The sequence below is a fragment of the Mesorhizobium temperatum genome (genome assembly GCF_002284575.1).
Lineage (GTDB): Bacteria > Pseudomonadota > Alphaproteobacteria > Rhizobiales > Rhizobiaceae > Mesorhizobium > Mesorhizobium temperatum.
In genome coordinates, this window is record NZ_NPKJ01000064.1 from 1 (window position 1) to 56,456 (window position 56,456).

A 56,456-nucleotide genomic window follows, 5' to 3' on the forward strand; every position below is an offset into this window, starting at 1 on the left:
TCCCAAGAATCCACAACCCGGCAATTGGCAAGCCATTTTCCAACTACTCAAATGCGATTCCCCTGCCCTTGTGGGGAGGGTCGGCGAGCAAGCTGAGCGAAGCGAAGTTTGCGAAACGGGGTGGGGGTGCTCATAAAGCGCGTCCCTCTCGCCGACCCCCACCCGCTCACTTCGTTCGCGACCCTCCCCACAAGGGGGTGTTTGGGGACATCGCGCTCGTGTCCTCGAATGGCATCTCGAACCTCCCGGCGCAAAGCGCGCCAAACTGTTCGCGATGTCCTCGCACACCTGTTCGCGATGTCCCGGTCCAAACAAGGGAGAGGGTAAAACTGCAGCGGCAGATTGCCGCCGCGGAAGGCGGTGCAGGTGTCGGCGCTCGATTTCGGCCAAAGCAGGATTTGCAACAGATGCGAGTCACTGGTAAAAGATTTTTACCAGTCGATCGAAGGAGACTGTTGATGTCCGGCCTGCTGATGCCGAAGCCAGACGACGCCACGATGCGCCGGCGCGACGAGATCGTCGCCGATATGCGCATCATCGTGCCGGGCGAGGGCGTCGTCGACGCTGCCAACTCAATGCGCGCCTTCGAGAGCGACGGCCTCACCGCCTATCGGCAATTGCCGCTGGTCGTGGTGTTGCCCGAAACGGTGGCGCAGGTCTCGCGCGTGCTGAAATATTGCAACGACCGCAACATCCGCGTTGTGCCGCGCGGTTCCGGCACCTCGCTGTCCGGCGGCGCGCTGCCGCTGGAAGACGCCGTGCTGCTGGTGATGAGCAGGTTCAACCGCATTCTCGAGATCGATTTTACCAACCGCATCGTCGTCGCCCAGCCGGGCGTCACCAATCTCGGCATCACCACCGCCGTCGAGCAGGAGGGCTTTTATTACGCCCCCGATCCATCCTCCCAGATCGCCTGCTCGATCGGCGGCAATGTCGCGGAGAATTCCGGCGGCGTGCATTGCCTGAAATACGGCCTCACCGCCAATAATGTGCTCGGCATCGAGATGGTGCTGATGAATGGCGAGGTGGTGCGGCTCGGCGGCAAGCATCTCGACGCGGAAGGCTACGACCTGCTCGGGGTGATGACCGGTTCCGAAGGGCTTCTCGGCGTCGTCACCGAGGTCACCGTGCGCATACTGAAGAAGCCGGAGACGGCGCGCGCGTTGCTGATCGGCTTCCCGACCAGCGAGCAGGGCGGTCAATGCGTCGCCGACATCATCGGCGCCGGCATCATCCCGGGCGGCATGGAGATGATGGACCGCCCGGCGATCCACGCGGCCGAGGATTTCGTCCATGTCGGCTATCCCTTGGATGTCGAGGCGCTGCTGATCGTCGAACTCGACGGGCCGGGCGTCGAGGTCGATCATTTGATCGGCCTTGTCGAAGCCATCGCCCACAAGAACGGCTCGACCACCTGCCGAGTATCGCAATCGGAGCAGGAGCGGCTGAGTTTTTGGGCCGGCCGCAAGGCTGCCTTTCCGGCGGTCGGCCGCATTTCGCCCGACTATTACTGCATGGACGGCACCATTCCGCGCAAGGAACTGCCGCGCGTGCTGCACGGCATGCGCGAACTCTCCGAAAAATACGGGCTCGGCGTCGCCAATGTTTTCCATGCCGGCGACGGCAATCTGCATCCGCTCATCCTCTACGACGCCAACGTGCCCGGCGAGCTCGACAAGGCAGAGAGTTTCGGCGCCGACATTTTGCGGCTCTGCGTCAAGGTCGGCGGCGTGCTGACCGGCGAGCACGGGGTGGGGGTGGAGAAGCGCGACCTGATGCCGGAGATGTTCAACCAGATCGACCTCGACCAGCAGATGCGGGTTAAATGCGCCTTCGATCCCAACCATCTGCTCAATCCGGGCAAGGTGTTTCCGCAGCTGCGCCGTTGCGCCGAGCTCGGACGCATGCACGTGCATCGCGGCCAGACGGCGTTTCCGGACATTCCGAGGTTTTGAAGTGATGGGGTCTCGGAATGGGGGTTCCTCGCCCCCTCGACGCGGGGGAGAGGTGGCTCGGGCAAAGCCCGAGACGGAGAGGGGGTCTGCGGCCGATGCGCGCCCAGGACAGTCATGACCACCTTCACTCCGTCCACCGCCGCCGAAACCCTCTCCACCGTCGCCTGGGCTGCGGCGGAAGAATCGCCGCTCGAAATCCTCGGCCATGGCTCCAAGCGCGGCATCGGCCGTCCGCTGCAGACCGAGCACACGCTCGACCTGTCGAAACTGTCCGGCGTTACGCTTTACGAGCCGGCCGAACTGGTGCTGTCGGCCAAGGCCGGCACGCCGCTCGCCGAGATCGAAAGCCTGCTTTCCGAATACGGCCAGCAGCTTGCCTTCGAGCCGCTGGACTATGGTCCGCTGCTCGGCGGCGAAAAGGGAAAAGGCACGATCGGCGGCGTGCTGGCTGCGAACCTTTCCGGCCCGCGCCGGCTGAAAGCGGGGGCGGCGCGCGATCATATCCTCGGCATAGCAGCGGTTTCCGGTCGCGGCGAGGCCTTCAAGTCGGGCGGTCGCGTGGTCAAGAACGTCACCGGCTATGACCTGTCCAAACTCATGGCCAACAGCTGGGGCACGTTGGCTGTGTTCACCGACGTCACCTTCAAGGTGCTGCCCGCCGCCGAGACCGAAGTCACGCTCGCTCTGCGCGGCCTGCTCGACGATCACGCCGCAGCCGCCATGGCGCTGGCGCTCGGCTCCAGCGCGGAAGTGTCGAGCGCTGCCCATTTGCCCGAACGCGTTGCTGCACGGGTCGCCGGCGGCAGTCTCGGCAGCGCCGCGGCGACATTGCTGCGCGTCGAAGGTTTCGGACCGTCGGTCGCCTACCGCATTGCGGCGCTGAAAGATCTGCTCGGAAATGCCGGGCCGCTCGAGGAAATTTCCGGCGAGATCTCGCATTCCGTCTGGCGCGATATCCGCGATTGTGCGCCGTTTGTCGACGGCAGCGAAAAGCCAGTGTGGCGCGTGTCGATGGCGCCGGCGCAAGGCCACCAGATGGTGCTGGCGCTGCGCATGCAGGCGGCTGTCGATGCCTTCTATGACTGGCAGGGCGGACTGATCTGGCTGCGCATGGAGCATGGCGATCCCGAAGCCGAGCTTCTGCGCGGACTGGTGAGACAGTATGGCGGCGGCCATGCGACGCTGGTGCGCGCGGCGCCTTCTCATCGCGCCGCTGTGCCGGTGTTCGAGCCGCAGGCGCCGCAACTGGCGGCCTTGTCGGCGCGGCTCAAAGCCGAATTCGATCCCAAGAATATCCTCAATCCCGGCCATATGGCGCCGGCTGCAAGCTCTGCTACTCTTGGCCTGGCAACCGCGGGAGCAGCATCATGAGCGACATCAATCCAGGCCCGGCTGATTCAGGCCCGGCTGATTCAAATAAGCCCGCACCGCGGCAGACCGACCGCTGGCTGGAGCCGGGTTCGACCAACGCGCTGGTCATCTACATCCTTTATCTCGCCGGCCTGGCGATCGGCGTCACCGGCCTTGTCGGCATCGTTCTGGCCTATATCAATCGCGGCAAGGCTGGCGGCTTCGTCGAGAGCCACTACACCTTCCTGATCCGCACCTTCTGGATCGGCCTGCTTTATGCGCTGATCTCGGCTGTGCTGATGATGGTGGCGATAGGCTTCGTGCTGATGTTCGCCGTCGCCGTGTGGTTCATCGCCCGCTGTATTCTCGGCCTGCAGGCGCTGCAGCGCGGCGAGCCGGTCAAAGACCCGGAAAGCTGGTTCCTCGGACTTTAGAGCATGATCCCGAACCGAAGGTCAGCGTAGCAAAAAGTGGGAACCGGTTTTCGGAAAAGATCATGCTCAAACGGTAAGGACTTTTTGCGTGCAGACCAATTTCTCAGCTGCCCAGCTTGCCGATCCGCATGTCGCGGAATCGGAAAAAATCCTGCGCAAATGCGTGCATTGCGGTTTCTGCACGGCCACCTGTCCGACCTATGTGACGCTTGGCAACGAGCTGGACTCGCCGCGCGGGCGGATCTACCTGATCAAGGATATGCTGGAGAACGGTCGCCCCGCCGACAAGGAGATCGTCACCCATATCGACCGCTGCCTGTCCTGCCTCGCCTGCATGACCACCTGCCCGTCGGGCGTCAACTACATGCATCTGGTCGATCATGCCCGCGCCCATATCGAGGAGACCTACAAGCGCCCGCTGCCCGATCGCCTGACGCGCGCCATGCTGGCCTTGGTCCTGCCTTATCCCTCGCGTTTTCGCGCTGCGCTCAAGCTGGCGAGGCTCGCGCAGCCATTCGCCGGACTGTTCGAAAAGATCCCGGCGCTGAAGCCGCTGGGCGCGATGCTCAAGCTCGCGCCGGCGTCGGTTCCCGCGGCCTCGCCAATGGCTTCGCCGGGCATCCATGCCGGGCAGGGCACGAGAAAAGTAGGCCGCGTCGCCATTCTCACCGGCTGCGCGCAATCCGTGCTCGATCCCGCCATCAACGATACGACGATCGCGCTGCTGACGCGGCTGGGTGTCGAGGTCGTGGTACCTGAAGGCGAAGGCTGCTGCGGGGCGCTGGTCCATCATATGGGCCGCGAGGAGGCAGCCCTTGCCTCGGCCAGGCGCAATGTCGATGCCTGGACGCGCGCCATCGACCAAGGCGGCCTTGACGCCATCGTCATCACCGCGTCCGGCTGCGGCACCACGATCAAGGACTACGGCTTCATGCTGCGCCTCGATCCCGCCTATGCCGACAAGGCGGCGCGCGTGTCGTTGCTGGCCAAGGACATCACCGAATATCTGATGGCTCTCGACCTGCCCGAGCCGGTGCGCAAGCCCGGCACGATCGTCGCCTATCACTCCGCCTGCTCGATGCAGCACGGCCAAAAAATCACCCGCCAGCCGAAGGAGCTTCTGGCCAAGGCCGGCTTCGTCGTGCGCGAGCCGCGCGAGGGGCATCTGTGCTGCGGCTCGGCCGGCACCTACAACATCCTGCAATCCGAGATTTCGGCTCAACTGCGTGACCGCAAGGTCAGGAATATCGAGGCGACGGGTGCTGAAATCGTCGCCACCGGCAACATCGGCTGCATCACCCAGATCGCATCGGCTGCGAAGCTGCCGGTGGTGCACACGATAAAACTGCTCGACTGGGCCTATGGCGGCGAGCCGCCAAAATTGGTTTGATTGCTGCGCACCCTCCAATGAGACTGCTGAGATGCCCAACCCAGAGTCCGAAGAGATTGAAACCGTCGTTCGGCTGCTGTCGGACAGATCGCCTGCGACGTTCCAGACTCGCTATGCCAAATGCGAGGCAATCATCGCTCGACATTTCGAGGATGGGTCCGAATTCCTGTTTGCGCTCATTAAGGCAGCGGTAGAAGCCGACGTTCAGAGACAATCTGATTATCGACGCCGTTTCGTTTCTCGATGAGACGCATCTGGCCTGCCTGGCATTTTTCCTACAAGGGGCGGCGAAACGCGGGACAGATGTCGAAGACCTGTTGTCTCACGCCGTTCTGCAGGCACCGGAATTGTTTCCGGACAGTGTTCCGGCCACCAGTTACGATTTCGCAGACTGGCTGACGCATGATGATCCTCGCTCTCCGCCGGTCTGTCATCATTTTGTTTTCGAAGGAGGAGCTCCGAGTGACCTATCCTTTCCGGCGCACCGCTATCATCCTACCTGGCATCTGTCGGCGACTGGTAGGCCAATTACGGTCGGCGGCGAAGGATCTGCAGTGTGCCCGACCTGTCGCGAGCGACTGATACATCTGGTTACGCTGGACGATTTTGGGAACGAGCTAGTGATGCCTTTTCCCAGACTCCATATCGAGACCTGTGCTGGGGCAGCGGTGGCATTCTTTACGTTTTCTGGGATGACGAGTCCCGGATCACATGCCATGTGCCGCAATGTACGTGACGAAAGCGACTATTCCGCCGCCAGCTTATCGGCCGTCCCGTAGGTCGCCTGGTAGCGCGCGCGTTGCCGGCTGAGCGCCACCATCGTGTTGCGCAAAAGAATCGCTACGGTGATCGGGCCGACGCCGCCCGGCACCGGCGTGATCCAGGACGCCACTTCCTTGACGCTCTCGGCGTCGACGTCGCCGACGATACGGCTCTCCCCGTCCGGTCCGATCTCGGCATTGATGCCGATGTCGATGACGGCCGCACCCGGCTTGACCATGTCGGCCTTGATGAGCCGCGGCCTGCCGACCGCGACGAACAGCGCATCGGCGCGGCGCGCATGCGCAGCCACCGAGCGCGTCATGTGATGGCAGACCGTCACCGTCGCGCCCTCGCTCATCAGCAGGAAGGCGATCGGCTTGCCGACGATCTCGGAGTGACCGACGATGACGACCTCGAGCCCCTTCAGATCGAGACCGGTCTCCTTGAGCAGTTCGACCGAGGCTGCCGCCGTGCACGGCGCGAGGTCGAGCTGGTTGTAGACGATGTTGCCGATGGAAGCCGGATGCATGCCCTCGACATCCTTGAGCGGATGCACCGCCGCCTGAAGGATCTTGATCGGGATATGCGCCGGCACCGGCCGCTGGATGATGATACCGGTGACGCGCGGATCGGCATTAAGGCCATGGATCGCCGCTTCCAGTTCGCCGGCGGTGATGGCGGCGGCAAACCGTCTTTCCTCGAAATCGATGCCGGCCAATGCCGCCTTGGCGCGCTGGTTGCGCACATAGACATCGACTGCAGCTGTGTCGCCGACGGTGATCGATATCAGTTTGGGCGGAAAACCCTCGGCGGTCGCAGTCGCCGCATCCTCGCGCACCGAGGCGATGATGCGCTGGGCGACCGGGCCGCCCCTGAGATAGCGGTTGTCATCGGACAGGGACATGGATGAACCTTCTGTCTGAAAGTGTTGCTGCCGACATAGCAAGACTCTTTGGAAAATGGCAGCACGAAAGCGAACTGCTATGCCTGTCGCGCGACGTACCGGCGAACCTGCGAAGATGTGCCCGCCAACCGGATGTCAGCAGAAACAAAAAGGGCAGCGCGGCTTGCCGCACTGCCCTTTCGTGACTGGCCGCATCCCCACACGGCCCGTCCCCCGTATCCGATGATCCAGACTCTTCTGGACAAAATCGGCAATAAGATCAACTGCAGATTACATCACCACAACCGCTGTGCCAACATTGACCCGTTCATAGAGGTCGACGACGTCCTCGTTGCGCATGCGGATGCAGCCCGACGACACGGCACCCCCGATCGTCCAGGGCTGGTTGGTGCCGTGGATGCGGTAGAGCGTCGAGCCGAGATAGAGCGCGCGCGCGCCGAGCGGATTCTCGACGCCGCCGGCGACATAGGTCGGCAGATAACGGCCGTTGGCGGCCTCGCGCGAGATCATCTCCGCCGGCGGTCGCCATTCGGGCCAGACCCTCTTCTGCGAGATCCTGTGCTTGCCGGCCCATTCGAAGCCCGGCTTGCCGGTGCCGACGCCATAGCGCCGCGCCTTGCCGTTGTTCTCGACCAGATAGAGGAAATTCTCCCTCGTATCGATGACGATCGTGCCCGGCTTCTCCGGACCGTCATAGGCGACTTCCTGCGGCAGGTAGATCGGGTTGATCTGCGGGCGTGCGAGCAGGCGCTTCTTGGCCGGTGCCTGCATCGCCGCCGTGTGCAGCTGAGCCGGTTGCGCCTGCCGTTGGGAACGGCGCTGCGGCTTTTGCATCTCTTGCCGGTTCTGGCGGACGATGCCCGGCGCCCGGCCAAGCTGCAGCACCCAGGGCGCTGAAAGGTCAGGGCTCACCATCACCGGCGGCCTGTCGGCATAGCGGTCGTTGGCGCTGGAGGATGTAGCGGCGGTGGCCAGCACGGCTGCGGCGCCGAGTAGCGGGAACAAAAATGTCTTCATCGGAACGCACCTTGTTCGTCGAACACGCCGGGCGCAAAAGCGTCCCCGGTTCGCGGACATTGGGCGCGGAGCAGCAACCGAACCATGAATCGGAATGCGTAAAATGCTCCATTGTCAGTAAAGCTTTCGGTGTGGTTACCGGCCGGTTCAGGAATCTGGTAAAGCCGCGGTAAAGGCAGCGCTGAGGCGCATTAACGAATGGAATTCCGCCATGGATGAGAAGACAGGCCTGCTCGCCGGACCCGATGGTATCGCGCGCTGCTTCTGGCACGGCAATCTGCCGGATTATTTGCACTACCACGATCATGAATGGGGCCGGCCGGTCACCGACGACCGCAAGCTGTTCGAAAAGATCTGCCTCGAAGGCTTTCAGTCGGGCCTGTCCTGGCTGACCATATTGCGCAAGCGCGAGAATTTCCGCGAGGCGTTCGCCGGCTTCGATATCGACAAGATCGCTGCCTTTACCGACGAGGATGTCGAGCGCCTGCTCGACAATGCCGGCATCATCCGCCACCGCGGCAAGATTGTCTCGACCATCAACAACGCCAAGCGTGCGCGTGAATTGGCCGACGAGGCCGGCTCGCTGGCGGCCTGGTTCTGGAAGTTCGAACCCGGCCCCGACGAACGGCCCGAAATCTTCGATCTCGCCCATCTGCGCGCCAACCCGACCACGGCGGTTTCCGTGCGGATTTCGAAAGAGCTGAAGAAACGCGGCTGGAGCTTTGTCGGCCCGACCACCGTCTACGCCTTCATGCAGGCAATGGGGCTGGTCAACGACCATCTCGAAGGCTGTGTCTGCCGCGAGCAGGTCGAGGCGGAGCGCAGGGCGTTCAAGCGGCCGAAGTAGCTTCCTCACCGCGAAGCGGGCGATAAAACTCAAGCGCCGCCGGCGCCGGCCAGAAAAAGCGCGGCAACGATGGCCGCCACAGTGGCAAAAGCCGGATAGATCACCAGCAGGCCGGTCATCAGCGCATCGCGCATGGTCGGTCGTTTGCGCTCGTCCGCGGCGACCTCGAATGGTCCCGCCATTTGGCCTGCCGGCCTCGGTGCATGACTATCGGCCCGTCGCAGCCGGGGCAGATCGCGGGCACCGCTGTCGATGATGTCGAATTCCCGTGCCGTGGTCATGGCCCGAACCCCTTGTTTCGGCGCGCTTTATCGGCTGCGATTGTGTCGGCACAATGCCGCGCTTATGGCGGAATTGTTTCGTTTATCGCGTGGTTTGTTTCAGGAAGGGTGCAAACCCTTGCCGGTCCGGACAGGTTCGGTTAGGACACGCCTACTCGAAATAAGTCATCGATTACTTAGCAAAAAAGACCCATGCCATGGCCGACAAATCGGAAAAGATGAAAGCGCGGCTGCCGCGCGGGCTTGTCGACCGCGGTGCCGACGACATCCGCGCCGTCGAGAAGATGATGGCGACGATCCGCGCGGTCTATGAGCTTTACGGCTTCGAGCCGGTCGACCAGCCGGTGATCGAATACACCGATGCGCTGGGCAAATTCCTGCCCGATCAGGATCGGCCGAACGAGGGCGTGTTCTCGTTCCAGGACGACGACGACCAGTGGCTGTCGCTGCGCTACGATTTGACTGCGCCGATGGCCCGCTTCGTCGCCGAGAATTACGAGCGCCTGCCGAAACCCTATCGCAGCTACCGCTCCGGCTGGGTGTTCCGCAACGAGAAGGCTGGCCCCGGCCGCTTCCGCCAATTCATGCAGTTCGACGCCGACACGGTCGGCACGCCGGGTGTGGCAGCGGACGCAGAAATGGCGATGATGATGGCCGACGTGATGGAAGCACTCGGCATCAAGCGCGGCGACTACGTCATCCGGGTCAACAACCGCAAGGTGCTGGACGGCGTGTTGGAGGCGATCGGCCTTGGCGGCGATGAGAACGCTGGCCGCCGTCTGCAGGTGCTGCGCGCGATCGACAAGTTGGATAAGCTGGGCGTCGAGGGGGTGCGGTTGCTGTTGGGCGCAGGGCGCAAGGACGAAAGCGGTGATTTCACCAAGGGTGCTGGGCTGGGTAATGCTCAGGTCGATGAGCTCATGGAATTTATTGAGCAAGCGAACAAATCGGCCGGTGCAATGCGGAAGGCAGCCGCCGCGGGTGATTTATTTAACAACGAAATTGATCAGAGCTATTTCGTCTTGAAACAAGGCAGCACTTTCTACAATTCTGACCTTTGCGTCGAAGGGCACCAGCAGCTTGAGGAAATACGGAGCCTAGCAAGAAGTGCCGGCTACGGAATGGATCGAATTATGATCGACCCTTCCGTCGTCCGCGGCCTCGAATACTACACCGGTCCGGTCTACGAGGCCGAGCTGCTGGCGGAAATCCCCAACGAGGACGGCCAGATCGTGCGCTTCGGCTCGGTCGGCGGCGGTGGTCGCTATGACGGGCTCGTCTCGCGCTTTCGTGGCGAGCCGGTGCCGGCGACCGGCTTTTCCATCGGCGTCTCCAGGCTGATGACGGCGCTGAAGAACCTCGGCAAGCTCGACACGTCTGACGTCATCGCGCCGGTCGTCGTGCTCACCATGGACAAGGACACCGAAAGCCTCGGCCGCTATCAAAAGATGGTGGCCGAGCTGCGCGCCGCCGGCATTCGCTCCGAAATGTATCTCGGCGCCGCCGGCATGAAGGCGCAGCTCAAATATGCCGACCGCCGCGGCAGCCCGGTCGCCATCATCCAGGGCGGCGACGAGCGGGCGAAAGGCGAGGTGCAGATCAAGGACCTGATCGAAGGCGCGCGGATGTCTGCGGAGATCGCAGACAACGCCGAATGGCGCGCCGCGCGCCCGGCGCAGGTGACGGTGGCGGAAAGGGAGCTGGTCGCCGAGGTGAAGAAGATATTGGCGGCGCAGGCGGAGGAGCGGGTGCGTGGCAAGTAGAGGTCGCGTTTCGTCGCGCCCCCCTCTGTCCTGCCGGACATCTCCCCCACACGGGGGGAGATCCGCCGTCGTCACCGTTTTCGCCAATCACCGACGCTGGAAGGCTGGAGCTGCCATTGAAGCTGCCGATCTCCCCCCAAGTGGGGGAGATGTCCGGCAGGACAGAGGGGGGCGCCGTGGAGCGCCGACCTCCGCGCTCCGTCCAGCACCCCTCATCCGTCTCGGCGCTTCGCGCCGATCCACCTTCTCCCACAGGGGGAGAAGGGAAGGGCGCCTGCCATGACATCCCGCTACCCCGCCATCGCATCAGACATCACAAAACTCTTCGCCGCGCGCAACGCCCATACGGTGGAAGTCGCGGTGCTGCAGCCGGCCGACCCGTTCCTCGACATGGCCGGAGAGGATCTGCGCCGCCGCATTTTCCTCACCGAAAGCGAGACGGGCCAGACGCTTTGCCTGCGCCCCGAATTCACCATTCCTGTCTGCCTCGACCATATTGCCAGCCAGGCCGGCACGCCGCGCCGCTATTCCTATCTCGGCGAGGTGTTTCGCCAGCGCCGCGAGGGCGGCAATGAGTTCTTCCAGGCCGGCATCGAGGATCTCGGCGACGGCGACATCGCACAGGCCGACGCGCGTTCGCTGGCCGATGCGCATGCGCTGCTTTCGCTGGTGCTGCCGGACCAGGCACTGGCGATCACGCTCGGCGACCAGACCGTATTCGAAGCGGTGCTCGCCGCGCTCGGCCTGCCGCGCGGTTGGCGCATGCGGCTGGCGCGGGCCTTCGGTTCGGCGGCGATGCTGGAGGCAGCGCTTGCCGACCTCGCCAACCCGCCGCGCAACGGCCAGCTCCCCGGCCCGGTCGCTGCCCTTGTCCTCGATGGCGACCTGGAAGGGCTTTCGTCGCACATCGCCGGCGGCATGGAGCAAGCGGGTCTGTCGGCGTCGGCCGGGCGCTCGCCGGCCGACATTGCGCGACGCTTGATCGAGAAGGCCGAATTGCGCAGCGTCAGGCTGTCGAACGAGGCGTTTTCGGCGCTGAAGGATTTTCTGGCGATCGACGTGGCGCTCGACGGCGCGGCAAAAGCGCTCGAGATCTTCGCGGCCGAAGCCGGCCTTTCGCTGGGTGCGGCGCTGGACAATTTTTCCGCACGTGCAAAGTCGATCGAAGCTCTTGGTCTGCCCTCGGCAAAAATCCGCTACGATGCCGCCTTCGGCCGTCCGCTCGACTACTACACCGGCCTGGTCTTCGAGATTGCGGCGGAAAACGGCGACCGGCCGCTGGCCGGCGGCGGCCGCTATGACCGCTTGCTGACGCTGCTCGGCGCGAAAACGCCGATCCCCGGCGTCGGCTTTTCCGTCTGGCTCGACCGCATCGAAGCGTTGCGGGAGAAGGCGCAATGATCACGCTGGCGATCCCGTCGAAGGGCCGGCTCAAGGAGCAGGCGCTGGAGGTGCTGGCCAAGGCCGGGCTTGCCGTCAGCCTGCCCGGCGACGAGCGTAAATACCGCGCCCGCATCGAAGGTGTGGAGAGCGTCGAGGTGGCGTTTCTGTCGGCGTCCGAAATATCAGGCGAGATCGGCCAGGGCTCGGTCGACCTCGGCATCACCGGCGAGGATCTGTTGCGCGAAAGCCTCGCCGATTGGGAGGCGCGTGCGGAGATAGTCGCCCGCCTCGGTTTCGGCAACGCCGATGTCGTGGTGGCGGTGCCCGACATCTGGCTCGATGTCGATACGATGGCCGATCTCGACGATGTCGCCGCCGATTTCCGCCAGCGCCACGGCAGGCGGCTCAGGATCGCCACCAAATACTGGCGGCTGACGCAGCAATTCTTTTCGCAAAAGCACGGCATCCAGGTCTATCGCATCGTCGAGAGCCTGGGCGCTACCGAAGGCGCGCCGGCGGCGGGATTGGCCGATGTCGTCGTCGACATCACCACGTCAGGCTCGACGCTGCGCGCCAATCACCTGAAGGTGCTGGCCGACGGCGTCATCCTGCGCTCGCAGGCCTGCCTGGTTGCATCTAGGAAGACGCGTGCGGCGGCCGACGAGGCAATCCTGCGCGACATCGCGGCGAAGATGGCAGGCGCAATCCCTCCCCCTTGAGGGGAAGGTGTCTCGCGGAGCGAGGCGGGTGGGGTCGTCTCACTTCGAGCACTGCCGCAACGACCTCACCCATCCATCCCCTCAAGGGGAGGGATGGCGCTCCAGTACCATCAACGGGATTTCCACCACCCCGGCAGGCTGATAGACTCGGCCTCGTCTGCGGAGGACACGGCGATGCCGATCAATCTCGACGAGTTGAAGAATGCCACCAACCTGCGCGGCCGCCGCCCACGCAACGGTGGTACGTTCGTCGCGCCGGTCGACGGCAGGGCACATGTGTCGGGCGAGCGCAGTGTGCCGCTGCTGCAGCAGACCATCCCGGCACTGCTTTCCGATACCGTCAGCAAATACGGCACGCTCGATGCCGCCGTCTTTGTCGACCAGGACAAGCGCTTCACCTGGAGCGAACTTTCAGACACGGTGGACGCGCTGGCCGCAGGCTTCCTGGCGCTTGGCCTGGCAAAAGGCGACCGCGTCGGCATCTGGTCGCCCAACCGCTGGGAATGGCTGGTGACGCAGTTCGCCACCGCGCGCATCGGCCTGATCCTGGTCAACATCAACCCGGCCTACCGGCTGACGGAGCTGGACTATGCGCTGAACAAGGTCGCCTGCCGAGCGCTGGTCACAGCCGTCAAATTCAAGAGCTCCGACTATCTCGGCATGATCGAGACGCTGGCGCCGGAGATCGCGACTGCGACACCGGGCAAACTTGAGGCCAAAAAATTGCCGGCGCTAAAAATTGTCATCCGCATGGGCGAGGAGAACTCGCCCGGCATGTTCAATTTCGCCGACGTGCTGGCGATGGCCGGGCGCGACGAGCATGACAGCCTCGACCGGATCTCCGAGGGGCTGAAGCCCGGCGACGCCATCAACATCCAGTTCACCTCAGGCACGACAGGCGCGCCAAAGGGCGCGACGCTGACCCACAACAACATCGTCAACAATGGCAATTTCGTCACCTCGGCGATCCGGCTCACCGTCGACGACCGGCTGTGCATCCCGGTGCCGCTCTATCACTGCTTCGGCATGTCGATGGGCACGATCGGCTGCGTCACCAAGGGCGCGACCATGGTCTTTCCTGGTGAGGGCTTCGATGCCGGCGCCACGCTGAAGGCGGTGGCGGGCGAGCACTGCACCGGCCTTTACGGCGTGCCGACCATGTTCGTCGGCCTGCTCGACCATCCGGATTTTGACACCTTCGATCTCACCAGCCTGCGCACCGGCATCATGGCCGGCTCGCCGTGCCCGATCGAGGTGATGAAGAAGGTGGTGTCGCTGATGCACATGGCGGAGGTGACCATCGCCTATGGCATGACCGAGACCAGCCCGGTGTCGTTCCAGAGCAGCGTCGACGATCCGCTGGAAAAGCGCGTCTCGACGGTCGGCCGCGTCCACCCCCATGTTGAGGTCAAGGCGATCGATTCCGATGGCGCCACCGTTGCGGTCGGCGCGCCGGGCGAACTCTGCACACGCGGCTATTCGGTGATGAAGGGCTATTGGGACGACGAGGAAAAAACCCGCGAGGCGATTGATCCCGACGGCTGGATGCACACCGGCGACCTCGCCATCATCGATGCGGAGGGCTATTGCAACATCGTCGGCAGGGTCAAGGACATGGTCATCCGCGGCGGCGAGAACGTCTATCCGCGCGAGGTCGAGGAATTTCTCTACCGCCACCCCAAGGTCAGGGAAGTGCAGGTTTTCGGCATTCCCGACCCGAAATACGGCGAGGAGCTTTGTGCCTGGATCGTGCTCAAGCCGGGCCAGATCGCCACCGAGCAGGAGATCAAGGCCTTTTGCGCCGGCCAGATCGCCCACTACAAGATCCCGCGCCACATCCGCTTTCGCACCGAATTGCCGATGACGGTGACCGGCAAGCCGCAGAAGTTTCTCATGCGCGAGGCGATGGTTCACGAACTGGGGCTGGTGACGCCGAAGACCGCCTGAAGCGGGGTGTCCGCGTCGCGCCACGCGGCCGTTACGCTCCCACGATTCCAAGGCGGGATTCGGTCACCGCGATCTGGCCAAATCAGCAATAGAATTGCCGTCAGAATGGAGTGTCCAAAAATGAAGGTTTTGTTCATTTCGAGTATGGCCATCGTTGCGCCGGATCCAGCCGAGAGCCGCAAGCTCTTCATTGACGTGCTGGGCTTGCCGCTCAAGCGCCACGAGGGCGACGAGTACTACTTCAGCGAGAGCATCGGCGGCAGTAAGCATTTTGGCGTATGGCCACTCTCGCAGGCTGCCGAAGCGTGCTTTGGAACACGCGAGTGGCCGGCAGATCGGCCGATACCGCAAGCCTGTATCGAGTTCGAAGTCGAGGACCCGGATGGCGTCGCTGCCGCCGCGCAGGAGTTTCAGGAAAAAGGGTATGACCTGCTCCATGGCGCACGCACCGAACCCTGGGGCCAGACCGTCGCCCGACTCCAAACAATTGAAGGAGCGATCGTCGGCATCTCCTATGCACCCTGGATGCATCAGACTTAACTGGGCCTGCAGGCCCCCAACAACCCAATGCAATGAAGAGTTGAGCAACATGTTGCCCAGCAACTCCGTTCTCATACGAGCACCCTCGATGCGCAATGCGATGGTTGACGAACTGGGGCTGGTGACGCCGAAGACCGCCTGAGGGGCGGACCGGCGGAGCATCGTAGTCCTGTTGTCGCCAGGTCAGGGGTCGCAATCTTGGTCCGCCTTGCGGACGCTCCGAACACTCCCGACGCATTTCAGGAGCGGACCTTCGCTTTATTGTCCGGAACCCAGGCCAAAGCGGACAGCGACGTTAAGGTAAGCTGCCCTTTGCGATCGCCCGGGCGAGACGGCGCTTCCGGGGTGGAGAAAAGCGGTTGGCTACCTATTTCGGAAGAGGGAAACAGGGCCGAAATCCTGGCCTTAAAGCGAAAGGAACCCGCAAATGCCAAAGAATACGATTTGCCTCTGGTACGATAAGGACGCAGAGGCCGCCGCCCGCTTCTACTCCGAGATCTTTCCTGACAGCGTGGTGGGTGCTGTCCACCGTGCACCCAGTGACTACCCGGCCGGCAAAGAAGGCGAAGTGTTGACGGTCGAATTCACAGTCGCGGGCCTTCCTTGTATCGGCCTCAACGGGGGTCCCGAGTTCAAGCACAACGAAGCCTTCTCGTTCCAGATCGCCACCGACGATCAGGAGGAGACCGATCGCTATTGGAATGCCATCGTCGGCAACGGCGGCCAGGAGAGCGTGTGCGGTTGGTGCAAAGACAAATGGGGGATTTCCTGGCAAATCATTCCGCGCGTGCTGACTGACGCGATGGCGGCTGGCGGCGACGAGGCAAAGCGCGCGTTTGATGCCATGATGACCATGGTGAAAATCGACGTCGCCGCGATCGAGGCGGCGCGGCGCGGTTGACGCTCCATCGCGTCTTGCGGCCAAATTGCTGCCACCCAGTGCGGCCGTCCAGCCACCAGCTTGCGTTGCGCGGCAGCTTTCGCATTAAGCTGGGCTACGGGGTGGACGTCGGGCTTACTCGGCAATGCGGGCAACTCGACCGCTCCGCACCTTCATTTCCCTGGTGATGGCTGTCGCAGAGCCAGCGGGACAACGCGGGCTTTTGTTGCCGGCTGCCGGAGCGCGCCCTCGCAACCTACTTCAGAATTGCAGCGAGTTCGATCAAGTCATTTGCCATGTATTCCCAACCGTCGCGCGGCTTGACAGCGGCAGCCTTCGACGGGTCATGCGCATTTGCGCGAACGACATACGCCGTCTTCAATCCGCATCGACGCGCGGCGTCCAGATCGTAGTCGTGGGCGGCAACCAGCATCGCCCTGTCCGGCTCCACGCTCAGCAGCTCGCAGGCACGAAGATACACCTGTGGCATCGGCTTATAGGCCTCGGAGACATCAGCGCCAAGGATCGTATCCCATGGCAGCCCGGCATGTTTTGCCATGTCCACCAGAAGTCGGGTGTTCCCATCGGACAGCGGTGCGACGATGAAGCGTTCCTTCAATCTGGAAAGACCCTCCACCGAGTCCGGCCACGGCTTGAGGCGGTGCCAAGCCAGATTGAGATTTTCCAGTTCAGCACTCGGTACAGCCGATGGCATCAACCCGTATCCTTTCAGACACGCTTCCAGGTTCTCCATGTTGAGCAGATCGAGCGGGACAAAGGGCCGCCGACCGCAGCGAACGGCTTCAACCGATGCGTCATAGCGTCCGACCCAAGCATCGGCAAAAGCACTAGCGTCGATATGCAACGCGCCGTGGCGCTTCAGAAAAGAACTTGCCTCCGCCGCTATGCTGCCGCGCCAATCGACAACGGTCCCCAGGACGTCGAAGAACAACACCTCAACTTTCGTCACTTTAGCTCTCCATGCTCGTTTGGTGGTCCGTCAGTCGCGGTAAGAGGGGGTCGATCTTGTCGAGCTGCCGCTTGAGATAGTCGAAATGCGCGAAAGCCTGATCGTTGTAGGGCAGCTAGCCGTCCGCTGTTTTCTGCGCCAGATAGTTGGACACGATTTCCACTGTCAGCTGGCTCAGAGCGGGCTTGTCGCGGGCGATCAGAGCGACCTTCGCACCCTCCCGCGCGAGGCGCAGCGCAACAGCGCGTCCGACACCGGCAGAAGCGCCGGTGACCACCGCTGTCTTTCCGCTTCAATCCGACCGTGCCAGGTCGGTGCTGGCAAGGCTAAACCGCCGGTCCTTCGAGCCCGCTTCTCTCGTGCGATTTCCACAGGTACCAGCCGAGGACGGTACCGAAGAAGAATGTGTGGGCAACGAACTGCACGACCGGGCTTGCTTGCAGGAACCAGGGGAATGCGATCGGCGCGATCACATAGAAATTGACGAGCCACAAGGCGAGGCCAAAGACGCTGCCGAGAACAATGAAGGTGGCTTGCCCTCGCAGCATTGCGGCAATCTCTCCGAACACGATCCCATAGATGATAGCCAGAATAATATGGACGATCACGCCGGCGATGCTGGCCGTCAGGAGCGGGTAGCCGGGATCGAGAGCTTCCGGTCCAAGTGCGATGGCGCCGATCATGCGCAGGGGCATGAAGAACGCTTCCGCCCCCATCATGAACGCACTCGCCGTCATTTCGAACGCCGCAAAGACGATGCCTGCGACGATGCCCGCAACGGCCCCCTGCTGGAGACCCCATCGGATGTCGCGCGGCGTCACCGGCGTATGGATGTAATCACGGTAAGCCATAACACTGCTCCCTGTTCTGGACGCAGATTCCTCCGCAAAATCAATGCCGGGACGCGTCGGCGGTTCCGGACGTCCGGTACGATTCACGGGGATTTGATTGAAGTTGATGTTTCTCAGGCCAAGCGGACGCTAGCTCAGCTTCCAGGACTCTCGGCGTTGTCACATTGGGTTGATCGACGCTGCAGCCATGCAGCTTCCCCGCGACCGCCCCAATCCGGCTATTACCTCGCACGAGACCTCAGTTGGCTCCAAAGATCGTAGCCCGCAAGGAGGACGCCGATGCCGATCGCAACGCCCAGATCGGGATGCGGGACGAACCGGATTACGACGCCGAAAAACGCCAGAAAGACTACAAATGCCAAGACGGCCAGGAAGCGGCTCAAATTCATCTTTTGTCCTCTACTCGCCGCGGCACCCCCGTCTCAGCCCCCGTAGATCAGGTTGGGTAGCCCGTACACGATCTGCGGGAAGATATAGATGATGACCATGCACAGGATGACGATCAGCATATAAGGCATCATTCCGCGGAAAATATCCGAAAGCTGAACATGCGGCGGCGAAATGCCCTTGAGGTAGTAGGCCGACATCGCCATGGGCGGCGACAGAAAGGCCGTCTGAAGGTTGACCGCGACGAGCACGCCGAAAAACAGCGGATCGATCTCGAAATGCGCCAACAGCGGCAGGAAGATCGGAACGAAGATCACGATAATCTCCGTCCATTCCAGCGGCCAGCCCAGGATGAAGATGATGATCTGGGCGACGATCAGAAACATCAGCGGCGACATGTCGAGGCCGGTGACGAAATCGCTGATCAGTTGCTGGCCTCCCAGATAGGCAAAGACCGAGGCGAAGGTCGCGGAGCCGACGAACAGCCAGCACACCATCGCGGTCGTGCGCGCCGTCAAATAGACGGACTCCTTCAGGCGTTGCCACGTCAGGGCCCGGTAGGCGGCGGCCAGCACGACGCCGCCGAGCGCGCCGATGGCGGCAGCCTCCGAAGGCGTGGCGAGGCCGAAGAGAATAGCGCCGAGCACCGCGAGGATCAGGACCGCCAGAGGGACGAAGGAAGTCAGCAGCATCCAGCTGATTTGCACGACCGAATAGTGCCCTACCTCGTCTCGGGTCGGCTTCGGCGCCACCTGCGGCTGCAGCACCGCCTTCGCCACCACATAGATCAGATAGAGGCCGGCAAGCAGCAGTCCTGGAAGCAGGGCTGCCGCATACATACGGACCACCGAAACACCCGCCGTCGCGCCATAGACGATGAGCAGAATGGACGGCGGAATGAGAATGCCGAGGGTTCCGCCCGCGCAGATCACTCCCGAGGCATAGCTGATGTTGTAACGCGCCTTCAGCATGGCGGGAAACGCCAGCAGGCCCATGAGTGTCACGACCGCGCCGACAATGCCTGTGGCCGTTGCGAAAAGGGTGCAGGTGATGAGGGCGGCGACCGCCATGGAGCCAGGAACGCGCCGGGTGGCGATATAGAGGGTGCCGAAAAGGCGCTCGATGATATTGGACCGCTCGACGATGTAGCCCATGAACAGGAACAGCGGGATGGCGGTCAGCACGTCGTTCGAGATCACAGAATAGGTTTGGTTCACGAACAGATCGAAAATGCGGTTGTTGAAGAAGCCGCCGATCCAATGCTCCGTAAGCGTCCAGCCGTCGGCACCATCCTCAACCGCCCGTTCATAGGCGCGCCACATCCGCCCCGGATTTAAATAAGCGTAGTAGCCAAAGGCGACCCCTAGCGCCATCAAAGTGAACGCAACCGGGAAGCCAAGGAAGATCGCCAGAAGCAGAATGAGCAGCATCGCGACGGCGACCTGAGGATCGCTCATCTGTCTTCTCCGTCGCGGTCGGGTTGATTGTCGGGGTGGAGGAATGGGAGGTCGACTGCTTCCGAACCGTGATGCAGAACATCGAGCGTCTTGGCTTCCATCAGCACCTTCTCGATCTCTTCCACGTCTTCAGCCGCGCGCGGCCATGTTCCGGTTCGTAGACAGACGACGCAGCGGAACACCTGAGCAATCCCCTGCACGAAGAGCAGGATGCCTGCCGCCACGATGACGGCCTTGAACTGGAAGATCGGAATCCCGGCCGGACTGTTCGAGCTTACCTCGAGATAGCGGAAGCTGCGTGCGGCATACTTCCATCCGGCCAGAACCAACGCCGTCACGCCTGGGAAGAAGAAGATGAAGTAGAGGACAAGTTCGACCGCCGCTTGCACGCGCGGCCTCCACAGACGGTAGATGAAATCGCCGCGCACATGCCCGTCTCGCGACAAGGTGTAGGCGCCGGCCATCATGAACATGGTGCCGTAGAGCATGTAGCTGAGGTCGAATGCCCACGCGGTCGGCGCGCTGAACAGGTATCGCACGACAACTTCATAACTCACGCCGAGTGTCATGATGACGACGCTCCAGGCGAACACCTTTCCAAACCATGCCGAAAGTTCATCGGCGAATGCGATGTAGCGGAGCATGTCTCGGGTTCCGTCAGATGCAATCCGGCGGTCCGGAAGACCGTCGGATTTGCCGAAGCGGAGGCGCGAATTAGAGCTTCAGCTTGCCTGGGAAGTAATGTTCGTATGCCAGTGTCAGGTCGGCTGAATTCATTAGCTCGTAGTAGACAACGCGTTCGACCCATTGGCGCTGGCTATCGAGCACCCGCTTCATGAACTCATCCGCCTCCAGCGTCGGGATGATCTTGTCCCAAGCCTGGAGTTGTGCGTCGAGAATTTCCTTGGAGGTGCGGTGCACGGTGACACCGTGCTCGGTCTGCAGCTTCTGCAGGTCGGCCGAATAGTTGTCGAGGGCGAGTGCGGTGTTCGCGGTGCTGGCCGCCTCCACGCCATATTCGAGAATGGCCTTCAAATCATCGTCGAGGTCGTCGAATACGTCTTTGTTGAACAGGAATTCGAACGACTCGCTCGCCTGATGGTAGGATGACAAGGTGTAGTGCTTGGCGACGTCCTGCGAACCGAAGCGAAGGTCGGATGACGGATTGTTGAATTCGAAAGCGTCGATAACCCCGCGCTCCATGGCCGGCACGATTTCACCGCCGGGCAGCTGCGCCACGCTGAGGCCAAGGTTCTGCATGAGATCGGCGGCAAGACCCACCGTCCGATACTTGAATCCCTGCAGTTCAGCGGTGGTCGTGACAGGCTTCTTAAACCAGCCGAACGGCTGCGCCGGCATCGGGAAGCCATAGAAGCCGACGACGTTGAGGCCCATGATGTCCTGCGTCAGCTCGCGGTAGAGATCCTTGCCGCCGCCCTGGTGGAACCAGGCGAGCATGGTGGTGGCGCTGCCGCCAAACACAGGGCCAGTTCCGAAAAGCGACGCGGCCTTGTGCTTGCCGTACCAGTAGACGGGGACGGTATGTGCGGCGTCGATCACGCCGTCATTGACGCCATCCAGCACCTGGAACGCGCCCACGACCGCACCCGCGGGCAGGAGCTCGAACTTCAGCCGGCCACCGGACATCTTTTCGACGCGCTCTATGTATTGCCGCGCGAAATCCATCCAGATGTCCGAAGCAGGCCAGGAGGTCTGCATCTTGATGGTGACCGGCGACTGCGCCAGTACGGCTGGGGTTGCGAGCGTCGTCGCTGCAGCCGCACCGGCCGTTATGGCGGTGGACTTTTCCAGGAACCCGCGACGCGAGATTTTGCTGTCGGACATTTACTCCTCCCATTGTTGTAAACTCTTCTGCCACAACCAGAATATGCGAACTCGCCCCTCGCGCAACCAGTTTCGCTGCCCGTGATATCAGGCGTCGGGCATTCGGTCTGGCACAAGCACCACTGTGTTTCCGCATCCGACGACTTTTTAGTAGTCGGCGCATATCCTCCAGCTGGCCCTCATGACGAATGTAGGACTGCTGCGCAGCATGCCAAGCCGGTCGTAACGATCTCCAGGGTTGGCCGTCCGCGGAAGGACCCCGTTTATGGAGGCATAGGCCCTTGCTCGCAGCTTGGAAACGAGGTTGAGGTCACAATCGGACCCTCTGACCAACATCCTCCACCTCACGCCGCCAGCACCGCCTGGTCCAGCCCGCGGATGATCTTGGCCAGTTCGACGCATTCGTCGTGCCGGACCTTGTTGCGCCGCCAGGCCAGGCAGATCGTGCGCTGCGGCATCGGTTCCTGGAACGGCACGATCTTCAGGTCGCGCATGGCGCTGGCCGGTCCTGCCGCCATTTCCGGGATGAGCGTGACGCCGAGCCCGTGCGCCACCATCTGCAGCAGCGTCGTCAGGCTGGTCGCGCCATAACTCGCCATTGCCACCGGCCGCACGCTGCCGCAGACGGCAAGCGCCTGTTCGCGCAGGCAATGGCCTTCCTCCAGCAGCATCAGCCTTTCCAGTGCCGGGCTTTCCGGCGGAACCGGCGGCGAGGCGAAGGCGGGGTCGCCGGCCGGCACGGCAAGGAAGAACCGGTCTGAGAAAAGCGGCTCGGTGATCAGCCCAGGCTGATCGAGGGGGAGGGCCGCGATGAAGGCGTCGAGCTTTCCCAGGGCGGTGTCCTCGACCAGCGACGCGGTCACCGCTTCGCGCAATTCGAGCTGCAAGGCCGGAAAATGCCGTTTCAGCTCCGGCAGTACATGCGGCAGGAGATAGGGCGCCACCGTCGGGATGATGCCGAGCCGGAAGCGTCCCTCCATGGCGGGGCGGCCGCGCCGGGCCGTGGTCTCGATTTCGCGGATGTCGGCAAGAATACGCTCGATACGCGGCAGCATGGCCAGTGCCTCGTCGGTCATCCGCACCGATTTGCCGCCGCGCTCGAACAGCCGGCAGTTGAGCCGCAGCTCCATCTCGGCGATCTGTGAAGACAGCGCCGGCTGGCTGACGCCGGCCAGCTTCGCGGCGCGGCCGAAATGCAGCGTCTGCGCCAGTGCCTCGAAATATTGCATCTGCCGGACGGTGAGACCAATCATAAGTAAAACCTATCGCAACAAACAGGAAAGGCAATTTGTTTTTATCGGCAATGCGGCCTAGTCTGGAACCATTCCAGAATGGCGTGGCTCAAGGCCCGTCCGGAAAATCCAACAAATCCCGGAAATCAACAAATCCGGAAAATCAACAAGTCGGAGAGAACGATGGACGCAAAGACCGATGACACCAGCGCGGGAAAATGCCCGGTCGTGCACACAACTATCGCCAGGGCCAACCGTGACTGGTGGCCGAACCAGCTGAATGTGCAGGTACTCCACCAGCAATCCGCACTGTCCGATCCAATGGGCGAGGCGTTCGACTACGCCAAGGAATTCAAGAGTCTCGATCTGAACGCCGTGATCAAGGACCTGCATGCCCTGATGACGGACTCGCAGGAATGGTGGCCGGCCGACTTTGGCCATTACGGGCCGCTGTTCATCCGCATGGCCTGGCACAGCGCCGGCACCTACCGCATCGGCGACGGCCGCGGCGGTGCCGGAGCCGGCCAGCAGCGCTTCGCGCCGCTCAACAGCTGGCCGGACAACGTAAATCTCGACAAGGCCCGCCGGCTGCTGTGGCCGATCAAGCAGAAATACGGCCGCAAGATCTCCTGGGCCGACCTGATGATTCTCACCGGCAACGTCGCCCTGGAATCGATGGGCTTCAAGACCTTCGGTTTTGCCGGCGGGCGCGCCGATGTCTGGGAGCCCGAACAGGACATCTACTGGGGCCCGGAAGGCAAGTGGCTGGCCGACGAGCGCTACAGCGGCGACCGCGATCTCCAGAACCCTCTCGCCGCCGTGCAGATGGGTCTGATCTATGTGAACCCGGAAGGGCCAAACGGCAATCCGGATCCGTTGGCCGCGGCGCGCGACATTCGCGAGACCTTCGCGCGCATGGCCATGAACGACGAAGAGACCGTCGCACTCATCGCCGGCGGCCACACCTTCGGCAAGACCCACGGCGCCGGCGATGCGACGCTGGTCGGTCCAGAGCCTGAAGCCGCTGGCATCGAAGAGCAGGGCCTCGGCTGGGCGAGCACGTTTGGCACCGGCAAAGGCGGTGACGCGATCGGCAGCGGCCTGGAAGTGACCTGGACCACGACGCCGACCAAGTGGGGCAACAACTTCTTCGACAATTTGTTCGGCTTCGAATGGGAGCTTACCAAGAGCCCGGCCGGCGCGCACCAATGGACGCCGAAGGGCGGCGCGGGTGCCGGCACCGTGCCGGATGCGCACGATGCAGCCAAGCGTCACGCGCCATCGATGCTGACCACCGACCTCGCTTTGCGGTTCGATCCTGCCTACGAAAAGATATCGCGGCGCTTCCATCAAAATCCGGACCAGTTCGCCGATGCCTTCGCCCGCGCGTGGTACAAACTGACCCACCGCGACATGGGCCCGATCGTGCGCTATCTCGGCCCGCTCGTTCCCAAGGAAGAGCTGCCATGGCAGGATCCTATCCCGGCAGTCGATCACGTTCTGGTCGATGAGCTAGACGTGGCCGCCCTGAAGGCGAAGATCCTCGCCTCCGGCCTTTCGGTGCCGCAGCTCGTGTCGACGGCCTGGGCGTCAGCCTCGACCTTCCGTGGCTCCGACAAGCGCGGCGGCGCCAACGGCGCGCGCATTCGGCTCGCGCCGCAAAAGGACTGGGACGTCAACCAGCCGGCTCAGCTGGCGAAGGTGCTGGAGAAGCTCGAAGCGATCCAGAGGGACTTCAACGCCTCGCAGACCGGCGACAAGAAAGTCTCGCTTGCCGACCTGATCGTCATTGGCGGCTGCGCCGCGATCGAGAAAGCTGCGAAGGACGCCGGCAACGACGTGAAGGTTCCGTTCACGCCGGGGCGCATGGATGCGTCGCAGGAGCAGACCGACGTCGACTCCTTCGCTCCGCTTGAACCGACCGCCGACGGTTTCCGCAACTATCTCAGCGGCAGGCAGCGTTTGTCGCCCGAGGAGGCGCTGGTGGACCGGGCGCAATTGCTGACGCTGACGGCGCCGGAGATGACAGTCCTCGTCGGCGGCCTGCGTGTGCTCGGTGCAAATACCGACCAGTCAACGCACGGCGTCTTCACCAAGCGGCCTGAGACGTTGACGAATGACTTCTTCGTCAACCTGCTCGACATGGGCACGGTGTGGAAGTCGACATCGGACGCCAAGGACGTGTTCGAAGGACGCGACCGGGCAACAGGTGAGCTCAAGTGGAGCGGCACCCGCGTCGACCTGATCTTCGGCTCGCATTCGCAGCTGCGTGCCCTAGCAGAAGTCTATGCGACCGCGGATGCCAAGGAGAAATTTGCCAACGACTTTGTGGCGGCGTGGAACAAGGTGATGAACGCCGATCGCTTCGAACTCGCCTGATCTCGGCGCCAAGGTCCGGAGCGAACAGCTTCCCGCCTGCGGTAAGTTTCTCAAGTCTCAACAAGAAAGGCGCGGGCCAGGCCCGCGCCTTTCTTGATTCAGCCCTTCGACTTTCAGTCCTTCTCGAAGATGCGTGTCTTGGCAACCACGCCGGCAATGGCGCCGCCGATCAGCGGTGCGACGATGAACAGCCAGAGCTGACTGATCGCGGCACTGCCCGAAAACAGCGCCGGGCCGATCGAGCGGGCCGGATTGAGCGACGTGCCGGTCACCGGAATGATGGCGAAGTGCAGTCCCGCCAGCGTCAGGCCGATGACGAGGCCGGCAAAGGCCGTCGTGTGGCTGCCGCTGGTGACGCCGAGGATCACCGTCACGAAGGTGAAGGTTCCGATCAGCTCCCACAGGAACGCCGAGCTGACGCCCCATTTCGTCGCATCCCAGCCATTGGCGCCGAAGCCGCCGGTATGACCGCCGACCTGCCCGGAGACGATGATCCACAGCGCCAGCGACGCAATGACGGCGCCGATGACCTGCGCGATGCAGTAGGGGATGACGTCCTTGGCCTCCATTCGGCCGGCAAGGAACACGCCGAGCGTCACCGCCGGGTTGAGATGCGCGCCCGAGATCGGGCCGATCGCATAGGCCGCCGCAATCAGGCCGATGCCGAATGCAAGACCGATGCCTTCCTGGCCGAGCGGCAGCGCGCCGCCGAAGCCGCCCGTCACCACCGAGGCCGTGCCGATGAACACTAGTAGAAATGTGCCTAGAACTTCCGCCAGATAAGTCTTCATTGCCCTCTCCTCGTAATTTCCCGTCGATCCGCTTGCAGTTCTTTGCGAATCACGCAGCGGAAGACTATCGCAACTTCAAAAGTTTGAAAGCACAAGCAATGCGAGGGTCAAAGTCTCGGATGCCGATGGGGCGTTCGATCTGATATCCAAGACTCTCCCCGCTTGTGTGCGCCAGTCGCGCGCTTTAGAGCAGGGCCGGAAATAATTTGCTGAGTAACGGAATAACAAGATGCGACTGGGCGGACGGCTGGCGGCGGCCATCGAAGTGCTGGAGGATATCGGCCGGCGGCACAGGCCGGTGGCCGATGCGCTGAAGGATTGGGGCCTGTCGCACCGCTTCGCCGGTGGCGGCGACCGTGCCGCGATCGGCAACATCGTCTATGATGGGCTGCGCCGGAAGCGCTCGGCCAGCTTTTTGCTGGGCGAAGATACGCCGCGCGCCGTCGCTTTCGGCGCGCTGCTGCTCGAATGGAACCAGACAGCCCAATCTTTGAACGAAGCGCTCGATGGCGACAAATTCGCGCCGCCGCTGCTCAACGACAATGAGTTGAAGGCGGTTGCCGGCCGCCAGCTTGACGATGCACCGCCAGCGGTGCGCGCCGACATTCCCGACTGGTGCGAACCGCTTTTCGAACGAGCCTTCGGCGCCAGCTGGGTCGAAGAAGGTGCGGCGCTGGCGACCCGCCCGCCGCTCGATCTCAGGGTCAACACGCTGCAGGCCGATCGCGGCAAGGTTCTTGCCGAACTGGCCGAGACCGGCGCCAGGGCCGCACGGATCGCACCGCACGGCATCCGCATCCCGCCGATCGCGGGCGACGGCAGGCACCCGAACGTGCAGGCGGAACCGGCCTTCCAGAAAGGCTGGTTCGAGGTTCAGGACGAAGGTTCGCAGCTCGCCGCCATGCTGGCTGGCGCGGAAGCCGGAATGCAGGTCCTCGACTTTTGCGCCGGAGCCGGCGGCAAGACGCTGGCACTGTCGGCGGCGATGGACAATCGCGGCCAGGTGTTTGCCCATGATTCCGAAAAGGCGCGGCTGGCGCCGATCTTCGACCGCATCCGCCGCTCGGAAAACCGCAACGTGCAAATCGTCACCAAGCCGGCGGAACTCAGCACCCTCTCGGGCCACATGGACATCGTCCTGGTCGATGCGCCCTGCACCGGCAGCGGCACCTGGCGGCGCCGGCCCGATGCCAAATGGCGGCTGACGCAGAAGCAGCTCGATGCACGCAAGGGCGAGCAGTCGGCGATCCTCGACGCGGCCAAAACCTTCGTCAAACCGGGCGGGCTGCTGGTCTACATCACCTGCTCGGTGTTCGATGAGGAGAATGGTGAGCAGGTCGCTGCCTTCAGAGATCGTAATAGCGGCTTTGTCCCGGTCGATCACCGCCAGCTCTGGGACAGCCGCTTTCCGGGTCACGAGACGGCCGCGCGTATCGGCGCCGCGGGCGGCATTTCGCTGTCGCCGGCGCTGAGCGGTACCGATGGGTTTTATGTCTGCGCACTGCGCAAGGGCGGCTGAACGTTGTCGGCGGGCTTGATTGCTGCAGTGCAGCAATAGCGATTGCCTGCCGCTCATGCCTCTGCAATAAGATTTATTGACAGGAGCGTGACAAGCCATGGCAGCAGAGATCGTACCCGCCCCCAACTATGAGGATCGCGTCAGGACGTCCTTCGCGCGCCAGAACGCCATGACGACCATCGGCGCCGAGCTGACGCTGGTGACGCCCGGCATCATCGAGATCGAGATGCCCTATTCGGCGGCGCTGACCCAGCAGCATGGCTTTCTTCATGCCGGCGTCATTTCGACGGCGCTGGACTCAGCCTGCGGCTATGCGGCGTTCTCGCTGATGCCGGAAAGCTCCAGTGTGCTAACCATCGAGTTCAAGGTCAATCTGCTGGCCCCGGGCCGGGGCGAGCGCTTCCTGTTCCGCGGCTCGGTGACGAAGCCCGGCCGCACCATCATCGTCGCCGACGGCCAGGCCTATGCCTTCGCCGTCGACGGCGAGGCCAAGCTGATCGCCACCATGACCGGAACGATGATGACGGTGGTCGGTCGCGATGGCATTGAAGGCTGATCCGATGCGCAAGGCCGTCAGAATTGCGGGCAGGGACGTCCTCTTCGTGATGGCGGCGCAGGCCGAATACGGCCCGCATCTGCAGCGGCTGTTCACGCCTGTCATGACCGGCGTCGGGCCGGTCGAGGCCGGTGTCAGGCTGGGCGCGGAACTGTCATGGCTGAAGTCTGAAAAGGCGCTGCCGGACCTCGTCGTATCGCTCGGTTCGGCCGGCAGCCGGACACTGGAGCAGACGGAAATCTACCAGGCCGTTTCGGTCGCCTACCGCGACATCGACGCCTCGCCATTGGGCTTCGAGAAGGGTGCGACGCCGTTTCTCGACCTGCCGGTGACCGTGCCGCTGCCGTTCAGGATTCCAGGCATAAGCGAGGCGACGCTGTCGACCGGCGCGGCAATCATTTCCGGCAGCGCCTATGATGCGATTACCGAGGACATGGTCGATATGGAGACCTTCGCCTGCCTGCGAGCCTGCCAACTGTTCGGCGTGCCGCTCGTCGGCCTGCGCGGCATTTCCGACGGGGCTGCCGATCTCAGGCATGTCGGCGACTGGAAGGAGTATCTCCATGTCATCGACGAGAAGCTGGCGGATGCGGTGACGCGGCTGGAACAGGCGATCGGCTCCGGTGCGCTGCAGTTTGGACCATCGCATGACGCGGAAACGGAGTGAGAGAGACGCCTTCGCAACCCATTGCGCCGACTCGTTTCTTTCTCTAAACGCTCGCCATGAAGATAGCCAATCATCCCGACACCGTCCTGATTGTCGATTTCGGCAGCCAGTTCACGCAGCTCATCGCCAGGCGCATCCGCGAGGCCGGCGTGTTTTCCGAGATCGTGCCGTTCCAGTCGGCCGAAGCGGCGTTCAAGCGCATCAATCCGAAGGCGGTGATCCTCTCCGGCGGCCCGGCCTCGACCGGCGACATCGGCAGCCCGCGTGCGCCGCAGATCGTCTTTGATGCCGGCGTGCCGGTGCTCGGCATCTGCTATGGCCAGATGGCCATGTGCGTGCAGATGGGCGGCGTCGCCGAAAGCTCCGACCATCGCGAATTCGGCCGTGCCTTCGTCGAGATCCAGAAGGACAGCCCGCTGTTCGAGGGTCTTTGGGCGCCCGGCCAGCGGCACCAGGTATGGATGAGCCACGGCGACCGCGTCATCTCCTTGCCCAAGGGATTCGAGGTGTTCGGCAAATCGGAAGGCTCGCCCTTCGCCATCTTCGGCAATGTCGAGCGCAAGATGTACGGCATCATGTTCCACCCCGAAGTGGTGCACACGCCGGACGGCGCCCGGCTGCTGCAAAACTTCGTCCACAAGATCGCCGGCATCGAGGGCGACTGGACGATGCGCGCCTACCGCGAGCACGCGGTCGAGACGATCCGCAAGCAGGTCGGCAAGGGCAAGGTCATCTGCGCGCTTTCGGGCGGCGTCGATTCCTCGGTCGCAGCACTCCTGATCCACGAGGCGGTCGGCGATCAACTCACCTGCATCCTTGTCGACCACGGGCTGATGCGCAAGGACGAGGCATCAGGCGTGGTGGAGATGTTTCGCCAGCACTACAATCTGCCGCTCATCCTGGTCGACGCCTCGGACCGTTTTATCGGCGCGCTCGAGGGCGAGTCGGACCCGGAAAAGAAGCGCAAGACCATCGGCCGGCTGTTCATCGAGGTGTTCGAGGAAGAGGCCGAGAAGCTCGGCGGCGCCGATTTCCTGGCGCAGGGCACGCTCTATCCCGACGTCATCGAAAGCGTCTCCTTCACCGGCGGCCCGTCGGTGACGATCAAGTCGCACCACAATGTCGGCGGCCTGCCCGAGCGCATGAACATGCAGCTGGTCGAGCCGCTGCGCGAACTGTTCAAGGACGAGGTGAGGGCGCTCGGCAAGGAACTCGGCCTGCCCGACAGCTTCATCGGCCGGCATCCGTTTCCCGGCCCCGGTCTCGCCATCCGCTGCCCGGGCGGCATCACCCGCGAAAAGCTGGAGATCCTGCGCGAGGCCGATGCCATCTATCTCGACGAGATCCGCAAGGCCGGCCTCTACGACGCCATCTGGCAGGCCTTTGCCGTGCTGCTGCCGGTGCAGACCGTCGGCGTGATGGGCGACGGCCGCACCTATGAGTTCGTCTGCGCGCTGCGCGCCGTCACCTCGGTCGACGGCATGACGGCGGATTTCTACCACTACGACATGGCGTTCCTCGGCGCCGCCGCCACCCGCATCATCAACGAGGTGCGCGGCATCAACCGCGTCGTCTACGACGTGACGAGCAAGCCGCCGGGCACAATCGAGTGGGAATAAAGCTGCATCATTAGCGAGCTTTCAGCAACTATCGATCAGAGTTGCATAAGCTTCTGAAAAGCTAAAGTTTTCCTTTCTGCATCTATCGCCATCTATCGCCTCGAAGCGGAATCATTTGGCGGTAAATCTGACGGCACGCGTTTCTGCGTTCTCTTTCATGCCATGCAATACCGTCGTCGCGCCGATTGCAAGCGTACTCACTTCTTGCCATCAAAGTATTGAAACACAAGGATTGTTCCTAACAGTTGACGGTAAAATCAATGACGGTAAAATTGGCGCTGAGAAACTCAATTTTGTGATCCGATCCTCTGTCATCATGTTAACAGATGTAGCTCTTAAGAGGCTGAAACCAAAAGACAAAATGTACAAAGTTGCCGACCGTGACGGTATGTACGCGGCAGTGTCTCCGACTGGGCAGATTGCGTTTCGGTACGACTACCGGATGACTGGTCGGAGAGAGACTGTGACGCTGGGCCGATATGGGGAGGGAGGCATCACGCTGGCAGAGGCGCGCGACCGCTGCCTTGCCGCGCGGAAAATGGTGGCAGCCGGAAAGTCGCCGGCGCATGAAAAGCAGCGCGACAAGCGTCGCCTGTCAGCCACGGCGAGTTTTGGGGATGAAGGCAAGCGCTGGTTCAAGGAAGCGAAGATGGCGAATAGCACCCGCTCGATGCGCAAGGCCATTTTCGATCGCGACATTTTGCCGATTTGGGAGAAAAGGCTCCTAACCGAAATAACACCTGACGACTTGCGGGCGCTCTGCGCAAAGGTGAAGGACCGTGGTGCGCCGGCAACCGCTGTTCATATCCGCGATATCGTGAAGCAGATTTATAGCTACGCCATTCTGCACGGCGAGAAGATCGCCAACCCCGCGGACGAGGTGGGACCGGCCTCAATTGCCACGTTCGAGGCGAAAGACCGCGCTCTGTCGCCTGCAGAAATCCGGATAATGCTGAAAGAGTTGGAAAACGTGCCGACGCTGCCGACCATTCGGCTCGGCCTAAAGTTCATCCTGCTCACGATGGTCCGGAAGAGTGAACTACTCGAGGCGACTTGGGACGAGGTCGATTTCCAGAACGCCGTCTGGAGCATCCCAAAAGAGCGAATGAAACGGAAGAAGCCGCATAACGTCTACTTGTCACACCAATCCCTCGACATCATGATCGCGCTCAAGACTTGCGCGGCGAACTCCCGATATGTGCTGCCGTCCCGCTACGATGCCGATGAGCCCATGTCGCGCGCGACCTTCAATCGGGTAACCACTGCGATTGTCGAGCGGGCAAAAAAGCAAGACTTTGCGCTCGCGCCTTTCACGGTGCACGACCTTCGGCGTACCGGCTCAACACTCCTGAACGAGATCGGATTTAATCGCGACTGGATTGAGAAATGCCTTGCCCACGACGACAGCCGGTCCTCTCGAGGTGTCTACAACAGAGCTGAATATGAGCCGCAGCGTCGTCATATGCTGCAGGAATGGGCGGACATGGTCAATGCGTGGGCGGCAGGCAAAAAGCACACGCCCATACTTCAGCCGCCTGCAGAGGCCGCGATTATCCTTGATCCGATTTGACGGGTCGCGTCTTTCGTAGTCTTACGTCAGGAGCAGGCCTGGTCTCGATTTTTCCGGCAGATGAGGCATTCCGCCGCTCCTCGATCCAAGTTTCGACTTCTGCCAAGTCCCAGACAACACAGCGGGGGGTGAGATTGAAGCGTCGTGGGAACTCGCCACGCTGTTCCATCTCATAGATAGTCGTATCCGACAGCGGAACGATTTCTCGCAACTGCGACCGGCGAACAGTTCGCACTACCCGACGCGACCCGATGTGTGGCAGAACCGGAAGTGGGTCGGGCTGCCCAATTGCGATGTCCTTGAATTTATCGACCTCGGAAGACTGCTGCCGTTTGACCATTTGGGTGACCGGATGGGTTGCCTTGCTGGCCAACAATCGCGCAACTTTCCGAGGTCTCGTACAGCCCTCAATTGCGACCACATATCCTCGCCTACGGACGAGAAGGCTCAAAGCCGCTCCACTGCGGACTATGTCAGGACCGCACCACCAATGGAATCCATCGAGACGCTGAATAAGGCCCGACAGGCGATCCTCGCTGCCGGCTTCTCGAGGCTCGAGTATCTCGAGCTGCGCGCTGACAATGACCTTGCGCCAATCGACGCGTTCAATCGGCTGGCGCGGCTGCTCGTCGCCGCTTGGCTTGGCCAAACGCGCCTAATTGACAACGTTGAGGTGGGATCGCCAAAACGCTCGGTTCAAGCGTTTAAGGAGGTCGCTGCCTGATCGGATCGCGGGTTGGGATAACCTCAACTGCCAGATCGCAAATCAAGTGCGCAGCTAACCCTCATTGACACGCTGCAAAATCCTGGTGCTCTGTATTGAATTATTAGCGGGCCGTGTCGGAGATAACTTCATGTCCAAATTGCGTGTCGCAGGGCCAGATCTACCCGCGGCCTTGAAACAGGTCATTGACTATCGAAAATCCGGACTCAGCCTCAACCATGTAGTTGGGTGCCCGCTCGACTGCGGCTATTGCGTCCGGCACCTGTTCGCCAACTACGAGATGAAGAAACCGCACCTGGTAGTGGGTGACACGGAGGCAATTGAAGCCCTTGTAGGCCACTGGGCATTTCAACCTGATACTACACCTATCCAGATTTTTAACCGTGCGACCGACCCATTCCTACCTATGGTCAAGGACCACTTGTTCACCTGCCTCGAGGATTTGGACCAGCGCGGACTGACTAATCCCGTATTGGTAATCACACGCTGGCACGTGGAACCAGCGGACGTTGCGCGTCTCGAACATCTCAGAAATCTGAAACTGACCATATTGGTGACTTGGTCGGGAATCGAAAACGATAAGATCGAGCCGGTGGATAGCGGTATCGCTGAGCGGTCTCTAGAGGTGCTCAGCCGCCACGCGGTGCGCACGAAATCGATCCTCTACTGGCGCCCGATAATCGCGGGGTTGAACGACACAGATTTGCATTTTGCACGCGCCAGGGGTCTTGCCGCCCTTGCTGACGCCACTGTGTTTACCGGGCTCTTCTTCAGGGACGAGATCCGCGCCCACTTCAAAGCAATAGGAGTGCCGGATCTTTATTCCGATGTAGCGCGGCGCAAGATCTTTCCAGTCGGAGTGGAACGACGGGTTCTCGAAGCCTTTACAGGGATCCCTCTTTTTCGGAAGACCTCGTGCGGTGTCGCCTTCGCGCATGGCATCTCGGACTACAACGGTCATTATGGCGTCCAGGAGATCTGCGACATCTGCCCGATTCTGCAGGTCGGATTGTGCGCGGCCGCGCACCTCAAGCCGCCAATGCCGCGCGTAGAAGCGCTCGCCGCCACTGCTGGCCTTGATCCCGGATCCATCTCCATCGACGATCGTCGAATTGAAGTTGCTGACAGTAACGAACAGCAGCGATATTTCATGCAGCATTCGCTGAACTATCAAGTACACGATCGCAAGCACCCGCATCATCTCGGACGCCACGGCAGAGCGGAACTCGGATGGACCTGACTCTCGGCAAACTCTGGGTTATGGACGTGGAGGGTAATGGTGCTACGCCACCCGAAATCATTGAGTTGGCGATCGTAGAGATTGCCAATCTCTCAATTATGCCCAGGCATTGGCAGTGGCTGGTGCGTCCCGAAAGCCCAATACTTCCAGCCGCGACTCGGATCCACGGGCTTGCCGACGACGATGTCGCCGATGCACCGAGCATCGACGATATCTCCGGTGACATTATGACCTGGACTGACGGAGCAACCATCGTCGGACACAATGTAAAGATTGAGCTGGACATCATCAGTCGCTCAATACCTGATTGGAAGCCGGCCGCCGCGATCGACACACTCAAGCTGGCCAGGACGCTAAAGCCAGGGCTTGAATCCTACGGTCTTGAAAAGCTCGGCGTGCTGATGGGGCACTCAGAAGAAGCGGCTCAGCGAAGTGGAAAGCGGCATCATTCAGCGCTCTACGATACTATACTCACGGCCCTCATCTTCATCGACCTGATGTCAGCATTGCCGGTCGAACTTCGTTCAGACGCGCTGATGAGCGCCGACATTCTGGCTAGCCGACAAGGAATCCTTTTATGAGCGGACGTCCCTTCAAGATTGGTGTTGCCGGTACACATTCGACCGGCAAATCAACCTTCATAGGTAAGGTTAGGTCAGCTCTCGAAGGGAAAGGACTCAAGGTGGTCGGCGTCGATGATCTGGCAAAGCGCGCTCATGGCTTCGGCTTCCCGATCCTGACAGAACATACGTTCGAGAGTACTCTATGGATTATGGCTGAGTGCATGAGGCAAGAGGCGGAAGCCTCCCTCAGAGCGGACGTGATCCTAGTTGATCGCCCTGTGCCTGACGCGCTGGGCTATCTACTTGCCGCTTTGGAGGTGTCCGGCCGAACCCAAGACCCGAGACGGATCGAGCAGCTCACAGCCATCGCGAGAGCCCACGCCAGAGACTACGATTTTCTGACTGTGACCGTGTTGGATCCTGATATCGCACTTGGCGAGGGGCGCGACACCGACGCGAGGTTCAGATTCGCGGCCGCTAAGCATATGACTACAATCATGGCGGACTTTGCCCCGACGGTGAGGCGGATGACCTCGAGCAATTCGAACGAAATTGTTGCGGATGTGCTGCAAGCGATATCGGCCCGGTCGATTTCTTCAATCCGGTCGGCGTAAATGTCTACTTGCCAGCACCGATCACTGTAGTCCGCCGGAGATACCCAGTGATCACAGAATACTATTTGGACGAAAGCGGCAGCAGCGGCGACCTAGCAAGAGCCGGGAATCGGTTTGATTTCGGAAGGCAGGAGATTTTCACGCTCGCCTGCCTCGGAGTCGACCAGGCCGACGATTTAGGGAGCGAGATTGATAGGCTCAAGGCGATTCATTTCGTTCAAGCGGATGAGCTGAAATCCTCATCGGTGCGAGACAGGCCAAGGTTTGTCGGCGACTTGGTTCAGTACGTCGCGCGGCGACAGCTCCCACTCATGATCGAGGTCGTCGACAAGCGCTTCATGATCGCTGCCAAAATCATCAACACTCTGGTCCTCCCGCCTCTCGGCCCCGACGACAGAAGTCCAGAAGCGCTGTGGCTTAGAAATGTTCTGGCGGAATACCTGCACACACGCGCACCCGCCGCAGTTTTCGAAGCCTATGTCTCAGCATGTGATGGGCCGTCGACCACTAGCATCGAGGGTGCTTTCACCACGCTTCTCGAATGGCTGCGCCATGGCGGACCGGCGGACGAGCTCGGAGAGGGGCTGCTCCGTTTCGCCGAGGACAGCTACGCAGATTTTCAGGAACTCGAACCGGACAACCATGAGTGGATACGACGATCCCTACCATCCCCTGATCTTGGAAAACGTGGCCAGTCGGTCTGGATGCTGCCAAACCTGACGTCGCTGACGAACATCTATGCGCGTCTCAATCATATGCATCGTCGAAGGATTGGGACGATCACACTTCTCCACGATGAACAGGCTCACTTCGACCACATATTGCGCGAGGCAAAGCGGGCGGCCGAGGGACTCGTAAAACTCGGAGGGGTGCCGATAGTTCCTTTCGCCGACTACCATTTCGAGGAGGCAGCGGCGCTCGTGTTTACAGGGTCGCACGCTTCGCCAGGGATACAGGCTGCCGATGTGCTTGCGGGTTTTCTGATGCGATACACCAGGGAGTTGCTCTACGCGGGGCAGCGGCCGTCGACGCATGCCCGGGAGGTCTTTCACCGCATCATCGACTTATCTGAACCCAACAACGGTCGCGGCGTGAATTTTGTTCTCGCAACGGACGACCTCCTAAAGCTTGGAGTGGTACCGGCATAAAGAGATTCTCCGGCTGTCAATCGATGCACGCAGGGCGTGGATCTAATCGAGCATGCGTTCTTGAATCGAAACTCACAGAAATGAACGCGACCGCGAGCACAGTCGATGTGGCACATGAGATGAAAAATGCGCCCCGAAAGGCACTGTCTAATTGATAAAGAAGAAGGGGCCGCAATTGCGGTTTTGGGGGGAAGGAAGTATGGACAAGAATCATTTTTATCGCGTGGGCAGCCATACCGGTGCCTGGGACGATCTCCCCACAGATCCCGACCAACTGGACGCCTTGATCAACAATGCTCGAAAGCACATCGAGCCATGGCTCTCTGCTGTATTTCAGGCCGAGCACCTAAATTTGCTGCTTGGCAGCGGGTTTACCACGGCGGTCGGTTATATCGCGGGTGTTAGAGCCACCGGAATGGGCAAGGTCTCATTCGGAACAACGTATGACACCGCAATTGACACCCACGCCCAGGCTACAGCGACGGCGATGAAAAGGGGCGCGGCCAACATCGAGGATCAGTTCCGAAGTGCATTCGCCCTGCTTGAAGGTTTGGGCGTCATCGATAAGGGAGCTGAGAAGACCCTCAAGCGCGGCATCGATACGCAAATGTCCAGCTTCCTCGCGTCACTGTTGAAGACAGAAACTGACATTGCTGTGGGAAAGGATCTAGCAGCGAAGAACGCTGCCCAAGGCGTTCTGCAATCATTCCTGCTGAGTTTTGCGAGCCGCGCTGCGTCTCGCGAACGCTTGCATATCTTCACGACCAACTACGATCGTCTGATTGAACATGGCTCGGATTTTGCGGGTCTTCGGATCATCGACAGATTTGTGGGTGCTCTGAATCCGGTTTTTCGGGCATCTCGTGTTGAAGTTGACGTTCACTACAATCCGCCCGGCATTCGTGGAGAGCCCAGGTTTATGGAGGGCGTTATCCGCCTGACCAAACTGCACGGCTCGCTGGATTGGTTCTTCGACAAAGAAGAGCGCCGGATTTACCGCAAGGGGATACCATTCGGCGCTCCCGCAGACCATACCGATATCCCAAAAGAACCAGTTGATACGGTTATGATTTATCCGAATGCTGCGAAGGACGTCGAAACGACACAGTATCCGTATGCGGAGCTATTTCGCGATTTCGCCGCTGCGGCCTGCCGACCCAACGCGGTTATCGTGACCTATGGTTATGGCTTCGGTGACGATCATGTGAATCGGGTATTGCTAGATATGCTGACGATTCCATCTACCCACCTGGTAGTCATGGCATATTCGGCTGATGATCGCCTTAAAGCATTCGTTGAAAAGACGCGCGATGCGCAAGTCTCGCTGATGATTGGGTCCCATTTCTCGGATCTTGGAACATTGGTCGCGAACTACCTGCCGAAGCCGGCGCTGGACTACATATCGGGCCGAATGACCGAACTGTTGAAGCATCGTCCGGGCGATCCGCCTTCGGCACCAGTGCCAGCAACCGGCCTGGTATGAGGCGATCATGACAACTCCAATTGAACGATTGTCCGGCCTTGTTGTCGGTGTCGTCGAGTCGGTCGCGCCTGACGAAGTCAGAGTGCTTCTTGAGTTGGACGCGCCACACTCGACGGCATTGAACACCGGAGTGCCGTCGGGATTTCCGCGCCTTAATGGATACGTGATTATCCCAAATGAAGCTGGTGCGACGGTCGCCTACATCACTTGGATTGGGATAGAGCGCTCTCCTTATCCTAAGCGTGCTGGCCTGAAAGACTTCGGTCTGATTGATCTTCCGTTTCCGCTACGAAAAATGTCGCTATCTCCGGTGGGAACGCTGACATCCCGGCGCGACCGTGTTTCGGGAATGACCAGATACGAACTCTCTCGCGGTGTCGTCGTTTTTCCGTCGGTTGGGGATCAGGTCTTGATACCGATTCCGGCACAGGTCGAAGCCATCGTCGGAGCGAAAGCCGACGACAAGCGAGTCAGAATTGGCGCCTCTCCAATGGCGTCAAACGCTGCCATCATGGTCGACCCCGACAAGCTCTTCGGCCGGCACCTGGCGGTGTTGGGAAACACTGGGAGTGGCAAATCTTGCACCGTGGCAGGCCTCATTCGATGGTCAATGGAGGCCGCAGACAGGGCCATAAAGGACTCGGGCAAAACCGGAGTGCCCAACGCGCGGTTCATCGTCCTCGACCCCAATGGCGAATATGCAAGGGCTTTCGCTGATCGAGGGGGCGAGCTGCGGTTGTTTCGCGTACCTCCGGTAACAGGAAAAGAACGGCCACTCGACGTCCCTGCTTGGCTCTGGAGTGGGCATGAATGGACTGCGGTCGCTCATGCCCAGCCCGGCGCGCAACGCCCGTTGTTGATGCAGGGGCTGCGAGAGTTGAAGGCTGGCCAGACGGAGGGTGTGCCGAGAGAGGCGCTGATCCGCCGCTACCTTGGTTCCTATTCGATCCGTATATCGGCGATGTTGAACACTGGCACACCGGCTTTCGCGGGCACTCCAAAAGCGAGATTCGATTGTGCGCGGCTTCTTGAGACAATCGCGTCAGATTGCTCCCAGTTTAGCGGTGAAGCCCTGAACACCGCGAGTGACGCCCTTGCTGCGATTGCGATCACCATCACGGGAATTGTCGATAGTCGGCGATCAGGAAATTACTTCAACGACTTCGCGATTTCCGACTTGGAGACAGCTCGGAGCGCACTGGACACGTTGGCTCAGACACTACCAGATATCGGCCACGCAACGCTCATCAACGAGGATGCGCCACAGTTCTTTGATGTCAATATTCTCGCCGAACATCTTGACCGGGTGGCGACCGAGCAAGGAGGAAACCTCGCGGGGTTTATCTCGACTCTTGGTCTGCGAATTCGTGGGATGCTCGCTGATCAGCGCCTTGGGGCGGTAATTGGACGCGATCCGCCGACTTCCTTTGAAGCCTGGCTAAAGGACTACGTCGGCGACGATGGCGCGACCAATGGGCAGATCGCTGTTGTCGACTTATCCCTCGTTCCATCCGAGATCGTCCACATTGTTGTTTCCGTTCTGGCTCGGCTAATTTTCGAATCGCTTCAGAGGTATCGCCGTGGCCATCCGACGGGACAGACCTTACCGACTGTGCTCGTGCTGGAAGAAGCCCATACATTCGTTCGGCGCGGTAAGGACGACGATGGTCCTGCCTCATCTCCAACCCAACTGTGCCGCGAAGTCTTCGAGCGTATCGCCCGAGAAGGGCGCAAGTTCGGGCTTGGGCTCGTGCTTTCGTCGCAGCGTCCATCGGAGCTTTCTCCGACGGTGCTCGCGCAATGCAACACGTTTCTGTTGCACCGCATCGTCAACGATGCGGACCAGAACCTCGTCGCGCGCCTTGTTCCGGACAATGTGGGCGGACTGCTGCGCGAGCTACCGAGTCTGCCGTCCAGGCAGGCTGTTCTCCTTGGCTGGGCAGCGCCTATTCCTGTTTTGGTGGAGGTGGATGAATTGCCCGATGCGCAGCGACCGCAGTCGGCAGATCCAGATTTCTGGAACGTTTGGACGCTGGCCGAAGAGCGAAGCATCGATTGGGGCGCTGTTTCGAAAGCATGGTCGGGCGCTCCTCCGATGCAAAAGCCGGAGGAGGAATGAGCCGCATGCTGCACACCACTGATTGGCATATCGGTCAAACGCTGCGCGGATGTTCTTTGTGAGCACTAAGGCCGATCGTTGCCATTGACAAACTGGTCTGTTGGAAGGGCTGTGGTCTCTGATGGAGGCATTTAAGATCCATATCGTGGGTAATGTTCGGCGGCGTGACAGACGGGTCGATGCAGCACGTCATCTCGAGCAGTCGCTCTTGGCAGGCAGCGCCAGAAAATTGCTTGCTATCCTTCGGAAGGTACCTCCGCGTCGATACGCCTCCGTTCGCGGCCAAACTTCATGAAGCGAGGATCGACAAACTCTCCCTTTATTTGCGCTGGGGCGTCTCCAGTGTGAGGGAGTAGTAGTTCCAATTGATCGCGTGGGTTGCTTCGACGAGTGGGCATGTGACGTTCCGGGCGCGGGATCGGAGGTAGCTGCGGGAGCCGTCCATCAAGGATATCCTCGATCGTGACAATCTGCATCCTAGGTAGTCGGCCGTGGGCCGAACGCCTCACGAAACCCGCGCGGGCGGCTTCCATGATCATCGGAGCGGTTGGCTCGACCAGCGTAATCATGATGCCCATTTCAGCTTCTTCTCGTTCAATTACACCGCGCAAGTCCCGCATCATCTGAACGCCAATATTCTCACCGCCCTTTACCGAAATGATGATTTGACCATCGCCGTATGGGCCGTTCTTGTACCCTACTCTGCCATCGATCCCCTGATCGGCGCCTTTCTTTTCGTCCCGCTGATAGCTTTGTGCGCCTAACAGCCATGCCGCCCACCATTGGAACTGATGTTTGTCGCGCTGTGCAAGTTCGCGCGCACCTGCGAGCGTGGTCGGTCTCCCGTGGACTTCGTAAACAGCGCCAGGGCGCCAACGTGCAAGCCGTTCTTCAATTAGCGTGACCGCGTAGTGGGCAACGTCGATTCCAACCCATTGCCGGTTAAGCATTTCGGCTGCGTCTACGGCCGTGCCGCACCCGCAAAAAGGGTCAAGAACCACGTCCCCTTCCTTGGACGAAGAACGCAGGATCCGTTCGAGCAACGCCAGCGGCTTTTGTGTCGGGTAGCCAAGCCGTTCTTTGGCAGTCTGGTTCAACCGATCAATGTCAGTCCACACGTCTCCGACAACAACCTGCCGCTTGGCAGCGTCGAACGGTTTGTCGGCTCGACGACGAGGCCAACCGCCATTCTTCGGCCAATGGATCAGCCCAGCTAGATCCCATGCTTCCATCTGGATGATATTGTTCCCCCAGTGACGGCCGAGCTTGGTCGGATTGAAACCACGCCACGCTCGACCGCTTTCACCCTCCTTCGTAATTCCTGCGCCGGTTAGTTCATATGTTTGGTACTTTTCGCCATCCAACCCTGTTATCAGCGTGTGAGGCAATTTTGCCGCTTCGCCGAGGACTCGTTGAACATTAAACGTGGCCGCCTCCGGCGCTGAGTACATTAAGAGGGTGTCGTGAACTCGTGGCCACTGGCCGGTAGTGCTGCGTGAATTGGTTCGCTTCCAGATAATCTCATTGCGAAACCAATCATGGCCAAAGGTCGCGTCCAGCAGGATTTTGAGATAGTGGGACGCCGTTGGATCGCAATGCAAATAAATAGACCCATTGGGCTTCAACACACGTTGCAGCTCAACGAACCTGACAGCCATCATGGCGAGATACGCCATCATTGCGTTCTGGTCGCCAAGCCACCGCCGGATACCCGCTAGTGCCAGACCAAGTTTTCCATGATTGCGAACGTCGTCATAAGCCGCCTCGGCTGCGGCCCCCCACTTCCATGTATCCTTGAACGCCTCAACCTGCGCATCGGCTTCGTTCATAGTAGCGTTCGGCTGGAAGAAAACATTGTAGTTACTGTCCGATTTAAACGGAGGATCGAGGTATATGATATCGGCGCTCTCGTCCCTTATTTTGTTGCGCAGTATGTCTAGATTGTCGCCGTAAAAAAGCTTATTCATAGCCGCGCATCCCTATTCGACAATGCCAAATATGCGCGCTTCCCTGTTAAAGTAGCGTTCTCTTATTACTAATAATTGGTTAATTTGAAAACATTCTCTACGTCATTTAGCGCATAGCGATCATATGCTTTAGATTGGCAACAGGAAGGACACTCAGAGGACTGACGTTGTAACGACATCTTTTCCAAAGGTTCCACGAGCGGGCAAATTCTTAGCGGTGTTCGGCGGTGTCTGGCGCATGTCCAATCTACTGAATGGCAGGGGGTGCACCCGGCTCAAGCCAAAGAGCGGCCCAGGGGCGCGCCCGTCCGCGCCGGCTTCCCGATTGCGAGAAGCCGCTGCCGCTTCTCCGGCGCGAAGTCGAGCCTCGCGTTCAATCGCTCTGCAAGATTTCTACACAGCAAGCGCCACAGGGTTGAGCCCCGCAGTCCGCCTCGGACTTCGTCAGACAAATCCGTATGCTGCGTATAGTTTTTGCACTTATACCAGCGGCACTGATTTCTGACTCGCGGGTCCAGATTCCTCTGCGGGCTGATTTATGATTCCTTTGGGGCGAAGGAGATTCGCCCATGGGATCAGCAGTTGAATTGCGGACGGACTATTCGGCCTCGGAGCTTCGCCGGTTGGCTCGCGCTTCACAGGACGCGCGACAGAGCAGTCGGTTGCTTTCGCTAGCGGCGGTGCTTGACGGTATGAGCCGAGCGGACGCCGCCAGGATCGGCGGGATGGATCGCCAGACTTTGCGCGACTGGGTGCATCGCTTCAACGAAGCCGGGCCGGAGGGGCTCAAGGACGCGTGGTATGGTGGTCCCGAGCCGCGGCTTTTACCAAAGCAACTGGCAGAGCTGGCCGAGATTGTCGAAATCGGTCCCGACCCGGCCGTCGACGGGGTGGTGCGCTGGCGGCGCGTCGAAGCCAGAAGAACGGCATCGTGAGGCAATGGGCAAGGCGGGGCACAAGGCCGCGCCAGTCAGCCGACCGACGGCCTTGGCCTCGGCTTCAGGCTTTTGCCTTGGAGGCCATCGCTGGACAATCGGCTCGGAAGTCTCGTCGCCGGTGTCGCGCGGACCGACGGGATCAAGTGAAGTTTTGGCAGGAAACGAGGACTGGGAATATGACTAGAAGTTACCCGGTGCAACTCTGGAGGTGAACGGCGCGCTCTCGACGGGCTTGCTATCAAGCCCATACTGCCGGCCCGCTTTGATGACGTTCATGAAGGATACGCCGTGGTCACAGACCTACGGCCGCCCAAGACGCTCACGATTTCACAAAGAGCTTGGGCCGCTAAGTTGATCTCCTCGACGCTGTTGTAAATGTATGCGGACAGACGGACTGCTCCTTGTTCGAAGCCCTGACCATCAAATAGTGGATGCGCACAGTGAAACCCTGACCGAGTCATCACGCGAAAAGTATCACTGAGAGTCCGGCAAATAACGTCTGACGAGATACCCCATCCAATTGGAACGACCGAAGCAATAGGAATCTGGAGTCCGGATGTTCCTGCCATGAGGATGCGCGCATCTGCGAGACCGTCCAATGCAGCGCGCATAGCCATACTGAGTTCGCGACCATGCGCCGCGATTTGGTCGCGTCCGAGATCGATGAGGTACTCCAGGGCTGCGCCTAGACCGATTGCACCGGCAATATTGGGCGTCCCAGGCTCCAGCCTGCTCGGCAGACCCTTCATGGTGTAATCACGCAAACTCACCCTATCGACGGTACCCCCGCCTATGACAAGCGGCTCTAGACACTCAAGGGCCTCTCTTCGCCCCCAAAGCACACCTGTTCCCGTTGGGCCGAGCATTTTGTGGCCGCTGAATGCCAAGAAATCGCAATCCAGTTCTTTCACGTCTATCGGGAGGTGCGGAGCAGCCTGGGCTGCGTCGACTACAGAAATAACGCCGAATTCGCGAGCAATCTTGCATAATTTGGCAGCGGGACTGACGGCGCCGTTAACATTTGACACCCATCCAAACGCGATCACTCGGGGGCGGTGAACCTCAATAGCTTTGCGAACTACATCAGGATCCAGCGGCTCGAGGGGGTCCCCGTCCACATATGCGATTGTTCCGCGTCGCATCCAAGGGAGCAGGTTGGAATGATGGCTATTCGGCGAACAAAGAACGGTGTCCTCACTCGTAAGACCTAGGCCCGCGGCCACCATCCCCAGTGAAATGGATGTGTTCGGCGTCATGATAACACAGGCTGGTTCTGCGCCGATAAATCGGGCAACTAGTCGACGAGCAGCCTCATAATGATAGGACGCCTCCTCCGATATGGTACTTGTGCCTCGGTGAACGTTCGCAGTGAAATCAGTTGAATAAGCGCGCTCAGCGTCAATCGCCGCACGGGGCTTCAGCGATGTGGCGGCCGAGTCGAGATAGACCAATGGAATCCCATCGATCGTTCGCGAAAGCATTGGAAAGTCCGCCCGAATAATCGGGTTCATGGTATCTCGCACGTTGGCAGCCGAGTTTGAACCGTGCCGATCTTCATCGATGGGAGCGGATCGATGCGCGATACAGGTCGATATCGCACCTTGTCGGGTTCGATCAAATGCTTGAGCCGTGTTGACAGTTCTCCAACTTCGGGCGATTCGCCGGCCGCAGGAACAACCTCAATTTCAAATGACGCCGAACTCGTTTGAGATAAGCGGTAGAAATCGAGCCAGTCGGGCGTGCCGACAGCATCATCAATTTCTGCAGCAGTGACCCATCGTCCTCTCGACCTGACTAGGTCCTTTGAGCGCCCGTGATAATCGATCGTAGGCCAGTCCGAAAAGGCGCACGAACAAGTTCGCCCTGTCCAAGCGGCAACATCGCCAATCAAGTAGCGTACAAGCGGTGTCACAGTGTCAAATGTCGTGATGGCCACCGCGCCTGGGATACCCGGTTGACACGGTCCAGATTGATCGATGATTTCGAAATACACGACATCGGCCCGAACATGTAGGGAGCCGAGGTGGCATTCGATGGCAATCCGGTTTTCTTCGGACGCTCCGTAGTCGTTAAACACCGGAGCAGCGAATGCCTCTCGGATATCGGCGATCGCTTTTCGAGTCGCGAACTCGAAACCACGCTGGATAACGGGGATTGTTGGTAACTTAATTCCATCCCGTTTTGCCGCGCGCACCACGCATTGCAGATAGAGGGGATCAGCTGCGAGAATGCTCGGTTGGAACCGTTCGACGTCTTCGCAAAACGACTTGAGAATTGGCGTTTCAATTGCAAAAGGATCGTTGGTTGTCCGCAGATATAGGTCAGGAGAAATCGAGGATCGCCTCTCTTCAAACGTTCCGGCCGCGCGTCGGCACACCATGGATGCGCAGACCGGTGTAGTGAAAAATGCCGTGCGAGGCTGTTTACCTCCAATCGGAACGCCGAACAGGTCGTCGCTTCCGAACGGCAGGCGATCTATAATTGAGCGTGTGACAATCTGAAGTCGCTCGTCGGTTGAACCACTCGTCGCTAGAATTGTGAGGCTTCCATCATCGAGGCCAGCCCGAAGGTCTGTGCTCGTGGGGATCAGTCCGTTTGGAAAATTCGCGCGCAGATCCTGCTTGCGTAGGTAAGGTAGGCCTTGAAAATCTTCGAGCGAGGCAAGACGGCGGGGATCGTATGAGGCTGCACGTTCGCAAAAGAATGGAATCTCCCGACGGATGCGAGCCATCAAGTCGCGCAGGCGGTCAAGAAGCGGCGGCTCAGATCTCCTAAGAGCACCACGCTGCCTGCGACGCACCTCCTTGAGGTCCGCAGCGGGCTTTGCCAGACCCATCAACGATAGCTTACTCCAGAGGCGATCTCCGTCAGGCCCAGGGCTTGTCATCGCGGGGACATCGCCCGACCGCAATTCAACGGCGAACCCGGTTTGCGTGTCTGTCAGCTCGATTCCGTCCGGCAATATCGAAGCTTGAACGCCCTCGCGCAGTGCCCGGTTCATGTGCCAAGACGCCAGAGTGCGCTCTTTATCGGACGCGGGTATCACTCGAGCATCCCTCCAACCAATGAGTAATGCTGAGGCTTAGCGCCGTTGACATCTAGCGCATGACAACACTGGCTAGCACCGTGTTCTTGATCATCATTGTGTCGCCAGCGATATTTGTGATTTTCCCCTCACCGTATTCCACAAGACCGGATGCGATATGCCCGCTAAGGCGGGTGACGACGGCGTCTAACTTCAACTGAATTCGGACTCCTGGGAACTCTTGATCCAGAAATTTGATAGGCATGGCGCTGTCAGCAACGTCAACAATGTCTGTTTGATACAATTCAAATCGCACGCCAGGTCCTGATGCTTCTGACATGAAGTACAATCGCTTTGGATCGGGATGGGCGAACAGTGCGCCCTCTATCCACACAGAGCCCTTCTGCGTTTCGTTCTTGCTCAACCAAGATGGCATATCCCATTGATTGATATGCTTTTTGGAAAGTTTGGCCACGTTTTCCTCCTCCCCGGCTCCTTGCTTGCAAGGTTATAATAAAACCCTAGTCTCTTATGCAGACGCGATAACGAATAGCATGCGGGAGACGAATATTCCACTCGGGAGCGCGTTCTCTTGCATCTTTATTTGCCAGAATTCCTCTTTCTCTGATCACATAGCCGCGCCAGTTGCGAAACTGTGAGTCGACCATATTCGACGTTGGGTGACGCTGGAGATGTCGTCGCCGGCAGGCAATTCTACGCCGGAGCGCGAAGTGCGGTTATGTCGCCAGTTTCTTCTTGCCTATTCGGAATCCCGATACACCTCCTGATGGCTCCTGATTGGTTTAGCTGAGGGGTGAAGATATCGCCGATGACAAGGATACTTTGGAGCCAGGTCTTTACCATCCTTTCAATCGTCATTTTCACCACTTGGTGCGCGACACAGTGGACGGCATGGCGGCTCGGCTTCCAGAGTCAGTTGGGCGCGCCCTGGTTCGAGTTTGCTGGCCAAGTCGTCTATCCACCCCCTGCATTTTTCTGGTGGTGGTTTTTCTATGATGCCTACGCCGCTAAACTCGTGGCGTTCCATCATGGTGCGCAACGTGGCGGATTGCAGGATCTGGCCGCGGCAGAGACCATCCAGCACCTTGGCCTCATCAATCGATGTCCCGATCAGGCAACCATGATAGACCCATCGCGGATCGTAGGTCCGGACAGCGGACCAGAACACTTCGCGAAAGTCCGTGGGTGTCATCGCAAGCCGAGCGGACGATGCCTGTAAGGGTTCAAGCACCAGTTCCCGAAGAGCTGCCGCCAAGGGCAGATCAGTGGCCTCTTCGATTGCCTCCCGGACAAACATGTAGCCGATATTGCTGTAGGCCCAGCCAGTCCCGGGTGGAAAGTCAAGCCGGTCGGCGTCCGCGGCCGTTAAGAGGTGCTCGCGGGACCAGGGGATGTCGTTGCGGGCGACGGCGTCATGGTAGGCTTTCAGCGTTCCATAATCGGGAACCCCTGCTCGATGCTGCAGGAGGTGCCGGAGCGTGAAGGGCTTATCTGACCGAGACGTATCCAAATCGAGCTGACTCTCTTCGACCAAGCGCAGGGCGCCGATCGCCAGCACGGTCTTGGTGAAGCTCCACCATGGAAACAGGCCAGAAGCTGACCCGGCGACGCCTGTAGCTCCATCATCCCTGATCCAAGCCGAATGAAAGATACTTTCCCTCACGGAGCGAGCCATGCCTCCGTCTCGACCCGCCTGGCGAGGTAATTCGCCTTGACCGCCCGCCTGCCTGCATCCCGGATGCGTTGCAGCACCTTCTCGGCTTCAGCCTGAAGCAAATCACAGAGCTTGGCGAGGAAGGCGCGTTCCGGATCGTATTTGTGCGTCACGACCTCCGGCATCGTCTTCATCGACTTGACTCGAAGCGCACTGCGGCCGTGCCGGCTCGCGGATCGAGATCCGGGATGCAGGCATCGGCAGCAGACTCCTGCCCAATATGATGTGGCGCATAGAGGCTCCCATCCGTTGCGGACGCACGAAACCGCCGAACCATCTCGAAGAAACGATCCTGCCCGGGATCGTCGGCGAGAGCGTTCGTGACGAACGCGACCTGATCGCGGGACATCGGCTCGCCGGCATGCCCGCTGCGTTCTATCCAGAAGCTCGGAAAGTTCTGGCGCGGACGACAGGAGTTGGAGCAACTGACCGCATATTGATGGATCCAGGCATAGCTCCGCAGCAGGGCTGTATAGCGTGCGCTTCGATGAGGTCCCGTTGGACATTGTCGCTGACGCAGGAGTGAAACACCAACTCGACGTCGCCGGCATAGGCTTGCCAAAGTTCGGGAAACGCCCAATCGAGACAGATCAGGAAGCCGCAGCGTACCCCTTCAATATCAACGGTGAGCTGCCTATCACCGGGGGCAAAGGCGCGGAGGTCGTTCACCGAGCATCGCCGCTTGTCGTAGCGGCCCGCGATCTCGTCCTGGCGATCGAGGACGAGCAGCGAGTTGGTCGGCCGTGATTGCGAACTGACCCGGTGGACGGAACCGATCACCACCCAGATGCCACTCTCGTGCGCTTGGTTCCGCACAGCCTCGATTGCCGCATCCACCGCAAACCAGGAGAAATTTTCCCAATCGGGCCATGAGGCCGGGCCGTAGCCGGAAAGGGCGCATTCGGGGAAGTGGGCGACGTTAGCACCTGCGGCAGCCGCCCGCTGCATCAGGTTCAGAATGTGCTGGAGATTCTGATCGATGTCGTGCTCTACCGGAAACCTGGCAGGTGGCCACCTTAAGACGGGAGCGAGCGCCTGTCGCCGAGGGTGGGGTGTCCCAAGTGTAGTCGCCCTGCCACTTCGCCATTGCCGCCTCCTTCGATTCGGATCAGACAGCCACCTTAGCTCGATAGCGGGGTCTGTGGGATAAGCAGCGGGTCGATCCTTCCCGTTCGCGAAGGTCGCGGAAGGGTCGACCCTTCACGTTCCTGAGCAACGGAGATGGGGGTGGGAACGACCATTCGGGACGGCGTTGCCGATCCACCCATCTATTGGCTAAAGTCGAACCATGTTGAAACGTTTCATCGCCGCGCGGGAGGATCTACCTGGAAAGGATTGGTTCGCTCGCTTCACAGCCGGGCGGGTGGAGGCCGAGAGCTGGTATCGCGGACAAGGCTTGGCGTTCCCGCCGACTGTCGATGATTGCAGGGCCGCTTTGCATAAGCACATGCCAGAGTTGATGCCGCATTATGACAGGGTTTGCGCGCTCGTTGGTGACGACGATTTCGCCCACCGGATGCTGAGCCATTACCGCCCACCGCCAAGCACATTCGGCTGTACGCAGGCTGTCTGGCTTGGAGAGGAGGGGCCGGCATTGGTCCGCAACTACGATTTTCCGCTCGATATTGTTTCCGATCGGTTCGAGATGACCGCGTGGTCCGGCCGTAGGTAATCTCCAAGGCGCAGCGGCCTTGGGGAGGCTGCCTCGACGGCATGAACGAGGATGAGCTAGTCGCCACCTCGGCGGAAGCCGGGCACAGGGCCTTGGTTTCTCGATCATTCTTGTGATCCGCTACGTGCTCGAAACCTGCCGCCGGGTGGACCAGGCCATCGAGGCGCTATCTCGGATTCCGGTCGCGCTTTCCCAGAACGTGACCGTGCTCGATCGGTCCTGTGACTATGCGACCCTGTTCCTCGGCCCTCACCGGTCCCCGATTGTCTCGCGGGTGAAAGCATGCGCGAACCATCAAGAGTGTGCCGCTGCAGCGGCTGAGTCGATCGAACGGCAGCAGGTCGCGTTGGAGGCGTTGGACGACCCCGCCATGTCGCTGGAGGGGTTGACTGGTTGCTTTCTGTCGCCGCCGCTCTACTCCCGCCAAATTAGGTCCCCGACCGTTTATACCGCCGTCTACCAACCGGCCGATGGACGTGTCGATTACCTCTGGCCAGGAAAAAGCTGGTGCCAGCGCTTCGACCAATTTCATCCGGGCGAATACACGCACGACTACGGCGCACTCCTCCATTAGTGCTCCGCCGCTCCAATGACAGTGAGGTCAGTCTTTCGCGTTCGGCAAGGCGTGGAAGGATGCGAATGGGGTCGAAAGGAATGCGAAAATTCCGCGATTTTCCTGGTAACCTACGCTCGCCGAAAAGGCGCAGACCGAGGAAACCGGCATCACACCGGATGAGCGCCGAGCCGAAATCACCGCCGCCTATGAGTCTTTGGACACCGCCGAAGCCTTCCGCACCGCGCTTGAGCAGAAAGGCTATATCCTCGCCAAAGGCGACAGGCGCGGCTTTGTGGTCGTGGACAAATTCGGAAGCCCGCACAGCTCACGCGCTACATTGAGGGCCACAAGGCCGGCGCGATCAAAAAGAAGCTCGCAGCGCTCAGGCCAGAGCAGCTGCCGTTCGTCGATCAGGCGAAGGAAATGATGCGCCAGCGCGCGCAGGCGTTCGACGACGTGTCTGCTGATGCGTCGGCCAAGGCGGACGAGCTTCGGGAGCAACAGGACCGAGAGCGCGAGCGGCTGGAAGAGACGCGCCGGGAAAAGGAGAAGGCGCAGGCCGAAAAGCAAGCCGCACGCCGGCCGGAAATCCAGCAGCCCGAGCAGGAATTGCTGGCAGCAGGCGGCGCGGCTTGCGCTGCATGCGGCGCAGAAGTCGGAAAAGGAAGGTCTGCTTTTCCGGCTGCGCCGTGCGGTTGCCGACCTGATCGCGCGCACGCCCGGTCTGCGCTCCGTCCTCGGTCCCATCCAGAAATTGACGCACCTCGATCCGCGCGAGCGGCACCAGTTGGAAAACGATGCGCTCGCCCACCGTCACGCGCGCGAAAAGCTGGAGATCGAGCGGCGCAAGCGGTTCCAGTCACGCATCGAAACGAGCGAGCGGCTTTCACGGGAGAGGGCGCTGCGGCGTGAGCAGCGGCTGCAACAGGAAGCGAAGCTGGAGCGGGAGCGTACGGCGGAGCAGGCGCGCAAGATAGATAACGTGGCGATGCAGGATTTCTACGACGCCGCGCGCGATCAGGGTTTGTGGAAGGACAGGAAGTTTGAAGGCGGCGAACTGAGCGAGAGCTTCAACGATGCGGCGGAATTTGAACAGGGCGCGAACGGGTCGGGGGACGACGAGTCACGGGCTGGCCAACGACGGCATGGGCCGTGAGCGTGGCGAGGAGCGAGCGCTCTAACCCAATCACGGCTACATTGCCAACCTTTTGGAATGCTGCCACTATGGCGAGCGGAAGGATTGGGCTTTATACTGTCCCGCTAACGAGGGGGAGGCGGCTCCGTGACTACGCGCCGGCAATTCGTCTGTGGTTCCTCACTGGCACTTGCTTCGGCCCTACCCATAGGGCGCGCGGATGCAGCCACTCCTCCGGATACTTCAGCAGTCAACTGCGATGAAAAGAAGCCTACTCTCGGCATCGACATATACAGTTACTTTCAAGACGCTAACGAAAGAGCCATTCGCAAGAATAATTGCCGACTGACCTGCCTTTATTTAACTCACTCCATCACCAAAATAGATCACGAATGGATTTCAAAGAAGGATTATCTAGCCGAGCGAGATTGGGGCTTTCTTCCAACCTACATCGGAAGTCAGCGCGACAGTCCTGCAGAAGCAGATGGAACGCTGCACGGCGAATCGGCTATAAAATTGATGAAGCAGGCACAATTCCCACGGGGTTCTGTCGTCTACTTCGACATAGAGACTCCTAAACGTGCTGGCGGAAAATACGAAGCATACCTTCGCGCTTGGATGAAAGCCGTTTTAAAGGGGGGCTACTATCCAGGCGTCTATGGCTCATACCTAATGGTTCCATGGTTAACCAAGATAACAAGCGCCATATGGACTGTTGAACTTCCTGGAAACACGCGCGCCACCCTAGAGAGCGCCGCCCTTCAATTCAACAGGAACGTACTGCGCAAAAGCGATCAGACCGGAGAACAGGCCTTATCAGACGTTGGGTCAAGCAGTGAATTCTATGATTTTCTTTTCGAGCAAGGCATCCTTGCTTACAACCCAAAGCAATTTCCGCAAGGCATTATAAGACAGGGGTGCATTGCCACCCAATATCTCTGGGAGCAGGAGAACCTCCCAGGACTCCCACCCAAAATGTCTTTCGATTTTGATCGCTCGTTGGTAGCTGACCCGTCCAACGCTCCGAGTATCGCCGTCGCTTTGGGAGTTCAAGACCTGATCCGCATCTGAATGGCTAGAGATAGGTATCGGACCCGAGTATTGCACTAACCACACAAAAGGGGAGGGATTTATGGCACAACTGGGCGCGTCGACCGTTGCGGAGTCCCAGGCAACCCGCTCAAGGTCGGATGGAGACGTTATTCCGAAGCTAATCCAAATTGGAAGCGACCCTAAATGCATCAAAAAGGTCCAGGCCATGGCCGCCAAGACAATGAAGGCAATCGGTTATAAATACCCAAAAAAAGCCTGCGCTGCAACGCTGAGCCATTTTCTTAACGAGGCTGGAATCAACGTGCCTGTGACAACTGGTGCGCAAAATCTCGCAGATAGGTTGAGAGTCAACCGGCACTGGGATCGTATAAAAGTAGGAAAGCAACAGCCCGGCGACGTTGGCGTCTGCTACAGTATTGCCAACGACGTTCCTGGCGCGGACCACGTCTACTTGGTTGTGGAGCGTAAAGACAGCGACTTAATGATAATTGCCGACAATCAAGCGCAGGGGAAGACTCACACGAGGTATGCGAGTGGAAAAGGGGGGAAGACGCCGACCGAGTATTTCTTACGAGCGCCGCAAGCGAGTATATTTGGTGAAGAACCGGATGAAGAGAACGACGAAGATAGCTGGCCTGACGAGGACTCGAACGACCTGCCGGAGCCCTTTATGGACGACGGCTCTCCACGACTGATGGATGAGGACGGTTCCCCGCGACTCATCGATTAAGTTTTTTTTGCTGTGAGGGCGTTGCGCGGGGGCCTTGCCGCTCGCGGCGGCGCTGCCGTTGCCGCCGCCAAGGTGCAGGAGCGCTCAGAACGCCCAGAGACCATTCGGCGCTCCGACGTCCGTCCATACGTTCCGATCCTCACCAAGGGCTTGTTCCGCTCTCCCCCGATTGCGGCGGGGACATGCGCCCGGCGGCCGTCACGCAAGGCAAGAGGAAGCTGCCTCAGATCGTGGATTGCCATCTTCTGGCGGGCGACAGCGACTTCCTCCTGCGTGTCGTTGCTCCCGACCTGGAGGGCTACTGGCGCTTCCAGATCGAACACCTTGGCCGCATCAAGGGCGTCAGAAACATCAAGACCGAAATCCCAATGCAGAAGATCAAACACTCGTGGGAAGTCCCGGTTTGATCTGCACAGTGCCCATCGAACGCGTCCACGTATGGCCAGCTGACCATCGGCGTGATGAAGTCACAAAGCGCCTCCGGTTTTTCGGGTGGGACAGTCAAAGGAAAATACGAGAAGCCTACGGGAACAAACGATTGTCCCACCAACGTTAAGTCTATGATTTTAGAGATTTAGATCGGCTCGCCCCTAGCAAAACGTTCATCTAATTCCTGGCGCGTTGACGAGTAGGTTAAGCTGGTTGCGAACCCCCGCAACCACCTTAACCTGCCGAACAAGAGCGGCCGTCCAATCATCCGGGCGGCCGTTCTGCTTTCCGGCTTCAAGGCAAGGTGGTTGCGTGTCCGCGATTTGAACCTGCCACGCGGCCCGACGCGTAGTCGCTTCGGGGGTTGCAATTGAATGCGAGCTAATGGCCGGCGTACGGGACCATACGGAACGATACGGGAAGAGTTCTGATTTTGGCCCACGAAAAAGCCAATGAAATCAACGTTCCTGGCACATCCTCCGGGCCCACCATTCAGTCCGCTGGATTTCCGGGTTTTTCGCCCGTCTCAGAATAGCTACGACATTTCCGTGGGTTAGCGCCGAGTAGTGGCCAACACTTGGCTGAGGCTCCGCAGTGAGCGTCCAAAACACCTGACTTTTGGCCGTCCGTCTCTGTCGGGCGAATTCCGTAGCCAAGTGTTTGGCAAAGCGATGGTTGGCTGATCAGCCAGATGCACGCCGGATTGGTGTCAGAAGCCGAGGAGTGCAGTCTGGCTGGTCCAGGCGTGTGGCAGGTCAGAGACCCGCGAGAGTCTGTGCGCCGTCAGTTGGACAGGCTGATCACCGGCAACGATGCTGGCCGTTATTTTCGGAGCGAGGAACGCGAAGGGAAGAAGTCGGCTCACCTCAGACGTGTCGGTGCCGTTGAGCATGGCAACGTCGGTGAGGCTGCGGTTGGCTCCGTCCGTAAGTTGCTCCAGGTAGAGGCGGGCTCGACGCACAAGGTCGATCAAGGCGCCATCGGGTTCTCGGCTGATGCTGGACCCGTCTGTAAGCACGATCCGCGTCTCGACACCGCGCCGCTTCATACCGATTGGACATTCGATCGAAGTTACTGGGGCGCTATCGTTGGGAGGCAGAGTACGGTCGAGAAGCAATTCCGATAGCGAGCGGCGATCGAGTTCGATCGTCAACGATCCGGGCTTGAGGGTGATCCTCCGAACGATCTTTTGAAGCATAAATCGCTTCGCTTCCGCAGTGATGCCCAGCACGACCGCATCACTTCTGCCCGCCGCATCGCCGACTGAATTTCGCCAGCATCGGCCCATTGCTGAATCCAACCAGACAGTTGGGCCTGATCACTGAGAATTCGATTCAGGCGATGCTCAACAACTGATTCAAGTGCGGGCGCTGGAAGACGCCAACCCGATGACCCTTTCCGGCGTTCATCGATGAACTGTTTTGAGACATAGTAGCGGTAGCGAACACCTTCTTTTTTCGCGTGAACCGACCGCAATTTCTCACCCGCTTCATCGAAGAGCAGACCGGTGAGCAAATGAGGTTGCGTGACATTGGAATCGCTTCGCCGCCGCGGCGCCTGCGCGGCGAGAAGTGCCTGAGCCTCCTCGAACGTGCCCGACGTGACGATCGGCTCGTGCTCTCCATCGTAGATCAGATCCTTGTGCTTGATCTTGCCGATGTAGATTGGGTTCGAAAGCAGGTGGTAGAGATTGCCGCGACCAAACGGCATGGTGACGGCAACAGATCCGTCTTTGCGTTGTCGCGTCCTTGCCGAGAGCCCGTCACTCGCAACGTCATCGACAAGATCCCGGACCGACTTCAGGGCGAGATAGCGATCGAATAGGTGTCTAACTGTTTGCGCTTCGGTTTCGTCAATCGCCAGCTTCCGGTTGTCGACGCGATAGCCCAGGGGCACCACGCCGCCCATCCACATGCCTTTCTTCTTCGATGCGGCGATCTTGTCGCGGATACGCTCTGCTGTGACCTCTCGCTCGAACTGGGCAAAGGACAGAAGCACGTTGAGCGTAAGCCTGCCCATCGATGTCGTGGTGTTGAACTGCTGCGTGACCGAGACGAACGAAACAGTGCTGGCATCGAAGATCTCGACGATCTTGGAGAAGTCCATCAGCGACCGGGTGAGGCGATCGATCTTGTAGACGACTACCACATCGACCTTCTTATCACGGATATCTTGCAGGAGACGCTGCAGGGCAGGGCGCTCCATCGTGCCGCCCGATATGCCGCCGTCATCATAGTGGTCTGGCACCAGCTTCCAGCCAAGACCTACTTGCGAAGCGATGAAGGCCGCACAAGCTTCGCGCTGGGCATCGAGTGAGTTGAACTCCTGATCCAATCCCTCTTCGGTCGATTTTCGTGTGTAGATGGCACAGTTGAGGCGAGGCGTCATCGTCATAGCCCAAAGAACCTCGGGCCAGACCAATGGGCGCCGGTAATGCGGCGGGCGACAGCTGACAGCGATCCGTACGTGTTGCCGTCAAGCACGAAGCCGTCGTCGACAACTTCGACGATGTGCATTCGGCCATTCCACTCCCGCATCAGGCGGGAGCCGACTTTTGGCGGAAGAGATCTTAGCGACGACTTCAATGCCCTATCCGATGACGCTGGCCGGGCTAATGGAACTCCGTCCTGGCGATCCGGCCCACTATTGCTCGGGCGGATAGCATTCGCGTTGGTCCTACGCGTGGTGCCTGTCCCGAGTGTTTTCTTGAGGGTCGAAGGCAAACCACCCAGTCGCTTGGCCTGGAGATGCCAGGTAGCTGACCGTTCAAGCAACCCACGTTTGACCCCTTTGGGTGGCGGGCAGCCATAAGCCCTCGCCCAAGCTGCTGACAGTTCGTCGCGCGTGAGATCGCCGACCCCGGCGATCTCACCATCCAAATCAAGTCGCTTGCGCATCGAGGTCAACCGGCAGTCTTCGTCTCGACAAGGCGATATCGCCGCTGTCCGTCCTTGCCCGTTTCGCTGAGGACTTCGTGGCCGAGCTTCTTCTTGACGGTGCCGGAGAGGAAGCCCCGGACCGAATGCGCCTGCCATCCCGTCGCATCCATCAGGGTTTGGATGGTAACGCCCTTGGCCGACTTCAGCTTTTTGAGGACGATGTCGGTTTTGGTCGCCGCCGCGGGCGCTTCGTCCTTGGCTTTTTTGTCCGTCATCGAGGCCGTGCCGGATTTCTGGCGCAGCTTTTGGGTCCTGGTGCTCTGGTCGAGCTTGGATGTCGTTTCGCCCGTTTGGGGGTCGGCAGCGGTGGTCGTGATGTCAGTGAGGATAGCCATTTCAAATCTCCGTCAGGTTCCAAGTCCGGACCATTC

At 60.2% G+C, this 56,456-nt stretch carries 52 protein-coding genes and 4 pseudogenes; 31 read left to right on the forward strand and 25 right to left on the reverse strand.

Annotated elements, in window-relative coordinates:
• The first annotated feature begins 458 nt into the window (after positions 1 to 458).
• The 4 genes from CIT26_RS24350 to glcF all read left to right on the forward strand — a co-directional run bounded on the left by CIT26_RS24350 (position 459) and on the right by glcF (position 5,129).
• Entirely contained in the window at positions 459 to 1,955 is a 1,497-nt protein-coding gene (locus tag CIT26_RS24350; RefSeq protein WP_095494928.1) for an FAD-linked oxidase C-terminal domain-containing protein, read from the forward strand.
• A 114-nt stretch (positions 1,956 to 2,069) separates the two neighbouring features.
• A complete protein-coding gene (locus CIT26_RS24355) occupies positions 2,070 to 3,326 on the forward strand; it encodes an FAD-binding protein (RefSeq protein WP_095494929.1) in 1,257 nt (418 codons plus the stop codon).
• A complete protein-coding gene (locus CIT26_RS24360; RefSeq protein ID WP_095494930.1) occupies positions 3,323 to 3,739 on the forward strand; it encodes a DUF4870 family protein in 417 nt (138 codons plus the stop codon). The genes CIT26_RS24355 and CIT26_RS24360 overlap by 4 nt, the downstream gene beginning before the upstream one ends.
• 88 nt (positions 3,740 to 3,827) lie before the next feature.
• Positions 3,828 to 5,129, forward strand: coding sequence for a glycolate oxidase subunit GlcF (glcF, locus tag CIT26_RS24365; RefSeq protein WP_095494931.1), 1,302 nt, complete (start codon positions 3,828 to 3,830; stop codon positions 5,127 to 5,129).
• A gap of 745 nt (positions 5,130 to 5,874) precedes the next feature.
• Here glcF and CIT26_RS24380 read toward each other — a convergent pair.
• Both CIT26_RS24380 and CIT26_RS24385 read right to left on the reverse strand, forming a co-directional pair.
• Entirely contained in the window at positions 5,875 to 6,795 is a 921-nt protein-coding gene (locus tag CIT26_RS24380) for a bifunctional 5,10-methylenetetrahydrofolate dehydrogenase/5,10-methenyltetrahydrofolate cyclohydrolase (protein ID WP_095494934.1), read from the reverse strand.
• Positions 6,796 to 7,065: 270 nt separating this feature from the next.
• Positions 7,066 to 7,812 (reverse strand): L,D-transpeptidase, encoded by a 747-nt coding sequence (locus CIT26_RS24385; protein WP_095494935.1) that lies wholly within the window; start codon positions 7,810 to 7,812, stop codon positions 7,066 to 7,068.
• A gap of 211 nt (positions 7,813 to 8,023) precedes the next feature.
• Between CIT26_RS24385 and CIT26_RS24390 the strand changes: the two genes are divergently transcribed.
• Positions 8,024 to 8,659 (forward strand): DNA-3-methyladenine glycosylase I, encoded by a 636-nt coding sequence (locus tag CIT26_RS24390; RefSeq protein WP_095494936.1) that lies wholly within the window; start codon positions 8,024 to 8,026, stop codon positions 8,657 to 8,659.
• A gap of 29 nt (positions 8,660 to 8,688) precedes the next feature.
• Here the strand turns inward: CIT26_RS24390 and CIT26_RS24395 are convergent, their stop codons facing one another.
• Positions 8,689 to 8,940: a hypothetical protein gene (locus tag CIT26_RS24395; RefSeq protein ID WP_095494937.1), complete on the reverse strand. Its 252-nt coding sequence runs from the start codon at positions 8,938 to 8,940 to the stop codon at positions 8,689 to 8,691.
• Positions 8,941 to 9,137: 197 nt separating this feature from the next.
• On the opposite strand from CIT26_RS24395, the gene hisS reads away from it, so the two are divergent.
• From hisS to CIT26_RS24430, 6 genes are all read left to right on the forward strand, one after another.
• A complete protein-coding gene (gene hisS, locus CIT26_RS24400; RefSeq protein WP_095494938.1) occupies positions 9,138 to 10,703 on the forward strand; it encodes a histidine--tRNA ligase in 1,566 nt (521 codons plus the stop codon).
• A 279-nt stretch (positions 10,704 to 10,982) separates the two neighbouring features.
• Entirely contained in the window at positions 10,983 to 12,104 is a 1,122-nt protein-coding gene (locus CIT26_RS24410) for an ATP phosphoribosyltransferase regulatory subunit (protein ID WP_095494939.1), read from the forward strand.
• Entirely contained in the window at positions 12,101 to 12,805 is a 705-nt protein-coding gene (gene hisG / locus CIT26_RS24415; RefSeq protein ID WP_095494940.1) for an ATP phosphoribosyltransferase, read from the forward strand. Before CIT26_RS24410 ends, hisG begins: the two co-directional genes overlap by 4 nt.
• A 174-nt stretch (positions 12,806 to 12,979) precedes the next feature.
• A complete protein-coding gene (locus CIT26_RS24420) occupies positions 12,980 to 14,752 on the forward strand; it encodes an AMP-binding protein (RefSeq protein WP_095494941.1) in 1,773 nt (590 codons plus the stop codon).
• Positions 14,753 to 14,872: 120 nt separating this feature from the next.
• Positions 14,873 to 15,292 (forward strand): VOC family protein, encoded by a 420-nt coding sequence (locus tag CIT26_RS24425; protein ID WP_095494942.1) that lies wholly within the window; start codon positions 14,873 to 14,875, stop codon positions 15,290 to 15,292.
• A gap of 427 nt (positions 15,293 to 15,719) precedes the next feature.
• Positions 15,720 to 16,193 carry a VOC family protein gene (locus tag CIT26_RS24430; RefSeq protein ID WP_095494943.1) on the forward strand — a complete coding sequence of 158 codons (474 nt, stop codon included), beginning with the start codon at positions 15,720 to 15,722 and terminating at the stop codon, positions 16,191 to 16,193.
• Between the two features lie 235 nt (positions 16,194 to 16,428).
• On the opposite strand, the gene CIT26_RS24435 is transcribed toward CIT26_RS24430, so the two are convergent.
• From CIT26_RS24435 to CIT26_RS24465, 7 genes are all read right to left on the reverse strand, one after another.
• A complete protein-coding gene (locus CIT26_RS24435) occupies positions 16,429 to 17,142 on the reverse strand; it encodes a haloacid dehalogenase type II (RefSeq protein ID WP_095494944.1) in 714 nt (237 codons plus the stop codon).
• A 115-nt stretch (positions 17,143 to 17,257) separates the two neighbouring features.
• Positions 17,258 to 17,419: an SDR family NAD(P)-dependent oxidoreductase gene (locus CIT26_RS38350; RefSeq protein WP_095494945.1), complete on the reverse strand. Its 162-nt coding sequence runs from the start codon at positions 17,417 to 17,419 to the stop codon at positions 17,258 to 17,260.
• A 49-nt stretch (positions 17,420 to 17,468) separates the two neighbouring features.
• Positions 17,469 to 17,993, reverse strand: a complete 525-nt coding sequence (locus CIT26_RS24445; protein ID WP_095494946.1) for a hypothetical protein — start codon at positions 17,991 to 17,993, stop codon at positions 17,469 to 17,471.
• Positions 17,994 to 18,415: 422 nt separating this feature from the next.
• Positions 18,416 to 19,837: a TRAP transporter large permease gene (locus tag CIT26_RS24450; protein WP_095494947.1), complete on the reverse strand. Its 1,422-nt coding sequence runs from the start codon at positions 19,835 to 19,837 to the stop codon at positions 18,416 to 18,418.
• Complete coding sequence (locus CIT26_RS24455; protein ID WP_095494948.1) at positions 19,834 to 20,481, reverse strand: TRAP transporter small permease subunit; 648 nt, start codon at positions 20,479 to 20,481, stop codon at positions 19,834 to 19,836. Before CIT26_RS24455 ends, CIT26_RS24450 begins: the two co-directional genes overlap by 4 nt.
• A gap of 70 nt (positions 20,482 to 20,551) precedes the next feature.
• Complete coding sequence (locus CIT26_RS24460) at positions 20,552 to 21,682, reverse strand: TRAP transporter substrate-binding protein (RefSeq protein WP_095494949.1); 1,131 nt, start codon at positions 21,680 to 21,682, stop codon at positions 20,552 to 20,554.
• Between the two features lie 344 nt (positions 21,683 to 22,026).
• Positions 22,027 to 22,935, reverse strand: coding sequence for a hydrogen peroxide-inducible genes activator (locus tag CIT26_RS24465; RefSeq protein WP_095494950.1), 909 nt, complete (start codon positions 22,933 to 22,935; stop codon positions 22,027 to 22,029).
• Between the two features lie 162 nt (positions 22,936 to 23,097).
• Between CIT26_RS24465 and katG the strand changes: the two genes are divergently transcribed.
• A complete protein-coding gene (gene katG / locus CIT26_RS24470; RefSeq protein ID WP_095494951.1) occupies positions 23,098 to 25,293 on the forward strand; it encodes a catalase/peroxidase HPI in 2,196 nt (731 codons plus the stop codon).
• A gap of 113 nt (positions 25,294 to 25,406) precedes the next feature.
• On the opposite strand, the gene CIT26_RS24475 is transcribed toward katG, so the two are convergent.
• On the reverse strand, positions 25,407 to 26,084 hold the full coding sequence (locus CIT26_RS24475) for an MIP/aquaporin family protein (RefSeq protein ID WP_095494952.1): 678 nt from the start codon (positions 26,082 to 26,084) through the stop codon (positions 25,407 to 25,409).
• 229 nt (positions 26,085 to 26,313) lie between these two features.
• Between CIT26_RS24475 and CIT26_RS24480 the strand changes: the two genes are divergently transcribed.
• The 5 genes from CIT26_RS24480 to CIT26_RS24500 all read left to right on the forward strand — a co-directional run bounded on the left by CIT26_RS24480 (position 26,314) and on the right by CIT26_RS24500 (position 32,015).
• On the forward strand, positions 26,314 to 27,603 hold the full coding sequence (locus tag CIT26_RS24480; protein WP_095494953.1) for an RsmB/NOP family class I SAM-dependent RNA methyltransferase: 1,290 nt from the start codon (positions 26,314 to 26,316) through the stop codon (positions 27,601 to 27,603).
• A gap of 97 nt (positions 27,604 to 27,700) precedes the next feature.
• Positions 27,701 to 28,159, forward strand: a complete 459-nt coding sequence (locus CIT26_RS24485) for a PaaI family thioesterase (RefSeq protein WP_095494954.1) — start codon at positions 27,701 to 27,703, stop codon at positions 28,157 to 28,159.
• 4 nt (positions 28,160 to 28,163) lie between these two features.
• A complete protein-coding gene (locus CIT26_RS24490) occupies positions 28,164 to 28,826 on the forward strand; it encodes a 5'-methylthioadenosine/S-adenosylhomocysteine nucleosidase (RefSeq protein ID WP_095494983.1) in 663 nt (220 codons plus the stop codon).
• Between the two features lie 56 nt (positions 28,827 to 28,882).
• Positions 28,883 to 30,445, forward strand: coding sequence for a glutamine-hydrolyzing GMP synthase (gene guaA, locus CIT26_RS24495; RefSeq protein WP_095494955.1), 1,563 nt, complete (start codon positions 28,883 to 28,885; stop codon positions 30,443 to 30,445).
• 316 nt (positions 30,446 to 30,761) lie between these two features.
• Positions 30,762 to 32,015 carry a tyrosine-type recombinase/integrase gene (locus CIT26_RS24500; protein WP_095494984.1) on the forward strand — a complete coding sequence of 418 codons (1,254 nt, stop codon included), beginning with the start codon at positions 30,762 to 30,764 and terminating at the stop codon, positions 32,013 to 32,015.
• Here CIT26_RS24500 and CIT26_RS24505 read toward each other — a convergent pair.
• Positions 31,996 to 32,355: a helix-turn-helix transcriptional regulator gene (locus tag CIT26_RS24505; protein ID WP_425350377.1), complete on the reverse strand. Its 360-nt coding sequence runs from the start codon at positions 32,353 to 32,355 to the stop codon at positions 31,996 to 31,998. The two genes, CIT26_RS24500 and CIT26_RS24505, sit on opposite strands and share 20 nt — an antisense overlap.
• Positions 32,356 to 32,505: 150 nt before the next feature.
• On the opposite strand from CIT26_RS24505, the gene CIT26_RS37905 reads away from it, so the two are divergent.
• The 7 genes from CIT26_RS37905 to CIT26_RS24540 all read left to right on the forward strand — a co-directional run bounded on the left by CIT26_RS37905 (position 32,506) and on the right by CIT26_RS24540 (position 39,906).
• Entirely contained in the window at positions 32,506 to 32,739 is a 234-nt protein-coding gene (locus CIT26_RS37905; protein WP_095494956.1) for a pantoate--beta-alanine ligase, read from the forward strand.
• 130 nt (positions 32,740 to 32,869) lie between these two features.
• The gene (locus CIT26_RS24515) at positions 32,870 to 33,979 is read left to right on the forward strand and encodes a radical SAM protein (protein ID WP_095494957.1); all 1,110 of its coding nucleotides are present in this window, start codon (positions 32,870 to 32,872) and stop codon (positions 33,977 to 33,979) included.
• Complete coding sequence (locus CIT26_RS24520) at positions 33,970 to 34,560, forward strand: 3'-5' exonuclease (RefSeq protein ID WP_245319541.1); 591 nt, start codon at positions 33,970 to 33,972, stop codon at positions 34,558 to 34,560. The genes CIT26_RS24515 and CIT26_RS24520 overlap by 10 nt, the downstream gene beginning before the upstream one ends.
• Positions 34,557 to 35,156, forward strand: coding sequence for a DEAD/DEAH box helicase family protein (locus CIT26_RS24525; protein ID WP_095494958.1), 600 nt, complete (start codon positions 34,557 to 34,559; stop codon positions 35,154 to 35,156). The genes CIT26_RS24520 and CIT26_RS24525 overlap by 4 nt, the downstream gene beginning before the upstream one ends.
• A gap of 47 nt (positions 35,157 to 35,203) precedes the next feature.
• Positions 35,204 to 36,304 (forward strand): DUF3800 domain-containing protein, encoded by a 1,101-nt coding sequence (locus CIT26_RS24530; protein WP_095494959.1) that lies wholly within the window; start codon positions 35,204 to 35,206, stop codon positions 36,302 to 36,304.
• Positions 36,305 to 36,503: 199 nt separating this feature from the next.
• Positions 36,504 to 37,787 (forward strand): SIR2 family protein, encoded by a 1,284-nt coding sequence (locus tag CIT26_RS24535; protein WP_095494960.1) that lies wholly within the window; start codon positions 36,504 to 36,506, stop codon positions 37,785 to 37,787.
• A gap of 7 nt (positions 37,788 to 37,794) precedes the next feature.
• A complete protein-coding gene (locus tag CIT26_RS24540; protein WP_095494961.1) occupies positions 37,795 to 39,906 on the forward strand; it encodes an ATP-binding protein in 2,112 nt (703 codons plus the stop codon).
• Between the two features lie 236 nt (positions 39,907 to 40,142).
• Here the strand turns inward: CIT26_RS24540 and CIT26_RS24545 are convergent, their stop codons facing one another.
• Complete coding sequence (locus CIT26_RS24545; RefSeq protein WP_095494962.1) at positions 40,143 to 41,873, reverse strand: DNA methyltransferase; 1,731 nt, start codon at positions 41,871 to 41,873, stop codon at positions 40,143 to 40,145.
• Between the two features lie 569 nt (positions 41,874 to 42,442).
• On the opposite strand from CIT26_RS24545, the pseudogene CIT26_RS24550 reads away from it, so the two are divergent.
• Positions 42,443 to 42,796, forward strand: a pseudogene (locus tag CIT26_RS24550) (helix-turn-helix domain-containing protein); the annotation flags it as partial.
• A 287-nt stretch (positions 42,797 to 43,083) separates the two neighbouring features.
• Here CIT26_RS24550 and CIT26_RS24555 read toward each other — a convergent pair.
• The 3 genes from CIT26_RS24555 to CIT26_RS24565 all read right to left on the reverse strand — a co-directional run bounded on the left by CIT26_RS24555 (position 43,084) and on the right by CIT26_RS24565 (position 46,311).
• Positions 43,084 to 44,322 (reverse strand): aminotransferase class V-fold PLP-dependent enzyme, encoded by a 1,239-nt coding sequence (locus CIT26_RS24555; RefSeq protein ID WP_095494964.1) that lies wholly within the window; start codon positions 44,320 to 44,322, stop codon positions 43,084 to 43,086.
• Complete coding sequence (locus CIT26_RS24560; protein WP_143747903.1) at positions 44,319 to 45,812, reverse strand: phenylacetate--CoA ligase family protein; 1,494 nt, start codon at positions 45,810 to 45,812, stop codon at positions 44,319 to 44,321. The genes CIT26_RS24555 and CIT26_RS24560 overlap by 4 nt, the downstream gene beginning before the upstream one ends.
• A 97-nt stretch (positions 45,813 to 45,909) precedes the next feature.
• A complete protein-coding gene (locus CIT26_RS24565) occupies positions 45,910 to 46,311 on the reverse strand; it encodes a hypothetical protein (RefSeq protein WP_095494966.1) in 402 nt (133 codons plus the stop codon).
• 354 nt (positions 46,312 to 46,665) lie between these two features.
• On the opposite strand from CIT26_RS24565, the pseudogene CIT26_RS37910 reads away from it, so the two are divergent.
• Positions 46,666 to 46,863: pseudogene (locus CIT26_RS37910) on the forward strand (hypothetical protein); the annotation flags it as partial.
• A gap of 72 nt (positions 46,864 to 46,935) precedes the next feature.
• Here the strand turns inward: CIT26_RS37910 and CIT26_RS24570 are convergent.
• The 4 genes and pseudogenes from CIT26_RS24570 to CIT26_RS24585 all read right to left on the reverse strand — a co-directional run.
• Positions 46,936 to 47,532, reverse strand: a pseudogene (locus tag CIT26_RS24570) (serine hydrolase domain-containing protein); the annotation flags it as partial.
• On the reverse strand, positions 47,517 to 47,705 hold the full coding sequence (locus CIT26_RS24575; protein ID WP_095494968.1) for a hypothetical protein: 189 nt from the start codon (positions 47,703 to 47,705) through the stop codon (positions 47,517 to 47,519). The pseudogene CIT26_RS24570 and the gene CIT26_RS24575, both read right to left, overlap by 16 nt.
• Positions 47,702 to 47,920, reverse strand: coding sequence for a hypothetical protein (locus tag CIT26_RS24580; protein WP_095494969.1), 219 nt, complete (start codon positions 47,918 to 47,920; stop codon positions 47,702 to 47,704). Before CIT26_RS24580 ends, CIT26_RS24575 begins: the two co-directional genes overlap by 4 nt.
• Positions 47,921 to 47,946: 26 nt before the next feature.
• Positions 47,947 to 48,702, reverse strand: a complete 756-nt coding sequence (locus tag CIT26_RS24585; protein ID WP_342587037.1) for a carbon-nitrogen hydrolase family protein — start codon at positions 48,700 to 48,702, stop codon at positions 47,947 to 47,949.
• A 157-nt stretch (positions 48,703 to 48,859) separates the two neighbouring features.
• On the opposite strand from CIT26_RS24585, the pseudogene CIT26_RS24590 reads away from it, so the two are divergent.
• Positions 48,860 to 49,817 (forward strand): annotated as a pseudogene (locus CIT26_RS24590) (C45 family autoproteolytic acyltransferase/hydrolase).
• 240 nt (positions 49,818 to 50,057) lie between these two features.
• Here the strand turns inward: CIT26_RS24590 and CIT26_RS24595 are convergent.
• Complete coding sequence (locus tag CIT26_RS24595) at positions 50,058 to 50,516, reverse strand: hypothetical protein (RefSeq protein WP_095494971.1); 459 nt, start codon at positions 50,514 to 50,516, stop codon at positions 50,058 to 50,060.
• Between the two features lie 37 nt (positions 50,517 to 50,553).
• On the opposite strand from CIT26_RS24595, the gene CIT26_RS36785 reads away from it, so the two are divergent.
• From CIT26_RS36785 to CIT26_RS24615, 4 genes are all read left to right on the forward strand, one after another.
• Complete coding sequence (locus CIT26_RS36785) at positions 50,554 to 50,955, forward strand: hypothetical protein (RefSeq protein WP_095494972.1); 402 nt, start codon at positions 50,554 to 50,556, stop codon at positions 50,953 to 50,955.
• Positions 50,956 to 51,081: 126 nt separating this feature from the next.
• Entirely contained in the window at positions 51,082 to 52,005 is a 924-nt protein-coding gene (locus CIT26_RS24605; RefSeq protein WP_095494973.1) for a glycoside hydrolase domain-containing protein, read from the forward strand.
• A 61-nt stretch (positions 52,006 to 52,066) separates the two neighbouring features.
• A complete protein-coding gene (locus CIT26_RS24610; protein ID WP_095494974.1) occupies positions 52,067 to 52,717 on the forward strand; it encodes a hypothetical protein in 651 nt (216 codons plus the stop codon).
• 182 nt (positions 52,718 to 52,899) lie between these two features.
• Positions 52,900 to 53,124, forward strand: a complete 225-nt coding sequence (locus CIT26_RS24615; RefSeq protein WP_095494975.1) for an Lrp/AsnC ligand binding domain-containing protein — start codon at positions 52,900 to 52,902, stop codon at positions 53,122 to 53,124.
• Positions 53,125 to 53,855: 731 nt separating this feature from the next.
• On the opposite strand, the gene CIT26_RS24620 is transcribed toward CIT26_RS24615, so the two are convergent.
• Genes CIT26_RS24620 through CIT26_RS24635 form a run of 4 tightly spaced genes read right to left on the reverse strand, consistent with a single transcriptional unit; the run spans position 53,856 to position 56,420 of the window.
• Positions 53,856 to 54,344, reverse strand: a complete 489-nt coding sequence (locus CIT26_RS24620; RefSeq protein ID WP_143747904.1) for a hypothetical protein — start codon at positions 54,342 to 54,344, stop codon at positions 53,856 to 53,858.
• Positions 54,296 to 55,534: a recombinase family protein gene (locus CIT26_RS24625; protein ID WP_095494987.1), complete on the reverse strand. Its 1,239-nt coding sequence runs from the start codon at positions 55,532 to 55,534 to the stop codon at positions 54,296 to 54,298. The genes CIT26_RS24620 and CIT26_RS24625 overlap by 49 nt, the downstream gene beginning before the upstream one ends.
• Positions 55,535 to 55,536: 2 nt before the next feature.
• Positions 55,537 to 56,043: a DUF2924 domain-containing protein gene (locus tag CIT26_RS24630; protein ID WP_095494977.1), complete on the reverse strand. Its 507-nt coding sequence runs from the start codon at positions 56,041 to 56,043 to the stop codon at positions 55,537 to 55,539.
• 5 nt (positions 56,044 to 56,048) lie between these two features.
• Complete coding sequence (locus CIT26_RS24635; RefSeq protein WP_245319542.1) at positions 56,049 to 56,420, reverse strand: DUF3489 domain-containing protein; 372 nt, start codon at positions 56,418 to 56,420, stop codon at positions 56,049 to 56,051.
• Between the last annotated feature and the right edge of the window lie 36 nt (positions 56,421 to 56,456).

What these genes read in the sequence shown, in the direction of transcription:
- CIT26_RS24350 (WP_095494928.1), top strand. Translation starts at nt 459, where the DNA reads ATGTCCGGCCTGCTGATGCCGAAGCCAGACGACGCCACGATGCGCCGG.
- CIT26_RS24355 (WP_095494929.1), top strand. Translation starts at nt 2,070, where the DNA reads ATGACCACCTTCACTCCGTCCACCGCCGCCGAAACCCTCTCCACCGTC.
- CIT26_RS24360 (WP_095494930.1), top strand. Translation starts at nt 3,323, where the DNA reads ATGAGCGACATCAATCCAGGCCCGGCTGATTCAGGCCCGGCTGATTCA.
- CIT26_RS24380 (WP_095494934.1), bottom strand. Translation starts at nt 6,795, where the DNA reads ATGTCCCTGTCCGATGACAACCGCTATCTCAGGGGCGGCCCGGTCGCC.
- CIT26_RS24385 (WP_095494935.1), bottom strand. Translation starts at nt 7,812, where the DNA reads ATGAAGACATTTTTGTTCCCGCTACTCGGCGCCGCAGCCGTGCTGGCC.
- CIT26_RS24390 (WP_095494936.1), top strand. Translation starts at nt 8,024, where the DNA reads ATGGATGAGAAGACAGGCCTGCTCGCCGGACCCGATGGTATCGCGCGC.
- CIT26_RS24395 (WP_095494937.1), bottom strand. Translation starts at nt 8,940, where the DNA reads ATGACCACGGCACGGGAATTCGACATCATCGACAGCGGTGCCCGCGAT.
- hisS (WP_095494938.1), top strand. Translation starts at nt 9,138, where the DNA reads ATGGCCGACAAATCGGAAAAGATGAAAGCGCGGCTGCCGCGCGGGCTT.
- CIT26_RS24410 (WP_095494939.1), top strand. Translation starts at nt 10,983, where the DNA reads ATGACATCCCGCTACCCCGCCATCGCATCAGACATCACAAAACTCTTC.
- hisG (WP_095494940.1), top strand. Translation starts at nt 12,101, where the DNA reads ATGATCACGCTGGCGATCCCGTCGAAGGGCCGGCTCAAGGAGCAGGCG.
- CIT26_RS24420 (WP_095494941.1), top strand. Translation starts at nt 12,980, where the DNA reads ATGCCGATCAATCTCGACGAGTTGAAGAATGCCACCAACCTGCGCGGC.
- CIT26_RS24425 (WP_095494942.1), top strand. Translation starts at nt 14,873, where the DNA reads ATGAAGGTTTTGTTCATTTCGAGTATGGCCATCGTTGCGCCGGATCCA.
- CIT26_RS24430 (WP_095494943.1), top strand. Translation starts at nt 15,720, where the DNA reads ATGCCAAAGAATACGATTTGCCTCTGGTACGATAAGGACGCAGAGGCC.
- CIT26_RS24445 (WP_095494946.1), bottom strand. Translation starts at nt 17,993, where the DNA reads ATGGCTTACCGTGATTACATCCATACGCCGGTGACGCCGCGCGACATC.
- CIT26_RS24450 (WP_095494947.1), bottom strand. Translation starts at nt 19,837, where the DNA reads ATGAGCGATCCTCAGGTCGCCGTCGCGATGCTGCTCATTCTGCTTCTG.
- CIT26_RS24455 (WP_095494948.1), bottom strand. Translation starts at nt 20,481, where the DNA reads ATGCTCCGCTACATCGCATTCGCCGATGAACTTTCGGCATGGTTTGGA.
- CIT26_RS24460 (WP_095494949.1), bottom strand. Translation starts at nt 21,682, where the DNA reads ATGTCCGACAGCAAAATCTCGCGTCGCGGGTTCCTGGAAAAGTCCACC.
- CIT26_RS24465 (WP_095494950.1), bottom strand. Translation starts at nt 22,935, where the DNA reads ATGATTGGTCTCACCGTCCGGCAGATGCAATATTTCGAGGCACTGGCG.
- katG (WP_095494951.1), top strand. Translation starts at nt 23,098, where the DNA reads ATGGACGCAAAGACCGATGACACCAGCGCGGGAAAATGCCCGGTCGTG.
- CIT26_RS24475 (WP_095494952.1), bottom strand. Translation starts at nt 26,084, where the DNA reads ATGAAGACTTATCTGGCGGAAGTTCTAGGCACATTTCTACTAGTGTTC.
- CIT26_RS24480 (WP_095494953.1), top strand. Translation starts at nt 26,314, where the DNA reads ATGCGACTGGGCGGACGGCTGGCGGCGGCCATCGAAGTGCTGGAGGAT.
- CIT26_RS24485 (WP_095494954.1), top strand. Translation starts at nt 27,701, where the DNA reads ATGGCAGCAGAGATCGTACCCGCCCCCAACTATGAGGATCGCGTCAGG.
- CIT26_RS24490 (WP_095494983.1), top strand. Translation starts at nt 28,164, where the DNA reads ATGCGCAAGGCCGTCAGAATTGCGGGCAGGGACGTCCTCTTCGTGATG.
- guaA (WP_095494955.1), top strand. Translation starts at nt 28,883, where the DNA reads ATGAAGATAGCCAATCATCCCGACACCGTCCTGATTGTCGATTTCGGC.
- CIT26_RS24500 (WP_095494984.1), top strand. Translation starts at nt 30,762, where the DNA reads ATGTTAACAGATGTAGCTCTTAAGAGGCTGAAACCAAAAGACAAAATG.
- CIT26_RS24505 (WP_425350377.1), bottom strand. Translation starts at nt 32,355, where the DNA reads ATGGTCAAACGGCAGCAGTCTTCCGAGGTCGATAAATTCAAGGACATC.
- CIT26_RS37905 (WP_095494956.1), top strand. Translation starts at nt 32,506, where the DNA reads ATGGAATCCATCGAGACGCTGAATAAGGCCCGACAGGCGATCCTCGCT.
- CIT26_RS24515 (WP_095494957.1), top strand. Translation starts at nt 32,870, where the DNA reads ATGTCCAAATTGCGTGTCGCAGGGCCAGATCTACCCGCGGCCTTGAAA.
- CIT26_RS24520 (WP_245319541.1), top strand. Translation starts at nt 33,970, where the DNA reads ATGGACCTGACTCTCGGCAAACTCTGGGTTATGGACGTGGAGGGTAAT.
- CIT26_RS24525 (WP_095494958.1), top strand. Translation starts at nt 34,557, where the DNA reads ATGAGCGGACGTCCCTTCAAGATTGGTGTTGCCGGTACACATTCGACC.
- CIT26_RS24535 (WP_095494960.1), top strand. Translation starts at nt 36,504, where the DNA reads ATGGACAAGAATCATTTTTATCGCGTGGGCAGCCATACCGGTGCCTGG.
- CIT26_RS24540 (WP_095494961.1), top strand. Translation starts at nt 37,795, where the DNA reads ATGACAACTCCAATTGAACGATTGTCCGGCCTTGTTGTCGGTGTCGTC.
- CIT26_RS24545 (WP_095494962.1), bottom strand. Translation starts at nt 41,873, where the DNA reads ATGAATAAGCTTTTTTACGGCGACAATCTAGACATACTGCGCAACAAA.
- CIT26_RS24555 (WP_095494964.1), bottom strand. Translation starts at nt 44,322, where the DNA reads ATGAACCCGATTATTCGGGCGGACTTTCCAATGCTTTCGCGAACGATC.
- CIT26_RS24560 (WP_143747903.1), bottom strand. Translation starts at nt 45,812, where the DNA reads ATGAACCGGGCACTGCGCGAGGGCGTTCAAGCTTCGATATTGCCGGAC.
- CIT26_RS24575 (WP_095494968.1), bottom strand. Translation starts at nt 47,705, where the DNA reads ATGAAGACGATGCCGGAGGTCGTGACGCACAAATACGATCCGGAACGC.
- CIT26_RS24580 (WP_095494969.1), bottom strand. Translation starts at nt 47,920, where the DNA reads ATGTCCCGCGATCAGGTCGCGTTCGTCACGAACGCTCTCGCCGACGAT.
- CIT26_RS24610 (WP_095494974.1), top strand. Translation starts at nt 52,067, where the DNA reads ATGGCACAACTGGGCGCGTCGACCGTTGCGGAGTCCCAGGCAACCCGC.
- CIT26_RS24615 (WP_095494975.1), top strand. Translation starts at nt 52,900, where the DNA reads ATGCGCCCGGCGGCCGTCACGCAAGGCAAGAGGAAGCTGCCTCAGATC.
- CIT26_RS24620 (WP_143747904.1), bottom strand. Translation starts at nt 54,344, where the DNA reads ATGCTTCAAAAGATCGTTCGGAGGATCACCCTCAAGCCCGGATCGTTG.
- CIT26_RS24625 (WP_095494987.1), bottom strand. Translation starts at nt 55,534, where the DNA reads ATGACGCCTCGCCTCAACTGTGCCATCTACACACGAAAATCGACCGAA.
- CIT26_RS24630 (WP_095494977.1), bottom strand. Translation starts at nt 56,043, where the DNA reads ATGCGCAAGCGACTTGATTTGGATGGTGAGATCGCCGGGGTCGGCGAT.
- CIT26_RS24635 (WP_245319542.1), bottom strand. Translation starts at nt 56,420, where the DNA reads ATGGCTATCCTCACTGACATCACGACCACCGCTGCCGACCCCCAAACG.